Source organism: Sphaerimonospora cavernae (genome assembly GCF_042435035.1).
In the GTDB taxonomy this organism is placed as follows: Bacteria; Actinomycetota; Actinomycetes; order Streptosporangiales; family Streptosporangiaceae; genus Sphaerimonospora; species Sphaerimonospora cavernae.
In genome coordinates, this window is record NZ_JBHMQT010000059.1 from 1 (window position 1) to 57,671 (window position 57,671).

At 68.5% G+C, this 57,671-nt stretch carries 42 protein-coding genes and 3 pseudogenes (1 of these 45 running past the window's edge); 25 read left to right on the forward strand and 20 right to left on the reverse strand.

Features of this window, described 5'->3' with window-relative positions; genetic code table 11:
• Window positions 1–223: pseudogene (locus tag ACFHYQ_RS26240) on the reverse strand (hypothetical protein); the annotation flags it as partial.
• A complete protein-coding gene (locus ACFHYQ_RS26245; RefSeq protein WP_394303812.1) occupies window positions 220–654 on the reverse strand; it encodes a hypothetical protein in 435 nt (144 codons plus the stop codon). The gene ACFHYQ_RS26245 and the pseudogene ACFHYQ_RS26240, both read right to left, overlap by 4 nt.
• 214 nt (window positions 655–868) lie before the next feature.
• Between ACFHYQ_RS26245 and ACFHYQ_RS26250 the strand changes: the two genes are divergently transcribed.
• Complete coding sequence (locus ACFHYQ_RS26250) at window positions 869–1,726, forward strand: helix-turn-helix domain-containing protein (RefSeq protein ID WP_394303813.1); 858 nt, start codon at window positions 869–871, stop codon at window positions 1,724–1,726.
• A 4-nt stretch (window positions 1,727–1,730) separates the two neighbouring features.
• Window positions 1,731–2,048 carry a DUF397 domain-containing protein gene (locus ACFHYQ_RS26255; protein ID WP_394303814.1) on the forward strand — a complete coding sequence of 106 codons (318 nt, stop codon included), beginning with the start codon at window positions 1,731–1,733 and terminating at the stop codon, window positions 2,046–2,048.
• 288 nt (window positions 2,049–2,336) lie between these two features.
• On the opposite strand, the gene ACFHYQ_RS26260 is transcribed toward ACFHYQ_RS26255, so the two are convergent.
• On the reverse strand, window positions 2,337–4,391 hold the full coding sequence (locus tag ACFHYQ_RS26260) for a hypothetical protein (protein ID WP_394303815.1): 2,055 nt from the start codon (window positions 4,389–4,391) through the stop codon (window positions 2,337–2,339).
• A gap of 255 nt (window positions 4,392–4,646) precedes the next feature.
• Between ACFHYQ_RS26260 and drmD the strand changes: the two genes are divergently transcribed.
• From drmD to ACFHYQ_RS26275, 3 genes are all read left to right on the forward strand, one after another.
• The gene (gene drmD, locus ACFHYQ_RS26265; RefSeq protein WP_394303816.1) at window positions 4,647–7,775 is read left to right on the forward strand and encodes a DISARM system SNF2-like helicase DrmD; all 3,129 of its coding nucleotides are present in this window, start codon (window positions 4,647–4,649) and stop codon (window positions 7,773–7,775) included.
• Window positions 7,772–11,881, forward strand: coding sequence for an Eco57I restriction-modification methylase domain-containing protein (locus ACFHYQ_RS26270; protein ID WP_394303817.1), 4,110 nt, complete (start codon window positions 7,772–7,774; stop codon window positions 11,879–11,881). Before drmD ends, ACFHYQ_RS26270 begins: the two co-directional genes overlap by 4 nt.
• 166 nt (window positions 11,882–12,047) lie before the next feature.
• On the forward strand, window positions 12,048–13,259 hold the full coding sequence (locus ACFHYQ_RS26275; RefSeq protein WP_394303818.1) for an AAA family ATPase: 1,212 nt from the start codon (window positions 12,048–12,050) through the stop codon (window positions 13,257–13,259).
• 242 nt (window positions 13,260–13,501) lie between these two features.
• Here ACFHYQ_RS26275 and ACFHYQ_RS26280 read toward each other — a convergent pair whose 3' ends face one another.
• Complete coding sequence (locus tag ACFHYQ_RS26280; RefSeq protein WP_394303819.1) at window positions 13,502–13,786, reverse strand: type II toxin-antitoxin system Phd/YefM family antitoxin; 285 nt, start codon at window positions 13,784–13,786, stop codon at window positions 13,502–13,504.
• A 133-nt stretch (window positions 13,787–13,919) separates the two neighbouring features.
• Between ACFHYQ_RS26280 and drmA the strand changes: the two genes are divergently transcribed.
• The 6 genes from drmA to ACFHYQ_RS26310 all read left to right on the forward strand — a co-directional run bounded on the left by drmA (window position 13,920) and on the right by ACFHYQ_RS26310 (window position 29,063).
• Window positions 13,920–17,735: a DISARM system helicase DrmA gene (drmA, locus tag ACFHYQ_RS26285; RefSeq protein ID WP_394303820.1), complete on the forward strand. Its 3,816-nt coding sequence runs from the start codon at window positions 13,920–13,922 to the stop codon at window positions 17,733–17,735.
• The gene (drmB, locus tag ACFHYQ_RS26290; RefSeq protein WP_394303821.1) at window positions 17,735–19,633 is read left to right on the forward strand and encodes a DrmB family protein; all 1,899 of its coding nucleotides are present in this window, start codon (window positions 17,735–17,737) and stop codon (window positions 19,631–19,633) included. Before drmA ends, drmB begins: the two co-directional genes overlap by 1 nt.
• Window positions 19,630–20,424, forward strand: coding sequence for a DISARM system phospholipase D-like protein DrmC (drmC, locus tag ACFHYQ_RS26295; RefSeq protein WP_394303822.1), 795 nt, complete (start codon window positions 19,630–19,632; stop codon window positions 20,422–20,424). The genes drmB and drmC overlap by 4 nt, the downstream gene beginning before the upstream one ends.
• Window positions 20,425–20,492: 68 nt before the next feature.
• Entirely contained in the window at window positions 20,493–22,340 is a 1,848-nt protein-coding gene (locus tag ACFHYQ_RS26300) for an N-6 DNA methylase (RefSeq protein ID WP_394303823.1), read from the forward strand.
• A 112-nt stretch (window positions 22,341–22,452) separates the two neighbouring features.
• Window positions 22,453–24,084, forward strand: coding sequence for a serine/threonine-protein kinase (locus tag ACFHYQ_RS26305; protein WP_394303824.1), 1,632 nt, complete (start codon window positions 22,453–22,455; stop codon window positions 24,082–24,084).
• 59 nt (window positions 24,085–24,143) lie between these two features.
• Complete coding sequence (locus ACFHYQ_RS26310; protein ID WP_394303825.1) at window positions 24,144–29,063, forward strand: class I SAM-dependent DNA methyltransferase; 4,920 nt, start codon at window positions 24,144–24,146, stop codon at window positions 29,061–29,063.
• 6 nt (window positions 29,064–29,069) lie between these two features.
• On the opposite strand, the gene ACFHYQ_RS26315 is transcribed toward ACFHYQ_RS26310, so the two are convergent.
• From ACFHYQ_RS26315 to ACFHYQ_RS26330, 4 genes are all read right to left on the reverse strand, one after another.
• On the reverse strand, window positions 29,070–29,489 hold the full coding sequence (locus tag ACFHYQ_RS26315; RefSeq protein ID WP_394303826.1) for a hypothetical protein: 420 nt from the start codon (window positions 29,487–29,489) through the stop codon (window positions 29,070–29,072).
• A gap of 339 nt (window positions 29,490–29,828) precedes the next feature.
• Window positions 29,829–30,611, reverse strand: coding sequence for an ABC transporter permease (locus ACFHYQ_RS26320; protein WP_394303827.1), 783 nt, complete (start codon window positions 30,609–30,611; stop codon window positions 29,829–29,831).
• Window positions 30,608–31,390, reverse strand: a complete 783-nt coding sequence (locus ACFHYQ_RS26325) for an ABC transporter permease (protein ID WP_394303828.1) — start codon at window positions 31,388–31,390, stop codon at window positions 30,608–30,610. The genes ACFHYQ_RS26320 and ACFHYQ_RS26325 overlap by 4 nt, the downstream gene beginning before the upstream one ends.
• Window positions 31,387–32,376, reverse strand: coding sequence for an ABC transporter substrate-binding protein (locus ACFHYQ_RS26330; protein ID WP_394303829.1), 990 nt, complete (start codon window positions 32,374–32,376; stop codon window positions 31,387–31,389). The genes ACFHYQ_RS26325 and ACFHYQ_RS26330 overlap by 4 nt, the downstream gene beginning before the upstream one ends.
• A gap of 543 nt (window positions 32,377–32,919) precedes the next feature.
• On the opposite strand from ACFHYQ_RS26330, the gene ACFHYQ_RS26335 reads away from it, so the two are divergent.
• The gene (locus tag ACFHYQ_RS26335) at window positions 32,920–34,554 is read left to right on the forward strand and encodes a carboxylesterase/lipase family protein (RefSeq protein ID WP_394303830.1); all 1,635 of its coding nucleotides are present in this window, start codon (window positions 32,920–32,922) and stop codon (window positions 34,552–34,554) included.
• Between the two features lie 76 nt (window positions 34,555–34,630).
• Complete coding sequence (locus tag ACFHYQ_RS26340; RefSeq protein WP_394303831.1) at window positions 34,631–36,316, forward strand: outer membrane protein assembly factor BamB family protein; 1,686 nt, start codon at window positions 34,631–34,633, stop codon at window positions 36,314–36,316.
• A 167-nt stretch (window positions 36,317–36,483) separates the two neighbouring features.
• Here ACFHYQ_RS26340 and ACFHYQ_RS26345 read toward each other — a convergent pair whose 3' ends face one another.
• Window positions 36,484–37,071, reverse strand: a complete 588-nt coding sequence (locus ACFHYQ_RS26345; RefSeq protein ID WP_394303832.1) for a TetR/AcrR family transcriptional regulator — start codon at window positions 37,069–37,071, stop codon at window positions 36,484–36,486.
• 185 nt (window positions 37,072–37,256) lie between these two features.
• On the opposite strand from ACFHYQ_RS26345, the gene ACFHYQ_RS26350 reads away from it, so the two are divergent.
• From ACFHYQ_RS26350 to ACFHYQ_RS26395, 10 genes and pseudogenes are all read left to right on the forward strand, one after another.
• Window positions 37,257–37,811 (forward strand): FAS1-like dehydratase domain-containing protein, encoded by a 555-nt coding sequence (locus tag ACFHYQ_RS26350; RefSeq protein WP_394303833.1) that lies wholly within the window; start codon window positions 37,257–37,259, stop codon window positions 37,809–37,811.
• A complete protein-coding gene (locus ACFHYQ_RS26355; RefSeq protein WP_394303834.1) occupies window positions 37,808–38,245 on the forward strand; it encodes a Zn-ribbon domain-containing OB-fold protein in 438 nt (145 codons plus the stop codon). The genes ACFHYQ_RS26350 and ACFHYQ_RS26355 overlap by 4 nt, the downstream gene beginning before the upstream one ends.
• On the forward strand, window positions 38,242–38,652 hold the full coding sequence (locus ACFHYQ_RS26360; RefSeq protein WP_394303835.1) for a hotdog family protein: 411 nt from the start codon (window positions 38,242–38,244) through the stop codon (window positions 38,650–38,652). Before ACFHYQ_RS26355 ends, ACFHYQ_RS26360 begins: the two co-directional genes overlap by 4 nt.
• Complete coding sequence (locus ACFHYQ_RS26365) at window positions 38,649–39,845, forward strand: lipid-transfer protein (RefSeq protein ID WP_394303836.1); 1,197 nt, start codon at window positions 38,649–38,651, stop codon at window positions 39,843–39,845. The genes ACFHYQ_RS26360 and ACFHYQ_RS26365 overlap by 4 nt, the downstream gene beginning before the upstream one ends.
• Window positions 39,846–40,006: 161 nt before the next feature.
• A complete protein-coding gene (locus ACFHYQ_RS26370; RefSeq protein WP_394303837.1) occupies window positions 40,007–41,224 on the forward strand; it encodes an acyl-CoA dehydrogenase family protein in 1,218 nt (405 codons plus the stop codon).
• A 1-nt stretch (window position 41,225) separates the two neighbouring features.
• Window positions 41,226–42,353, forward strand: a complete 1,128-nt coding sequence (locus ACFHYQ_RS26375) for an acyl-CoA dehydrogenase family protein (RefSeq protein WP_394303838.1) — start codon at window positions 41,226–41,228, stop codon at window positions 42,351–42,353.
• Between the two features lie 88 nt (window positions 42,354–42,441).
• On the forward strand, window positions 42,442–43,038 hold the full coding sequence (locus ACFHYQ_RS26380) for a PaaI family thioesterase (protein ID WP_394303839.1): 597 nt from the start codon (window positions 42,442–42,444) through the stop codon (window positions 43,036–43,038).
• A 133-nt stretch (window positions 43,039–43,171) separates the two neighbouring features.
• Window positions 43,172–43,609, forward strand: a pseudogene (locus ACFHYQ_RS26385) (AMP-binding protein); the annotation flags it as partial.
• 97 nt (window positions 43,610–43,706) lie between these two features.
• Window positions 43,707–43,925: pseudogene (locus tag ACFHYQ_RS26390) on the forward strand (long-chain fatty acid--CoA ligase); the annotation flags it as partial.
• Between the two features lie 106 nt (window positions 43,926–44,031).
• Window positions 44,032–44,196 carry a hypothetical protein gene (locus ACFHYQ_RS26395; protein ID WP_394303996.1) on the forward strand — a complete coding sequence of 55 codons (165 nt, stop codon included), beginning with the start codon at window positions 44,032–44,034 and terminating at the stop codon, window positions 44,194–44,196.
• On the opposite strand, the gene ACFHYQ_RS26400 is transcribed toward ACFHYQ_RS26395, so the two are convergent.
• The 11 genes from ACFHYQ_RS26400 to ACFHYQ_RS26450 form a co-directional block, all read right to left on the reverse strand.
• Window positions 44,184–45,002: a hypothetical protein gene (locus ACFHYQ_RS26400; protein WP_394303840.1), complete on the reverse strand. Its 819-nt coding sequence runs from the start codon at window positions 45,000–45,002 to the stop codon at window positions 44,184–44,186. The genes ACFHYQ_RS26395 and ACFHYQ_RS26400 overlap by 13 nt on opposite strands.
• On the reverse strand, window positions 44,999–45,862 hold the full coding sequence (locus tag ACFHYQ_RS26405; protein WP_394303841.1) for an ATP-binding cassette domain-containing protein: 864 nt from the start codon (window positions 45,860–45,862) through the stop codon (window positions 44,999–45,001). Before ACFHYQ_RS26405 ends, ACFHYQ_RS26400 begins: the two co-directional genes overlap by 4 nt.
• On the reverse strand, window positions 45,859–46,932 hold the full coding sequence (locus tag ACFHYQ_RS26410; protein ID WP_394303842.1) for an ABC transporter ATP-binding protein: 1,074 nt from the start codon (window positions 46,930–46,932) through the stop codon (window positions 45,859–45,861). Before ACFHYQ_RS26410 ends, ACFHYQ_RS26405 begins: the two co-directional genes overlap by 4 nt.
• 1 nt (window position 46,933) lies before the next feature.
• Window positions 46,934–47,848, reverse strand: a complete 915-nt coding sequence (locus ACFHYQ_RS26415; protein WP_394303843.1) for an ABC transporter permease — start codon at window positions 47,846–47,848, stop codon at window positions 46,934–46,936.
• Window positions 47,845–48,786, reverse strand: a complete 942-nt coding sequence (locus ACFHYQ_RS26420; protein WP_394303844.1) for an ABC transporter permease — start codon at window positions 48,784–48,786, stop codon at window positions 47,845–47,847. Before ACFHYQ_RS26420 ends, ACFHYQ_RS26415 begins: the two co-directional genes overlap by 4 nt.
• A gap of 350 nt (window positions 48,787–49,136) precedes the next feature.
• On the reverse strand, window positions 49,137–50,057 hold the full coding sequence (locus ACFHYQ_RS26425) for an LLM class flavin-dependent oxidoreductase (RefSeq protein WP_394303845.1): 921 nt from the start codon (window positions 50,055–50,057) through the stop codon (window positions 49,137–49,139).
• 70 nt (window positions 50,058–50,127) lie between these two features.
• Entirely contained in the window at window positions 50,128–51,225 is a 1,098-nt protein-coding gene (locus tag ACFHYQ_RS26430; RefSeq protein WP_394303846.1) for a CaiB/BaiF CoA transferase family protein, read from the reverse strand.
• Window positions 51,222–52,868, reverse strand: a complete 1,647-nt coding sequence (locus ACFHYQ_RS26435) for an AMP-binding protein (RefSeq protein WP_394303847.1) — start codon at window positions 52,866–52,868, stop codon at window positions 51,222–51,224. Before ACFHYQ_RS26435 ends, ACFHYQ_RS26430 begins: the two co-directional genes overlap by 4 nt.
• Window positions 52,869–53,041: 173 nt before the next feature.
• Window positions 53,042–54,697, reverse strand: a complete 1,656-nt coding sequence (locus ACFHYQ_RS26440) for an ABC transporter substrate-binding protein (protein ID WP_394303848.1) — start codon at window positions 54,695–54,697, stop codon at window positions 53,042–53,044.
• Window positions 54,698–55,205: 508 nt separating this feature from the next.
• Window positions 55,206–55,835 (reverse strand): GNAT family N-acetyltransferase, encoded by a 630-nt coding sequence (locus tag ACFHYQ_RS26445; RefSeq protein WP_394303849.1) that lies wholly within the window; start codon window positions 55,833–55,835, stop codon window positions 55,206–55,208.
• Between the two features lie 74 nt (window positions 55,836–55,909).
• Window positions 55,910–56,065 carry an XdhC family protein gene (locus ACFHYQ_RS26450; RefSeq protein ID WP_394303850.1) on the reverse strand — a complete coding sequence of 52 codons (156 nt, stop codon included), beginning with the start codon at window positions 56,063–56,065 and terminating at the stop codon, window positions 55,910–55,912.
• A 195-nt stretch (window positions 56,066–56,260) separates the two neighbouring features.
• Between ACFHYQ_RS26450 and ACFHYQ_RS26455 the strand changes: the two genes are divergently transcribed.
• Window positions 56,261–57,031, forward strand: a complete 771-nt coding sequence (locus tag ACFHYQ_RS26455) for a hypothetical protein (RefSeq protein ID WP_394303851.1) — start codon at window positions 56,261–56,263, stop codon at window positions 57,029–57,031.
• Between the two features lie 39 nt (window positions 57,032–57,070).
• Window positions 57,071–57,671, forward strand: partial view of a 4'-phosphopantetheinyl transferase family protein gene (locus ACFHYQ_RS26460; protein WP_394303852.1) — the 5' portion only. The gene runs 77 nt beyond the window's last position; 601 of the gene's 678 nt are visible here — the first part of the coding sequence; its start codon is at window positions 57,071–57,073; its stop codon lies beyond the right edge, outside the window.

Here is a 57,671-nt window from a genome sequence, read left to right on the forward strand (position 1 = left end):
TCATCCTTCCAACCTCCAACCGATGTAGCCACTCAAGGTGTGCGACCTCATGTCGCACATGCCTCACGGCGTTGGCGACCAGTTCGGTGGTGAGCAGCAGGGCGTCGTCACAGTGGGGGTGCCCGGTGCCGGCCAGCAGGACGCGCAGATAGCGCCGCGCCTTGGGCACGGAGGCGGTCTCGCCGGGCAGGTCGATCCGTCCCAGCAGTCCCATGGCCTTCATCGGGCCCTCCAGAAGACCCGGACGCCCGGTACGGCCTGGGCAGCGTAGATCATCTGCGTGTTGCCGACGCCCGAGAGGGTCTTAGCTGCCTTGGTGACCTGTGCGGCCTCGGCGGCGACGGCGCGTTGGGCGGTGTGCGCGGCCCGGACGGCGTGGACGGCGGCGGCGATCCGCCGTGCGGCGTCGGGTGCTGCGGTCGGGACGCGCCTGCGACGGCCGCGGCCCCAGGTGAAGATCCAGGTACGGCGTCGCCGCGTGGCCGTGACCCGCATCCGTGCCATGGCCGGCCCGGATGCCGTGTCGTCGGCGAGGGGGATCTCCATGCTCGGCTCGTGGTGCGGCGGAAGCCGTACGACCGAGTCCAGCCCGAGATCATGCAACTCCCCGGCCAGCCGGATCAGATGGCCGGCCTCCGCTCCAACGTCACGCATGCGCATCTCCCCTCACCACCTCGCTTCGCCGTGGCCCGGTTCCTTGGGCTCACAGGCAAGCGATGTCACTTTGAATAACTGATCGGTTGCTCCTTGTGCTCAGTGTGTGTGATCGATGGGCCTGTTGCAACAAGAATCGAAATGAACATCGTGCATGTTGATGTGTGGAGATCGCTGCGGCAGACTGGCGCCATCGGATACGCAGAGGAGTGACATGAGTGCGCAGCGCAGCCCGTCGGTTCGTCGACGCCGCCTGGCGGCAGAACTGCAACGCCTGCGCAAGAGCGCTGGACTGACCCGGGATCAGGTGGCCGAGCATGCCGGCTGTTCGCCGGTCACCGTCACGCGCATCGAAGCCGCCACGACCGCCCCTGCGGTCGCCCTGGTGGCCATGATGCTCGACCTGTACGGGATCACCCCCGAACGCCGCGAGGCATTACTCCAGCTCGCACGAGATGCGCGTAAGCGGGGGTGGTGGTACAAGCAGTCCGAGGCGATCCCCGAGTGGTTCCAAAGCTACGTCGGGCTGGAAGAAGAGGCGGCGACCTTCCGGGAGTACCAGCCGGAGTTCGTGCCCGGAGTGCTCCAGACCGAAGGCTACGCACGAGCCGTCCTGACCTCCGCACCGGCGCCCCACCCGGAGGAGGAACTGGAGCGGCGGCTTGCGATCCGCATGGAGCGCCAAGAACGGGTGCTGGCACGGCAGGACCCACCCCGGATGCACTTCGTCCTGAACGAAGCGGTCATCCGACGCCCCGCCGGAGGTCCCGCGCCTATGCGTGAGCAACTGCGCAGGTTGGTCGAGCTGTCGGAGACTGAGCACGTCACGTTGCAGGTGCTGCCCTTCGCCGCTGGACTGCATCCGGCGATGGACGGTGGGTTCACCCTCCTGAGGTTCCCGAAACCTTCCGATCCCGAGACCGTTTACGTCGAATATTGGCAGGGAAGCGTGTATCTGGAAGATCAATCCGAAGTCGACGCATACGTCCTGCTGTTCGACAGCCTCCAAGCGCGAGCCCTGGGGGCGGACGAGACCCGGAGCTTGATCGCTCAGGTAGCGCGGGAACTGTGAGCGGATGGAGAGGCTAGCCATGCTGGACCTGTCGCAGATGCGCTGGCGCAAGGCCAGCCGGAGTAACGCGCAAGGCGGCCAATGCGTTGAGGTCGGTGTCTGGAGCAAGAGCACCCGTAGCGGCGGAAACGGCGGCAGCTGCGTGGAGGCCACGACCGTTGATGCCGGTCAGGCGGGGATCGGGTACAAGGCGGACGCTGAGCGGCTCTTCCTGGTGCGCGACTCCAAGGACCCCGACGGCCCGGTGCTCGCCTTCACCCCGAGCGAGTGGGACGCCTTCATCGGCGGAGTCAAAGACGGCGAGTTCGACGACCTCGGCTGAGCGCCATGCCGTACGGCACCGGCAGGCGGAAGTGAGCGAGCAGGCCACGCGTCTATGGCCGCGCCTTGGGGTTCTTCATGAGGCCAATGGCAGCACGGCCAGCGGTCGCTCGCGGTCAGGAGCAGTCGGGTGCTGAGAGGCATGTTCTCTCGTTGGTTGTAATGCCCGAGCCTCCCGACGGCTGGGTGAAGGCGAGGGTCTGCCCGGCCAGACCGGTCACGTGTTCGTCGTCGAAGGCTGCATGCGGCCGCTACCTTCCTTCACGCCGACTACTCGACTGACGGTGTTTCAGTTGGTCCGGGTGTTGGGGAGGTGGTCGCCGAGGTAGCCGATCCAGATCTTGCCCGTGGCGCCGCCCGCGTCGTCGTGGAAGTACATCCGGGGGGCCGGATAACCCACGGGGCGCAACTTCACGTGCGCCTCCATGAGGAGTCTGCCGCTGGGGTCCACCGTCGTCGGCACGTCGAAGGTCCGCGGATCGCTGAACTTGGGCCGGTTGGTCACGGACTGGGACTCACGCATGGAGAGCATTCCGACGGGGATGACGTGCCTCCCGCTGGAGCCGTTCGCGCACCATTCGTAGAAGCCCCCGGCGAAGCGGCCCGCCGATCGGGCCCCGGCGAAGTCGTCGAGAGCGCGAAGCGCGTCCCAGGCCTTGACGGCCCAGGTGCGGGCCAGCGCCGGATGATGCACATCGAGCCGGGTGGCGGCGGCGTCGGTGTCCAGGATGACGAGGTGGGTCAGCCGCTGCCTGGCCTCGATCAGCGTCTCCGCGAGGCTGGCGGGTTCGAAGCGGTCGTCTTCCACCGCCACGCCGTACATCGGCCGCCCGGCCTCGGCGAGCTTGCGCTCCAGGTGGCGGACGCGTTCCGTGAGCCGGTGCACGTCGATGACCGCCTCCGCGTATTCCTCGAGAAGGAGGTGGTGTTCGTCGCGCAGTGTCTCCACGTCGCGGGCCAGGCGATCGGCGTCGTTCTCGGCCTCGTCGAGTAGTTCGTCGTCGCCGTGCCGCTCGACCACCAGGTCGCGCAGCCCGGCGACGTGGGCGGCGAGCGTGCGGATCTCGCGGGACAGGCCGCGCGACTCCTCACCCGAGCTGCCTGAGGTGAGGGCGAGCGACAGCGCCGACTCCAGTTCCGTGCGCAGTTCCTTGACGACCGTGTCCGCCACGCTCTGCGCGAGCCCCGCAGGGTCGAAGATCATGGAGGGCGCCGAACCCGGCGACGGGCTCGGCGGCGGGCTCGGCGGCGGCTGGTCGCTCGGCTTCGAGGTTTCCGTACCTTCGGGCCGTCCGCCGTTCTTGGTCGCCTGTTCCTTCGCCGCGGTCGGAGGCGCGGGCCGCGCCGTCATGGCCATCATCCGGCGGAAAAGCTCGTCCTTGGCCGGATCGCCGGCCGGCCCGCGGGCCGTGACCGCTTCCGCGATCTCGCGCAGCTCCGCCCGGCCGGCCAGCACCCGGTTCACCACGCGTAACGTCTTCTGTACGTCCTCGGGAGGGGTGCGCCGCGCGGTCGCGCCGATGATCCCGTCGATCGCCCGGTCCAGTGCCCGCTCACCCTCGCCGCGGATCAGCGCCCCGCCCATCGGCAGATGGCGGTACGGATACCGCTCCTCGGCTGGATCGAACGGCGCGACATAGGTGCGGATGCCTCCGCCGAACACCCCGAGATCGACGCCCATGGCCTTGTTGAACCGGTCCTGCGCCCGCAGGTCGGCGAGTAGCGCCACGACCGCGGCGCCCGCCGTCGCCGTGGACAGATAACGCGCACGGGAACGGGCGGCGTCGGTGTCTTTGGCATCGACCGACACCACCACGACGGGCACCCGCCGCCGGTGCTCGGTCAGCGTGTGTACGAGGCGTTGAACCTCGTGCTCGTCGACCACGGCGGGGCTGTCCTCCAGGTGCACTCCGCCATCGGTGATCCTCGCGGTCCGCAGGTAGGCGGGGACGAAGCCAGGGGCGAATCCCTGTTCTGATCCCTGGGACGATCCCTGCGCGGCCACGTTCATCGTCTTGTCGCCGCCGTGCTGGTCGACGGTGACCAGGACCCAGCCGGTCATGCCCGGCACCGACTCGGTGTAGGTGACCCTGGTGCGGAGCGTGCCGCCGTCGCACGGCTCGTCCAGCACGTACCGCCCGCAGTCGACGCGCCGCTCCATCCGAAGCCGGGCGCCGTTCGCCTCGTGCTCCACCAGAGCGCTTCCGGGGTTGGCGGGCGGAAACCCTTTGCCGACCGTCCACTCGGAGAACGCGCGGCGCAGCCGGATCGAGATCGGGGCGCGTACGTCGCGCAGGACGGCCTGATAGAGCCTGGTCGCATCGGAGGGCATGGCAGAGGTCACTTTCACCTATCGTCTCTGGGGCGTCGGTTGGTACGTCCGGGCACGGCGGGCGTCTCGTGCTGGGAGTTAACCGGACGGGGAGCCGTCGCGCGACTTGGTGCAGGGACCCCAATTAGATCAAATTGTGAAGCCAGTGCACAAGTTAAGTTGAATCCGTGGACAACGTACGGCAAAGTGCCGTAGATTCCAGCGCACAAACTTTGGGGACCGTTCCCGAGCAGCCTGATCTGGATCGGACCCTCGGCGAGGAGCTGAATGGTGACGAGTGTGACGACGTCGGAGAAGCCGACCATCGGGGCGCTGGTCGCCGTCCGCGGTCAGCGGTGGGTGGTCAGCGAGGTCGAGGCCGGCGAGAGCAGCAGCCTGGTGAGCCTGCAGAGCGTCGAGGACGGACGTTACGGCCACACTCTCGAGGTCATCTGGGAGGCCGAGCCCGGCAGGCGCATCCTGCCGAGCGGTTCGCTCCCGGAAGTGACGGACTTCGACCCGCCTGCGCGTCTCGCGGCCTTTCTTGACGCGATCCGCTGGTCGGCGGTCACCTCGGCGGACGTCAGGACGCTGCAGGCGCCGTTCCGCTCCGGCGTCGCCATCGAGGACTACCAGCTTGAGCCGGTCGCCCGGGCGGTCGACGCGCCTCGGGTGAACCTCCTGCTCGCCGACGACGTCGGTCTGGGAAAGACGATCGAAGCGGGCCTGGTCGCCCAGGAGCTGCTGCTCAGGCACCGGGCCAGGCGCATCATGATCGTGTGTCCGGCGGGGCTCACGCTCAAGTGGAAGGACGAGATGGCCGAGAAGTTCGGCCTCGACTTCACGATCATCGACGCCGAGCGCTGCGCGGTCGTCCGCCGCAGCCACGGAAGCGCGGCCAATCCCTTCGAGGTCTACCCGCTGACCATCGTCAGCCTGCCCTGGTTGCGGGGGCAGAAGGCGCAGCGGCTCCTCGACGAGGTGCTCGACCCGTCCGGAGACCGGCGTGAGTTCGACCTGCTCATCCTCGATGAGGCGCACCATGTCGCCCCGGCCGCGCCCAAGCAGGTCTACGCGGTCGACTCCCAGCAGACCAAGCTCATCCGCCGGCTCGCACCGCACTTCACCCACCGGCTCTTCCTGTCGGCGACGCCGCACAACGGCTACCAGGCGTCGTTCACGGCACTGCTGGAGACGCTCGACGACCAGCGGTTCGCCCGGGGCGTCGACCCCGACGACGCCGCGGTGCAGGACACCGTGGTCCGGCGGCTCAAGCGCGACATCGTCAACGGCGACGGCTCCAAGCGGTTCAAGGAACGCGGCGCACGGGCCATCCCGGTGCTCTATCCCCAGGACGAGCGGGAGATCCACGAACTGCTCAAGCAGTTCGCCGCGGCCCGCAAGAAGCGCCTCACCAGGAACAAGGGACGCAGGGCCGCCGACCTCGTCACCCTGCTGCTGAAGAAGCGGCTCTTCTCCAGCCCGGCGGCGTTCCTCCACACCGTCGGCGTCTACCTCGACACGGTCAGCGCCAAAGCGGCCGCCGTGGCCGCCATGGCCGACGAGTCGGACGAGGTTCCCGAGTGGGTCGAGGAGTTCGCCGACTACACCGCCACCCTCGACGACGAGTCCCTCGCGGAGGCCGAGGACGACGCGGTCAACCGGGCGCATCCCCTCCAGGAGGGCGCCACGGAGCAGGAGATCGAGCTGCTGGAGAAGATGCGGCGCTGGGCGCAGAAGCACGCCGTGCGGCCGGACGCCAAAGCCCAGGAGCTGATCAACTACCTGAAGGCCGTCTGCCGGCCCGACCGGCACTGGACCAACGAGCGCGTCGTGGTCTTCACCGAATATCGCGACACCCAGACCTGGCTGGCCGACCTCCTCCATCAGGAGGGACTCGGCGGCGACCGCCTGGCCCTCCTGCACGGGGGCATGGCCGCCGATGATCGCGAGCACGTACGGCAGGCCTTCCAGAAGGACCCCACCGAATACGAGGTGCGGATCCTGCTCGCCACCGACGCGGCCGGCGAAGGCATCGACCTGCAGAACCACTGCCACCGGCTGATCAACTACGACATCCCGTTCAACCCCAACAAACTCGAGCAGCGCATCGGCCGGGTCGACCGGTACGGCCAGCAGCACACCCCGGACATCCGGCACTTCGTCGGCACCGGCTGGGACACGGCCGTCGACTCCTACGAGGCCGACCTGGAGTTCCTCGCCCGGATCGCCGAGAAGGTCGCCCAGCAGCAGAAGGACCTCGGCCCGGTCAACGTCGTCATCTCCGAGCGCGTCCAGCGCCGGATGCTCGGCGAGGACGTCGGCATCGACGACATCGACCGGGTCGCGCCCAAGGAGGACGTCCCGGTCGAGGCCAACGTCGGTGAACAGGTCAGGAAGCTGCGGGCCAACCTCGACGAGACGATCGGCGAGCTGAGGATCACCCCGCGGAGCGTCAAGCGGGTCGTGGACACCGCGCTGGATCTCGCCCGCCAGCAGCCGCTGAAGCCGCACCTGGATGAGAGGCACCTCACCGAGGGTCTCTTCGAGGTCCCTCCGCTGACCGGCTCGTGGGAACGGGCGGCCGCCGGGCTCCTCGAGAAGATCTCCAAGGTCGGCGAGGCGCCCCGGCAGCGTCCGATCACGTTCGACCCCGCGGTGGTCGGGGAGTTGCGCGACGACGTCGTGCTGGCGCATCTCAACCACCCGCTGGTCGCCATGTCGACCCGGCTGCTGCGTGCCGCCGTGTCGAACCCGGACATCGGCCTGCACCGGGTGACCGCCGTGGTCAGCGACGACCCCGCACTGGAGACGACGCTCATCGGCGCCTACGCGCGGTACGTCCTGGTCGGCGGCGACGGCGTCCGGCTGCACGAGGAGGTGCTCTACGCCGGGGGCTGGGCGCAGCAGAGCGGCCGCTTCCGCAGGTTCGACACCCTGGGCACGCTCCGCGGCATCCTCGACCGGGCCCTCACTCAGGGGCTGCCCGCCTCACCGCACCTCCACGGACACTTGGCCGGCAGCTGGCAGAGGATGCGGCCCGGCCTCATCGACGCCATCGACGCCCGGGTGAAGACCCGCCGCGAATCGCTGGAGAACCTGCTCGCCAAGCGGCAGGAGGCCGAGCAGAGCCGCATCGCCGCCAACCTCGACCGGTTCGCGGCCACCCTGCGCGCCAAGCTCGCCGAGAACGCAGAAGACGACGCGCTGTTCAGCCGCATCGAGGCCACCAAGGACGAGCAGGAGCTCAAGCAGTACCGACGCGACCGTGAATCCTGGCGGGCGCGCCTCGACCGGCTGTCCGAGGAACGCCGGCGGGAGCAGGAGGCCATCGCGGACCGCTACCGCGACCCCCAGGAGCACATCTTCCCCGTAGCCGTGATCTTCGTCGTTCCCAGGCAGGAGGCCTCCCGATGAGCAGCCAGGCGACCGGCCGGCGCAAGCAGCCCGACGCGAACCGCGTGCACCAGGACTGGCTGAGCCTCGTCGAGGTGTCCGGGCCGTTCCTGTCGCTCCCGGTCCTGCGCCGCACCTGGCCGACGCTCGACCCGCTCGACCGGGAGGCCCGCGAGCGGCTGCGCCTCGAACACGGGACGTGGCAGGCCGGGGGCCTCGTCGACGACTGGATCCTGTACGGCCTGCGCGACCTGCTCGGCTGGCAGGACGCGCTGCACATCCGCGGCCTCGACGCGCTGGCCGTCGACGTGCCGCAGCACGACACCCAGCTCGTCCCCGACTTCGCCCTGGTCGACCCCGGCGAGTCGGGTGAAGAGATCAAGCCGGACGGCGTGCGGCTGATCGGCATGATCTGCGAAGGCCGGCCGACGGCCCGGATCAAGGGGGACGCCTGGGCCGCCACCCCGGCCGACCGGCTGGCCCAGCTCTGCCGGCACCACGGCGTCGAGCTCGGCCTGGTCACCGACGGCCGCTGGTGGACCCTCGTCTGGGCGCCCAGGGGCGGGGTCACCACGACCGCCGTCTTCGACGCCATCTCCTGGCCGGAGGCGGCCGAGCGCGACGTGGTCCGGGCGTTCGTCTCGCTGCTCAGGCGCGCCCGCTTCTTCTCCGTTCCCGAAGAGGAGACGCCGCCCGCGCTGCTGCGGGCCAGCCTGGACAGCCAGGAGGACATCACCGAGGCGCTGGGCGTCCAGGTGCGTCAGGCCGTCGAGCTGCTCGTCGCCGCCATCGGCCGCGCCGACGCCCGCGACCGCGCGGCCGGCGGTGCGGGCATCGGCGACGTCGCCGCGCACGAGGTCTACCGCGGCGCGGTCACCGTCATGATGCGGATCGTGTTCCTGCTCTTCGCCGAGGAACGCGGCCTGCTGCCGGCCGACAACGAGCTCTACGCCGCCGCCTACTCCGCCGGGGGCCTGTGCGCCGAGCTGGAGCAGATGGTCATCGAAGGCAGCGAGAACGACCTGGAGCAGACCCAGGCCGCCTGGCACCGGCTGCTCGCGCTCTTCAACGTGGTCTACGCGGGCGTCGATCACCCCCGCCTGAGGATGCACGCCCACGACGGCTCGATGTTCGACCCCGACGTCCACGCCTGGCTGCCGCTGTCCATCGACGACCGGACCGTGCTGCACATGCTCAAGGCCGTGCAGTACGTCCAGATCGGCTCGGGCAGGGCCCGCGAGCGGCGCAGGCTGAGCTTCCGCGCCCTGGACGTCGAGCAGATCGGGTACGTCTACGAGGGCCTGCTCTCCTTCGACGGACACCGGGCGACCGACACCGTGGTCGGCCTCGTCGGCAAGCCCGGCCTGGAGGAGGAGGTCGAGCTCACCCACCTGGAACGGCTCGCCGCCTCGGCCGGGGCCTCTGCTGGGAACGGCCTGGCGGCCAAGCTGGCCGAGCTGTACAAGCCCTCCGGCATCGGTACGGCCGCCGCCATCGCCAAGCGGCTCGCCCCGATGGCTGAGGCGGACAGCGACGCGGCGCTCCGGAAGCTGCTGGCCGTCACCGGCGGCGACCGCGATCTGGCCGAGCGGCTGCTGCCGTTCTACGGGCTCATCCGCTTCGACCTGCGCGAGCTGCCCATGGTCATCCTGCCCGGCGCGCTGTACGTCACGGAGTCGGCGCTGCGCAAGAACACCGGCACCCACTACACCCCGCGATTCCTCGCCGAGCAGGTCGTCGAGGGAGCGCTGGAGCCGCTGGTCTACCGGGTCGGGCCGCTCCAGACGGCGGACCGCTCGCAGTGGCAGCCGAAGTCCAGCGCGGAGATCCTGCGGCTCAAGGTCGCCGACATCGCCATGGGCTCGGCCGCCTTCCTGGTCGCCGCAGCTCGGTATCTCGCCCGCCATCTCGTCGAGGCCTGGTCACGCGAAGGCGACGAGCGGGCGGCGGCCTACCTGGCCGGCGACGCGGCCGCGGCCCATACGGCCGACACCGACCAGGACCCGGTGGTCGTCGAGGCGACCCGGCAGATCATCGAGCGCTGCCTCTACGGCGCGGACATCAACCCGATGGCCGTCGAGATGGCCAAGCTGTCGCTCTGGCTCGTCTCCATGGACAACGAGCGGCCGTTCACCTTCCTCGACGACCGGCTCGTCTGCGGTGACGCGCTGCTCGGCATCACCTCGCTCGACCAGCTCGAAGTGATGCACATGAACCCCAGGCGCGGCCGCGAGATCCACGAGAAGCGTGCCCTGCGGAACTTCGCCGTCGGATCCCGGAGCCTGGTGCGCGAGGTCGCCGCGGAACGCCGCGCGCTCGCCGACATCCAGCTCGGCGACGACCCGATGGCGGCCCTGGCGAAGAAGCGCGGCGTGCTGGCCGACGCCGAGCTGAAGACGTCCCAGGCCCGGCTGTTCGCCGACCTCGCCGTGGGTGCTGCGCTCGCCCACGCGGGCAGGGGAGACACCGGCCTGCGCGACGGCTCGATCGCCGCCTCCGACTACGTCCGCCGTATCACCGAGGGCTCGGCCAACGCCGAGGTCGAGGCCCGCGAACAGCGCAAGGAATGGCTGAACAAGGACCGCGTCCCCGGCTCCTTCCACCGCCAGCCCATCCACTGGCCCCTCGTCTTCCCCGAAGTCTTCGAAGACGACAAGCAAAAACGCCCCCACGGCCCCGGCTTCGACGCGGTTATCGGCAACCCGCCCTTTCTCGGTGGTCAGAAGCTCACCGGCACGATGGGCGTGGCCTACCGGGAGTATCTTGTCGAGGCGGTCGGACGAGGCGCACGCGGTAGCGCCGACCTGGTGGCGTACTTCGTGCTGCGCGCTCACGACCTGCTGAATTCAGCGGGCCAGACTGGCCTGATTGCGACCAATACCCTCGCCCAGGGCGACACCCGGGAGGTGGGTCTCGATCAGTTGGTGGCCAGTGGTGTGACGATTCGCCAGGCGGTGAAGAGCAAGCCCTGGCCCTCAAGGAGTGCCGTGCTGGAGTATTGCGCCGTGTGGACCAGCCGAGCTGCCCTCGACGAAAAAGCCCAACGAATCGTCGACGACGTGCCAGCCGGTGGAATTACACCCTCACTTGGCCCGGAGTCTCGTGTAACGGGTAGCCCGGAGAGGCTGGCCTCCAACATGGACTTGACATTTCAGGGATCAATCATCCTTGGCCTGGGTTTCACAATGGAGCCAGAGACGGCACGGGCGATGATCGAGCAGGACCCGCGTAATGCTGACGTTCTCTCCCCCTACCTTAACGGTAAGGATGTGAACTCTCGGCCTGATTGCACAGCGAGCCGCTGGATCGTCGACTTTCATGATTGGCCAGAGGAGAGAGCCAAGACTTATGTAGAGCCGTACGATCGGGTGGTCCATCTGGTAAAGCCGGAACGGGATACCAACAACCGGAAGATATACCGGGACTACTGGTGGCAGTACGCAGAGAAGCGGCCTGCGATGGTCAGGGCCGTTGCGGGGTTGGAGCGGGTTATCGTGCTCGCACAAACTAGCAAGACCGTGATTCCAGTTCTGATGGCAACTGGACAGGTTTTTGATCAGAAGCTTGTGGTCTTTGTAACAGGTGACCAAGCGATGCTAGCGCTCCTATCAGCTGCCCCACACTATTGGTGGACACGCAGTCGAAGTTCAACAATGAAGACGGATATTAGCTATGCTCCGTCTGATGTATTCCAGACGCTGCCGCTGCCGGAACTGACCCACGAAATGCGGGAGTTGGGGGAGCGGCTGGACACGTTCCGGCGGGAGCTCATGTTGTCGCGGGAGGCCGGGCTTACCGCGACGTACAACATGGTCAACGATCCGGCGAACACCGACGAGGACATCGTCGAGTTGCGGCGCATCCACAGGGCGATCGACGAGGCGGTCTGCCGGGCCTACGGCTGGGACGACCTGATCGATGGGCTCGACCACGGTCATCATCCCGTCGGGCGCGAGATCCGCTACACGGTAGGTCCCGCCGTACAGCGCGAGCTTGTCGACCGGCTTCTTGAGCTCAACCACGAGCGCTACGCCGAAGAGGTCGCGAAGGGCCTCCACGACAAGCCCGGCAAGAAGGGCGGCCGTGGGAAGCCGAAGGCCAGCGACGAGAAAGGCACCCTGTGGTGATGAGGCGCCATCCGACTACTCGCTTCCGGGCTTCAGAACTGGGGTCACAGACGCTGGGCCGACCCGGCAACGCTTCCTCTCGGCACTGGCCGGCCGGGCGTCGGCAGCGGATTGGCGTAGGTGAGCGGTGTGCCGGTGCGAAGATCGGGGGGAGGGAGGTGCGGTCGTGGAGAAGCGGCTGATCAAGCTTGAGGTGGAGAACTTCCGTAGCTTGCGGAAGATCTCCCTGCCGTTGGGTCCGGTGAACGTGCTCGTCGGGCCCAACGGCGCCGGCAAGACCAACGTGCTTGAGGTCTTCCGCTTCCTCGCCGACATGGTCCAGACCGACCTTGTTCCGGCGCTGGAAGAGCGGGGCGGGCTCGACGAGATTCTGTTCAGGGGTGGAGACAGGACCCCTGGCTATTTCCGGATCGGACTGGAGGCGGCCTGGACCGCGGCCAGCTCTCTCGACACACCTGATCAATATTCCCTGAAAGTCGGTTGGGAGAGGGCTAACGGGCAGCCCCCCCTGGTTCGGGCTGAGCGATTCCGATTCCCGAATCCGCCAGGCTGGCAGCAGATCGTCGTCAGCAACAACATGGTGGAGATATTCAAGGCGACCTCGTCCGATCTGATCCCGCTCGACACCGGTGTGCGGGCGACCGGGATCAGCAGTGTCAGCAGCGGGCTGTCCACTCTTCCCCGTCTTTCGGATGAGACCGGCGCGCGGGAGGTGCGTGCGCTGGCCGAACAGCTCAGCGCATTCCGGGTCTTCGATGTGAGCGTCGACGCCGCCCGTCGTCCGTCGAAGGTTCCCCGGAACGGCCGCGAGGTCCTCGACGACAATGCCGCGAACCTGGCGGCGTTCCTGCTGGCCCTCCACCGCAGCGACGAGAAATCGTGGCAGCGGCTGGAAGCAGACGCCAAGGCCGTCCTGCCCCAGCTCGACGCCATCGAATTCGACAATCCCTCCGGGCCGGCCCGTGAGGTGGTCGTTGCGCTGCGCGAGCGCGGGCTGCGCCGGACAACCCAGTTGGCCGACGCCTCCTACGGCACGATCCGGCTCCTCGGCCTGCTCGCGTTGCTCTACGACCCCCACCCGCCAGCGCTCACCTGTGTCGAGGAGATCGATCACGGCCTCCATCCGCAAGCTCTCGAACTGCTCGTAGCGCGGATCCGCGAGGCGAGCGAGCGCACGCAGTTCCTCATCGCCACACATTCCCCGACTCTGGCGGACCGGTTGAGGCCGGAGGAGCTGATCGTCTGCGAACGTCAGGATGATGGCTCATCGAGCATCCCCGCCGTCTCGCGGGAACAGATCGACCACATCGTGGCCGCGAGTGAGGGGCTTCTCCTGGGAGAGCTGTGGTTCTCCGGCGCGCTCGGAGGTGATCTGTGAGCCGAGGCGGCACCCGGATTCGCGCCACCAAGAAGCCTGTCATTGTTCTAGCGGGTGAAGACAGCAACGATCGCCGCGTTCTACGCATCTTGGTAGAGGCTTTCTGCCCGGGAATGCGCGGTCGCCTCGTTGAGATCAACGAGCCCGTACGGCTGCGCCAGGCAACAGGTGGCAAGCTGGTCGAGCGGGTGGAGAAGCTCGTTCGGCTCGCTCGCGCCCGAGCGGCGCGTGAAAGGGCTACCTCACTCGGAGCGCTCTCCGCGGACGGTGTCGATCTCGGCGAACAGATCGTCCATGCTGTCGAAGGCGCGGGTGCGCCCTTCCCGGGCGTCGGCGTCGGCTTCGGCTTCGGCGGACTGCCATCCCGGAGTCCAGTACCACGCCTCCTCAGCGGGCACGATCGCAGCGACGCGGCGGCCCCGGTCGGTGAGATAGGCGATCGTGTGGCGCTGGGCGGCGGCGCTGATGACATCGGGAAGATGTCCGTCAACCTCGCTCAGCGGGACCTCGAAGGCGTTCTCGCTCATGTCCCGAGTGTAAGCGGGTGCGTGTGAAGCAGCCATGTTACGCACTGTAGTGAAAATATCGCGGAACGATGTGTAGTTCTCGCAGTCGAGTCGCACAACGTCGGATCACAGCGCAGGAGGAACGGTCGGCGCCATGATGAGTGATCAGGAGGACCTGTTTCCCGAGTTGGGGGACAGGCAGCAGGCTCTGGACCTGACCGGCTCGGGGTCTGCGAAGCCGGCGGAGGCCGTACCGGCCGTGCTGGAAAAGGTCGTCCCCCCGTTGGATGTGCCGCAGGTGTTCGCCGGGGCGTCGTCGCATGAGGTGCGGGACGAGTTCCAGGAGTTCGTCTGCCGTGACCTGCTCGGGCCGTGGGACGGTGACCTGGAGGAGTTCCCGCCGCGGGCGATGGGACCGCGCGAGCGTTACCTCGTCGGCATGCTGGGCCCGAAGCATTCACCCACGTCCTCCCGGGATCAGGCCGACGAGGTGCCCGACACCGAGACCGGTGTCCACGGCGACGCCGCCGAGGCCGATCCGGCCGACGTGCTCACGTCGCAGAACCTCGGACGGTTATGGGCCTCCTCGATGGGGTTGTCCTTCGCCGTGCCCGCCGACGTCGACATGATCGCCGTCACCGCCGCGTGGGGCCGGTACGGCAAGAGCGAGATCGAGCGTGAGGACGGCAGGAAGGTCCGGACCTGGTCACGGGAGCCGGTGGCGTACGACAGGGAGGTCCGGCTCGACCGGGAGTCGAACTACCGGATCCCGCTCACCGGCACCACAATTGATGCCCCCGGCGTGCTGCTCGCGGTGGCCGTACGGCCCCGGGACGGACACCGGGTGGTGGAGCTGTCGCTGATCAACACCCAGCGGGAGCCGGAGAGCAACAAGGACACGGCGTGGCTCTTCCAGACCGAGCTGCTGGTCAGGGCGCTGGACGGGCACGCGGCGATCTTCCTGCCGATCGACGATCCCCTCGACGGCGACGGGGGAGCGGGATACGACGAGGAGGACGCCCACCTGCGGCTCCTCTACCGGAACGAGCGGCGGTACGCCTCCGGGCGCAACGTCGCGGTGCACGCCGTCATCCGTGACAACGAGCGGCGTGCCCACGAGCTGCTGACGACCTGGCTGCCGGTCTACAACGTGCCCGCGACCATCGCGCCCACTACCGGGCTCGGCGACATGGAGCTGTCGATGGACGCCCTGGCGGAGGCCGCCGAGGCCGACGCCGAGAAGCTGCGCGCCGGGCTGGCGCCGCTGGCCGACGGCTACTCTGCCTGGCTGGACAAGCGCGCCGCCGAGATCCCGACGCTGCCGGCGGCGCTGCGTGCCACGGCCGAGAGCGCGGTGTTCAAGGCACGCCGCGCGGCCGATCGCATCCGTGCCGGGATCGACCTGCTGCTCTCCGACGGGGACGCGCTCAAGGCGTTCCGGTTCGCCAACGAGGCGATGGCGCTGCAGCGGCGGCACACCGCGATCGCCAAACTCCGGCAGGAGCGGGGCCTCACCTTCGAGGCCGCGTCCGAGGTCGTCGCGGAGGAGGGGGCGAAGGCCGCCTCCTGGCGTCCGTTCCAGTTGGCGTTCGTGCTGCTCAACCTGCCGTCGCTGAGCGATCCCGCACACCCCGAACGGGCGGCCGACCACACCGCCACCACCGACCTGCTGTTCTTCCCGACCGGTGGCGGCAAGACCGAGGCATATCTCGGGCTGACCGCGTACACCTTCGCGATCAGGCGGCTGCGGAAGGTGGTGGGCACGGCCGAGCAGGCGCGCAGCGGCCTGGACGGCGTGGCCGTTCTCATGCGCTACACCCTGCGGCTGCTCACCGCCCAGCAGTTCCAGCGGGCCGCGGCCCTGGTGTGCGCCGCCGAAATGCTCCGCCGGCGTGATGACCAGACGTGGGGCGGCACGCCGTTCCGGATCGGGCTCTGGGTCGGCAGCGCCGTCTCCCCGAACTGGTTCGAGGGCGCGGCCAAGGAGGTGAGCGACGCGCGGGCGGCCCCCGAGGGCAAGCGGCCGAACGTCCTGCAGACCCTGTCCTGCCCGTGGTGCGGGCAGACACTGCGCGGGCACGAGGACCTGCAGATCGACGACGACCGCCGCCGCGTCGTGCTCTACTGCGCCAACGGTGAGGGGCTGAACGCCTGCCCGTTCTCCCGCAGGATGTCCCCCGGCGAGGGGCTGCCGATCCTCACCGTGGACGAGGAGATCTACCGCCTTACCCCGAGCCTGGTCATCGCGACCGTCGACAAGCTGGCCCAGCTTCCGTGGCGCGGGTTCGCCGGCCATCTGTTCGGCCGGGTCCGCGAATGGTGCCCGCGGCACGGCTACCGGCACGAGGACCTGAACGCCAAGACCGGATGCACGTCCAGGCACAACGCGAAGGGCGTGCTGCCGGCGGTCCAGAGTCAGCCGGTCACCCGGTTGCGCCCGCCGGACCTGATCATCCAGGACGAGCTGCACCTCATCTCCGGCGCGCTCGGCACCACCGTCGGTCTTTTCGAGGCGGCCGTGGACGAGCTGTGCACCTGGGGAGACGGATTCGGCCCGAAGATCGTCGCCTCGACGGCGACGACGAAGCGGGCCGACGCGCAGGTGCTCGGCGTCTTCGCGCGTGAGCTGGCCATCTTCCCGCCGCAGGTCATCGACGTGGCCGACACCTTCTTCTCACGCCAGGTGCCGATCACGCCGGACAACCCCGGGCGGCGCTATCTGGGCGTCTGCGCGCACGGTGTCCGTCTCAAGTCCGCCGAGATCCGGCTCGCGGAGATCCTGCTCATCGCCGGGCAGACCGTCTTCGACAGGTACGGCAAGGCCGCCGATCCGTACATGACGCTCGTCGGCTACTTCAACGCCACCCGTGAACTGGCGGGCATGCGCCGCTACGTCGACGACGACGTGACGACCCGCATCCGCACCCATGGGAAGCGCAAGGGCCTGTCCAACCGGCTGGCGACCCGGCTGGAGATGCTCACGGTCCAGGAGCTCACCTCGCGGATCTCCTCCACCGACATCAGCGAGGTGCTCAGGAACCTGGAGGTCGGCTTCGATCCCGAGTTCGACACCTCGAAGCGGAAGTACGACCTCAGCGCGGAACGGGCCTTCGCCTACCGGGACAAACGCCCTGAGCATCCACTGGTCGACCAGTGGCTGGCGCGGCAGCGGCTGCCGGTCGACGTCGTGCTGGCGACCTCGATGCTCCAGGTCGGCGTCGACGTGTCCAGGTTCGGCCTCATGGTGGTGACTGGGCAGCCGAAGAACACGGCCGAGTACATCCAGGCCTCCTCCCGCGTCGGCCGTGATGCCGAACGGCCGGGGCTGGTGGTCACGCTGTACAACTGGTCCCGCCCGCGCGACCTCGCGCATTTCGAGGACTTCGAGCACTACCACGCCACCTTCTACCGTCAGGTGGAGGCGCTGTCGGTCACTCCGTACACGCGGCGGGCACTGGACCGGGGCGTCACGGCGGCCTTCGTCGCCGCGTTGCGCAACGCGGAGGAGACCTTCTCCCGCAACGCCGACGCCCACACGGCGAAGCTGGACGGCCCGGTCGCCACGCGGATCCGGGAGCGCTTCCTGGCCAGGGCCGAGGCGGTCGCGGGCGAACGCGGCCGCGACTACCTGCGCGAACGCCTCGACGTGGTGACCGACACGTGGCTCAGGATGCGCACCGGGGAGATCAGGCTGGGCTACCAGGGGAGCTCCTCCACCAAGCAGCCGCTGGCACCGCTGCTGCGGTCGGCGGGGGAGGGCCCCTGGGACACGATGACCGTCGGCCAGTCCATGCGGGAGACCGAGAACGAGATCAACCTCCTGGTTCCCCGCCTGGAGGAGATGTTCGCTCCGGCGTACGGCGCACCGGACTGGGCCTTCACCGCCACCGATGCCGACGACGACGATGCCGACACCCCCGAAGGGGACGAGCTCGGCGAGAGCACGCTGATGACCGGAAAGGGCAAGTGATGGCGACCCGCAAGCCCGAAGGGCACCGTCGCAGGGTCGGCGCGGTCCGCCCCAGCCACCTGATGTTCACCGGCGGCGTCGGTGCGCTGGTGGACCTGCCGAACTTCTCCGTGCTGGTCAGAGGGCTGGACGACTGGGATTACCGGCCGATTCCCGACTGGGAGCCGCTGGTCGAGCCGCGGCTCCTGGCCGCCGTGCAGACCCTGCTCGGCAAGCAGGTCGAGCGGCTGCACCCCGCTCCCTGGATGCCGGACAACGACCAGAGCGGCATGGCCGCGCGCGTGGGCGTGCCCACCATCCCCTTTCCCGCCTGGATGAGATGCACGGCCTGCAACATGCTCGCGCCCATCGAGTCGCAGGTCGTCTTCGGCTTCGAGAACCCGAAGCAGCACGCCCCGCACGAGGCCCGGTTCTTCCACAAGAACTGCCCGCGCAAGAAGTCCGGCCCGCGCCCCCTGGCGGTGGCCGCCCGTTTCGTTCTCGCGTGCACGGCGGGCCACATGGACGACTTTCCGTACGTGCGGTTCGTGCATCGAGGGGGCACCTGCGAGGTGGACTTCCCGCCCCTGAGCATGGACGACCGGGGCGGGAACATGGGCGCCAACGTCGAGATCAGATGTGACCGCTGCGGGATGCGGCGCAACATCACCGAGGCCATGGGCCGGCGTGGCGAACGCAGCCTCCCGGCCTGCCGTGGCCGCCATCCGCACCTGTCCACGTTCGAGTCGTGCCCGCGCCCGGTCCGCGTTCTCGTCGTCGGCGCCTCCAACCAGTGGTTCGCGCAGACGCTGTCCTCGCTGTGGGTGCCGGAGATGGGGGCCGGCGTGCTGGACGCCAAGGTCGCCCAGCACTGGAACTCGCTGTACGGCATTCCCGGCCCGAACATGCTGCCCTACCTGCGCGGAGCCGTACCCGCGCTCAGAGAGTTCGACAAGTGGGACGACCAGGCGGTGTGGGACGCGGTCGAGCGGCACCGCGCCAAGCTCGACGGGGTGGAGGCAGCGGCGGCCGAGGGCTATCCCGACCTGCGGACCGCCGAGTGGGAGGTGCTGTCCGCGCCCGAGTTGCCCGAGCCCGACGAGGACTTCGCGCTGCGCCGCGACCCCGAGGGAGTCCCCGAGCCGCTGCGCGGGGTCTTCGCCGACGTGGTCCAGGCCGAACGCCTCCGGGAGGTCCGCGCGCTGATCGGCTTCACCCGTTTGGACGCGCCGGACCCCGAGGACCCGGAGCTGGTGACCCGAGCCCCGCTGGCCAGAGACCGGGCGGCATGGGTGCCGGCCAGCGAGGTGCGGGGAGAGGGCATCTTCCTCAGGCTGCCCGAAGATCTGCTCGCCACCTGGGAGAAGCGGGTCGAGAACACGCTCGCGTTGCGTGAACACAAGGAGGCGTACGGACGTTTCCGGACGCACCGCTACAGCGACCGCGTCCGCGGCCAGTTCGACAAGATGCAGCACTGGCCGGGAGCTCGCTTCTACGCCCTGCACACCCTGTCTCACCTGCTCATCCGCACCATCTCGCTGGAATGCGGATACAGCTCCGCCAGCCTCTCCGAACGCGTCTACGCCGGCGGCGACGACGATCCGCGCAGCGGCATCCTCATCTACACGGCGGTGCCCGACGCCGAAGGAACCCTCGGCGGCCTGGTCTCGCTGGCCGAGCCCGCGAACCTGGTACGGCTGACACGCCGGGCACTGCGTGACGCGATGCACTGCTCGTCCGATCCGTTGTGCTCGGAACGCCTCCCGCAGGCGCCCGCCGACTTCCTGCACGGCGCCGCCTGCCACGTCTGCCTCTTCGTCTCGGAGACGACCTGCGAGCGGGGCAACCGGTTCCTCGACCGCCGGTTCGTGGTGCCCATCGACGACCCCGACCTCGCGCTCTATCCCGAGCTGCCATGATGTCGCGGCGGCGCTTCGAACGGACGGCGCTCGAACGGGAGGCGTTCGAACGGGCGGTGGCGCAGGCCGCCGCCCAGCTCGGGCCTTCCCGGGTCCGCACCCTCGCCGAACGGATCGGCGACGGGTGGCCGCGGAGCGCGATCCCGGGGGCGGTGCCGGTACCGGGTTTCGCCGAGGCGGCACACGCGGTGCTGGAGGCGCAGGACGCGGAGAGGGTGCCCGACGCCGAGGCGGTCGCATACCTTCGCGGCGTGGCCGACGGGCACGCCCAGCACGCGCGTGAGGTCCGGGTCGAATCCGTGTGGAGCGGGCCGAGCACCCATGCCGTGCCCGTACGAACGACCGGCCAGGTGCTGGTGGATCTCGTGTCGGAGGCGGCCCATGAGCTCGTGCTGATGACCTATTCGGCCAGGCCGTACGGCCCGCTGCTGGAGGCGCTCGGCGCGGCCGTCGAGCGCGGCGTCGCGGCGATGGCGGTCGTCGAGACCCTCCAGGGCGCGGGTTCCGCCCTGGCCGGCGCCGAGCCCGCGGCGGCGTTCACGTCGGTCTCCGGTCTCGAGTTGTGGCACTGGCCGATCGGCAGGCGGACGGAACAGCGCGCGAAGATGCACGCGAAGCTCGCCGTGGCGGACCGGCGGGTGCTCCTGGTGTCCAGCGCCAACCTGACCCAGTCGGGCGTGGCCGGCAACATCGAGGCCGGGTTGCTCATCCACGGCGGAACGGCTCCGAAACGGGCAGCGGAGCACATCGCCGAGCTGCGCGCGAAGGGCCTGCTCGAACGCCTGCGCTAGATCTTGAAACTGTGCTGGATTCTGGAACTGGGCTGAATTTTGGAACACGGGGGAATGGGAGAGGACAGTTGACGCACGACGACGCCAGGGTGGCGGCGGGCGACATCGCACGCCTGGCCGGAGTGGGCCGGGCGGCCGTCAGCAACTGGCGCCGAAGGTTTCAGGACTTCCCGGAACCGGTCGCGGGCACCTCGTCGAACCCGCTGTTCTCTCTGGCCGAGGTCGAAACGTGGCTGCGCGACCAGGGGAAGCTGGAGGAGTTGCCGGAAGACGAGCGGGTGTGGCAGCAGCTCCGCAACGCCGCGGATGATCTGCAGCTCGCTTCGCTGGTGAGCGCCATGGCGGCGTTCCTCGTCCGACCCGACCGGGACCGCGCGCTGAAGCGACCGGACGGCGCAGGGGTGGCCGTGCCCGCGGCCCTGCGGGAAGCCCTGACGGGACTGGCCGCCGCACGCGGCACCGGTGACACGGTGGAGTTCCTGTTCCGCCGCTACATCGAGACCCATTCACGCCGGGTCCAACTCGTTTCCGACGACGTCGCCGCCCTGATGGCCAGGCTGCTTGGGCCGTGTGACGCGGTGCTCGATCCCCTCTGCGGTTTCGGGACCCTGCTGCTGGCCGCCCAGCCGTACGCGAAGCGTCTCCTCGGCCAGGAACGGGACGCCGCGACGGCTCGGCTCGCCGCGGCACGCCTGGCGGTACGGGAAACCGACGCCGAAATTCGCTGCGGTGACGCGCTGCTCGCCGACGCCTTTCCCGACTGCGAGCCGGACGGCGCGTTGTGCGTTCCGCCGTTCAACGAACGGGGCTGGGGGTACGAGGAGCTGACCACCGACCCGCGCTGGCAGTACGGACTGCCGCCACGGGGCGAATCGGAGCTGGCCTGGGTGCAGCACTGCCTCGCCCGGGTGCGGCCGGGCGGCCGGGTGGTGGTGCTGATGCCTCCGGCCGCGGCCAACCGCCGTTCGGGACGTCGGATCCGGTCGCAGCTCCTGCGGACGGGGACGCTGCAGGCGGTGATCGGGCTGCCCGCCGGCTCAGCCCCGCAGTCGTCGTTGCCGCCTCACCTGTGGCTGCTGCGGCGGCCGGGGTTGCCGCGGCGCCCTGAAGACAGGGACGTCGTGCTCACGCATGTGCTGATGGCCGACGGCCCGGTCGAGGCGTTCCGCGAGGGCGTGGAGGCGGTCGGCCGCGCCGTACCGATCATGGAGCTGCTGGACGACGAGGTGGACCTCACGCCGTCGCGCCACCTGCCGAAGGCGGCGGCCGTACGGGTGGAAGACCTGGACAAGGCCCGCGACGACCTCCATGAGGTGGCTTCGGCGCTGACCGGGCTGCTGCCCGCCGTCAGCCGGCAGACCCGGGACCTCACGATGACGACGCTCGGTGAGCTGGCCCGGGCGGGCGCCGTCCAGTTGGAGCAGACCCCGATGCGGATGGCGACGGAGTCGGGGGACGTGCCGCTGCTCACGGCGAAGGACGTCGTGCTGGGCCGCGGACCGACAGGTCGCGGACGGGTAGGGCAGGACACCGTGACCGCCGGGCCCGGCGACATCGTGATCCCGGCGGTCACCCACGACGTGATGGCCCGAGTCATGACAGAAGAGGTGGTGCTCGGCCCGCACCTTTTCGTCATCCGGGTGGACCGGGAGGTGCTCGACCCGCTCTTCGTGGCCGGCTTCCTGCGTCTGTCCGCCGAGCGGGCCGCGGTCACGTCGTCGGGCACCTATCGGGTCGACGTGCGGCGCGCGAAACTGCCCCGCCTGCCGATCGCGGAACAGCGACGGTACGGCGAGGCGTTTCGCCGGTTGGACGCTTTCGAAAGCGCTGTGCGCCAGACCGCCCAGATGGGTGGCCTGCTCGCGAGACAGGTCCTGCAAGGGCTCACCGACGGCGAGCTCGAACCCGCCGGTTAGCGGGCGATGACCGTGTGATGACCGTGCGATGGCCTGGCGACGGCCCGGCGACGGCTGCCATGAGCCGCGCCAGTCACCTGCGCACTCATCGCCGATCGGGTAATTTCTCCTGATGAACAGGGTGGCTTCGCGGAAGGCAGCCGGGTTGAGCAGGCGGATTATCGACGATCGTTACGAGCTGGATCCCCTGTCGCGACGCGGCGGTGGCATGGGCGAGGTCTGGTTCGGCTACGACAAGCGCCTGGACCGGCGGATAGCGATCAAGTTCATCCGTGTCGATCGGCTGCCGGACGGCAAACCGGACAGGGAGCTCACGCAGCGCTTCGTCCGCGAGTCACGGATCACGGCACGTCTGGAACACCCGGGCGTCCCCGCCGTCTACGACTGCGGCACCCACGGGGAAGAGCTCTACCTGGTCATGCAGCTGATCAACGGCTGCTCCATCGCCACACTGCTCGACGAGACCGAGATCCCGGTCGCCTGGGCCGCGGCGATCGCCGCGCAGATGTGCTCGGTGCTCACGGTGGCCCATGACAACTCCCTGGTCCACCGGGACCTGAAGCCGAGCAACCTCATGCTGAGTCCCGATGGCACGGTCAAGGTGCTGGACTTCGGAATCGCCGCCGCGCTCTCGCCCACCGCGACCAGGCTCACCCAGACCGGTGTCATGGTCGGCACCCCCGAATACGTGGCACCTGAGCAGGCGATGGCCGGTTCGACGACTCCACAGAGCGATCTGTACGCCCTCGGCGTGGTGCTGGACGAAATGCTGTCGGGGGAGAACCAGTTCAGCGGCGCGACGCCCCTGGCGTCCGTGCAGAACCATGTGGCCCGAGCGCCGCGGCCGTTGCGCCGACGGCGGCGCGACGTGCCCGAAGGCCTGGAACGGCTGGTCCTGTGGCTGCTGGAGAAGTCGCCGGACAACAGGCCCGCGTCGGCCACCGTGGTCTACGAGCGCCTCCTGGATTTCTGCCGCGACCTGCCCTCGTTCCCCGGCTACGTGGACGCCGTCGCACGTCATCCGGTCCGGATGTACGCAGGCGTCGTGGGCCGGATCGGCGCCTCGCCGAAGGCGGAAACGGGCAGGACCGAACCCGTGCGCGCCACGTCCGATCTGCCTGCCGCCGCCCCCGATGTGCCTGCCGCCGCGACCGAACCCGTCAGGCCGAGCGGCCCCGAGCGCTTCAGACCGAGCGATATCGAGATGGCGCGAATGGACGCGCGCGAGCTCAAGGCCGAGACGCGTTTCACGCAGGCCGCGGAGCTGCTCGCCAGGGTCGTGGAGCCCGCGGCACATGAGCTCGGCGCGGACAACCCCGATGTGATCTCGTTGCGCCTCGAGTTGGCGGACATGCTGTTCCTGGCCGGCGACTATCGCCGGGCGGTTCCCGAGTTCGCCGGACTCGTCGCCCAGCTGACGCGGCGGGACGGGCCTGACGACGATCTCGTTCTGCGCCTGCGCTTGATGGAGGCGAACTGTCATGCCGCCGTGGGCGAGGTCACCATCGCACTCGCGCAGCTCAATCGTTTGCTGGAGGACGAGAAGCGGTTCGGGGTCGACGAGGACCGGGTGCTGGAGTTGCGACGCCAAATCGGGCTGCTCGAACTCGGCGCGGGTGATCAGACCCGGGCGAGGAGGACTCTGACGGATCTGCTGCCTGATCTCAAGCGTGAATACGGCGGCGGCCACCCCAACGTGATGAAAATCGTCGAGGTCCTGGGCAGCTTGAATGGTGAACGCTGAGACGTCGAAGCTCGGAATCGGCAAGAGGTTCCTATGCGGCTTCGGGAACTGGAACACCGATGGGCTTCGACTCGCTGGTCAACCGCGGCGACTACTTCTCGGCCCACTACCTGGCCGAGGTGCTGCCCAAGGACCTGAAGAAGCCCGGCGGCCTGTTCGCCCGCTGGAACGAGCAGGAGAAGGCCGGTCGCCTCACCCCGCGTAAGGGGCTGCGCGCTCTCGCCAAGCAGTACTTCGCCGAGCGGCCCTACTTCGCGGAGCTCGACGCGCGGCTGAGCGACGGCGTGGAGCTGACCACCCCCACCGAGCGCGCCGAGTGGCGCAAGGAGTTGGGCGAGCTCCACGGCGCGGTGCTGCGCGCCCTCGGCTATGACGCGGGCCCGCGCGAGCTGATTGTGGAACGGGCGGGCAAGGAGTACGCCGTCGAGGTCGCCTACGCCGACCGGCAGCTGGTCGCGATCGAGTGCGGCTGGGCCGCCGACGTGGACGCCGCCCTCGACGACGACCGGGCCGGGCGGCTGCTCGCACCCCTCCATCTGGCCAAACACGGTCGGCTCGGCAACACCGAGGAGATCACCTCCGGCACCAGGCTCGCCTCCTGGCTGCTGACCGCCGAGGAGCCGCCGCGCTACGTGCTCATCCTCGCCGGTGGCGTGGTCGTGCTCGCCGACCGCGCGGTCTGGGGCGAGGGCCGCTACCTCGCGGTCAGCCTCGACGTCGCGCTCGGCCGGGGCAACGAGGCCGAGCTGGGCACGATCGCCGCGCTGTTCGGCGCCGACTCGCTGCTGCCGCCGGAGGAGGGCGGCGCCGAGCCGCTCGCCGAGCTGCTCGACCGGTCCCGCGGTCACGCGGTCGGGGTGTCCAAGGAGCTGCGCGACGGCCTGAAGGACTCGGTCGAGCTGATCGCCAACGAGGTGCTGGCGCGTATTCGCGCCCAGGGCGTACGGCCCGAGCAGATCGTGGAGCCGGCCGCCCTGGCGAAGGAGCTGGGCCGCGAGGCGCTGCGCTACCTCTACCGGATCCTGTTCCTGCTCTACGCCGAGGCCCGCCCCGAGCTGGGCATCCTCCCGACGGACGACGATGACTACGTCAGGGGCTACAGCCTGGCCCGCCTGGGCGACCTGGTGGTACGCGACCTGACGGGGGAGGAGGCGCGGGGCTCCTTCCATCTTTATGAGTCGCTCAACCTGCTGTTCCGCATGGTCAACAACGGCTCTGAGGGCTCAGGGGGGGAGGGCCTGCGGTTCGAGCCGCTCCGCTCCGACCTGTTCGAGCCGGAGGCGATCAAGCTCATCGGCCGGAACGCGATCTCCCTGGACGATGATGACCCGGACGCGCCGCGCGTCGACACCCGGCTGCGCAACGAGGCGCTCTACAAGGTGCTGCGCAGGCTCATGCTCACCAGCGGGCGGAAGAAGGAGCGCGGCGGGTTCATCTCGTACGCCCAGCTCGGCATCAACCAGCTCGGCGCGGTGTATGAGGGCCTGATGTCGTACACCGGGTTCATCGCCACCGAGGAGCTGTACGAGGTCGCCAAGGGCGGCGACCCGAAGGACGGCTCGTGGCTGATCCCGGCCTCCAGGGTCGGCGACTACCCGTCGGAGGTATTCGTCCACGCCGTCGACGAGGACGGCGACAAGCTCGACGAGTACGTCCGCTATCCGAAGGGGTCGTTCGTCTACCGCCTGGCCGGCCGCGACCGGGAGACCAGCGCCTCCTACTACACCCCGGAGTCGCTGACCCGGGTCACCGTTCAGCTCGCCCTCAAGCATCGCCTCGACCAGGACGACACGGTCACCCCGGCTCGGGAGATCCTGGAGTGGACGATCTGCGAGCCCGCCCTGGGCTCCGGCGCGTTCCTCAACGAGGCCATCAACCAGGTCGCCGCCGAGTACCTCAGGCGCCGCCAGCAGGAGCTGGGCGTCTCGATCGACCCCGAGGCGTACGAGGAGGAGCTGCGGAAGGTCAAGGCGTACATCGCGCTGCACAACTCCTACGGCGTCGACCTCAACGAGACCGCGATCGAGCTGGCCGAGGTCTCGCTCTGGCTCAACGTCATGCACCCCGGCCTGCGGGCTCCCTGGTTCGGCCTCCACCTGCGCCGCGGCAACTCGCTCATCGGCGCGGGCCGTCGCGTGTACGGCCCGGATTCGTTGACCAAGGGGACGTGGCTGAAGGAGGCCCCAGAGGACCTGCCGTTCTCGGCAGGGGAGCTGCCGGCGGGCAGGGTCCACCACTTCCTGCTCCCCGCCGAGGGCTGGGGCGCGGTCGCCGGAGCCAAGGAGGCCAAGGAGCTGGCTCCCGAGCAGGCCAAGAAGCTCGCCGCCTGGCGCAGGCAGCTGCACAAGAGCGTCTCCGACAAGAAGGAGCAGGGCCAGAAGCACACCCAGCTCGAGCGCCTCCAATCGCTGTCGAAACGGGCCGAGCACCTGTGGGACCTGGCCCGGCAGCGGCTGGCCATCTCCGAGCGGGAGATCAGCCGCAGGATCGACGTCTGGGGCGCCGACTGGATCGAGCAGCCGGTCGACGCCGTGCCCAAGGAGCCCAAGGAGCCCAAGGAGCCCAAGGAGCCCAAGGAGCCCAAGGAGCCCAAGGAGCCCAAGGAGAAGGTCTACGGCGACCTCACCGCGCCCGGCACGCCGTACTGGCGTTTGAAGAAGGTCATGGACGCCTGGTGTGCCCTCTGGTTCTGGCCCCTCGACCGCGTCGGTCTGCTCGACGGCTCCGACGAGATCTACGCGGCCGGGTCCGCTGCCCGCGGGCCCCGGCCCGACGACGGTCTTGCTGCCACCTTGAAGCCGCCGCGCCCGGTGATCCCGCTGGCGACCCTGGACGACTGGCTCGACTTCGCCGAGGCCGTTCTCGGCCGCGCCGACATTCCCGAGGACTCGCTCGGCGCGGTTTTCGCATCACTCGACGACGACCTGGAGGTGCTCGAGAACGAGCTCCGCACCCGGACGGGCATGGACTCCGAGCTCAAGCTGGCGGAGCGTTTTCCCTGGGTGAACGTGGTCGACGATGTCGCCGATCGGCACGGCTTCTTCCACTGGGAGCTCCAGTTCGCCCAGGTCTTCGCCGAGGGCGGCTTCGACCTCCAGGTCGGCAACCCGCCGTGGGTGCGGCCGACCTGGACGGAGGATGCCGTTCTCGCCCAGTTGGAGCCATGGTTCAAGCTCGCGGCGAAGCCGGGCATCGCCGAGTGGCGCGACCGTAGGGCCGCCGTGCTGGCCGAGGAGACCGCGCGGGCCTACTACCTGAACGAGCTGTCGGACAACGCGGGCACGGCCGAGTTCCTCGGTTCCGGCATCCTCTACCCGCTGCTGGCCGGCACGCAGCCTGACCTTTACCGCGCGTTCATGTGCCGGGTCTGGGCCAACCTCGGCCATCGCGGAACCGCGGGTCTCATCCACCCCGATACGCACTTCGGAGGGGTGAAGGAAGGCGGCCTTCGCGCGGCCGCCTACCGCCACCTGCGGTTCCGCGCTCATTTCTCCAACCGCTACGAGTTGTTCGAAATCGAGGGAACGCGTCAGTTCGGAGTGAACGTCTACGGCTCATCGAGGGTTGTCGGGTTCACCAACGCGAGTTGGCTCTTCTACCCGGAAACACTCATGACATCGCTGGACCATGACGGCATCGGCGAACTACCGGGGATCAAACATGACGGCAAGTGGGAGTTGCGTCCGCACAGAGAACGCCTCATCCGGGTGGACGAATCATTGCTCGCCCGGTGGCGGAGACTCACGGACTCCGCCGACGCCCCCGTCGACCAGACCCCGCTGCTCTATCCGGTGACCACCGCCGAGGCAGGGGCGATCGAGGCTCTGGCGGCCTACGAGCGGCGACTGGGTGCGGACAGCCCACGGATCAGCCGAGGGTACGACGAGGCGAACGCCAAGAAGGACGGCCTGATCCGGTGGGGGACCGGTCACCCCGGATCTCTGGACGCCGTCATCCTTCAGGGGCCGCACTTCGTGCAGGCGACGCCGTACAACAAGCAGCCGAACATTCCGTGCCGGACCAACCGCGACTGGTCTGCCTGGGACCTGACAGCCCTCCGCGAAGACGCCGTTCCCGTGACGAACTACGGGCGGGCCTGCGACGAGGAGGCCTACCTCGCCGCCCAGGACCGGTGGGTGGGCGGAGACGGCGTGGTCCGCCGGCACACCGAGTCCTATCGGCTGGCCTGGCGGAAAATGATCCCCTTCGATACCGAGAGATCGCTGTTCGCCGCGCTTGTCCCGCCCGGTCCCGCGCATATCCATTCCGTATACAGTTTGGCGCTCGGCGATGACCGCGGCACTGTTCTGGCGGCGGGATTCTGGGCTTCATTGCCGCTGGACTATTTGCTGAGGCTGACGGGCAAGGCCAACCTGCAGGACGTCGAGGCGAGGGCCATGCCCGCCGCCGATCCGGACCACCCGCTGGCCTCGGCGCTGCTGCTCCGCACACTCCGCCTCAACTGCCTGACCGGCGCCTACGCCCCGCTGTGGGCCGAGCTGTACGACCCGGCCTGGAACGACGAGCGGTGGGCCGCCGAATGGCCGGGGCTCAGGCCGCTCGGGGACCCGGCCGCAGTCACCCCGGAGTGGGCCTACGCCACCCCGCTTCGCACTGAACGGGAGCGCAGGGCCGCTCTGGTCGAGCTGGATGCGCTGGTCGCGCTCTGGCTGGGTATGAGCGCCGAGCAGCTCGTCGCCGTCTACCGGTCTCGCTATCCGGTCCTACGCGACTACGAGGCGCGGATCTGGTTCGACGCCGACGGCCGGAAGATCGCGGGCAACCACAACACCTATGGGCACGGCCAGACCAGGCAGCACTTCGAGCAGCTCACGGCCCACCTCGACCCCGAGATCAACGGCCCCGTCCCCGAGGGGTACGCCGCGCCGTTCCACAAGGCCGACCGCCAGGCCGAGTACCACCAGGCCCACACCGCCTTCTCCGACCGCCAGCGGCAAGCGGTAAGCCGCACTATGTGAACGCGGCTACGTGTGCCGGGCGGTGCAGGGTGATGGGCCGCCTGTGGCGATGTGGAAGCGCAGGGTGCCGATTTCCAGCAGCCGCAGGGAGTCGTGCCAGCGAAGTTTGGCGCTGCCGCGGCAGTGCTCCCGCAGACGCTGCGGGGTGTGGTTCCAGCCGGTGACGGTCCGCGCGTTCTCACCGGACACGGCGAAGGAGACGGTCCCCTCGTCGGTCACCACCAGGTCGGTGACCTTCTCGCTCTCCCGACCCGGCAGTCCGCGGCGGACGTGGTTCCAGCGATCCCATCCCAGACCGAACAGTGGGCCTTTCGGCACATGGCCCGGGTGGTCGCGATCGCAGTGCAGCACGCTCTCCGCACACGTCGGGAAGTCGACGGCGATGCTCGGCGAGTCGGCCGGCTCGGCGACGCTCTCGTCCAGCATTTCCGAGGAGGACCTCCTGCCGCTGCCGCTCCCGGACGAAGTCCCACAGCGGGGCGGCGTCCGCGACGCCTCGCGCGAGCCGTACCTCGACCCGGAGCACCGGACCGACGGCCGTCTCACGGACGCCCAGCCACGTGCCGAGCCGACCGGCGGCGAATCCCAACCCGTCGTGGAGCTCGACGGTCCAGGCCCGGCCGACACGCAGCCGGGCGACGATCTTCTGAGGGATCACATCCGACGTGTGTGGTCCGCTCCTGCTGTCATCTTGCACAACCGACAAACTAGGACAATCAGGTGCCGCCAGTCAAGCGTGTATTAAGTTCACAGAGAGTGTCTTCGTCATGTCGATTTCCTGGCACTGTAGTGCCAGGCGAGGATCCACCGTTCGGCTCTCACGAACGCGGCGTTCAGCACGAAACCAAGGACCCCGATCAGCACGATGGCCGTCCACATCGCGGGAATGTCGAGCGCGTCCTGCAGCATCCGGTATCCGATCCCCTCGGTGCTGCCGACCAGCTCGGAGATGATCATCATGACCAGTGCCAGGGACACGCTCAGCCGTAACCCGGCGAACACCTTCGGCGCCGCGGCCGGCAAAATGATCCGCCACAGCCGCTGACCGCGGGACAGGTGGAACACCTCAGCGGTCTCCAGGTACTGCCGGTCCACGTCCCGCGCCCCGTCCACGCTGTTCAGCAGCACCGGCCACAACACTCCGAACACGATCGCGGCCAGCTGGGTCGGGGTGCCCACCCCGAACAACACCAAAAAGATCGGCAGCAGGGTCGGCGGCGGGATCGACCGGCCGAAATGAATCAGCGGGTTGACGTACTCGGCCAGCCGCCGCGACCTGCCCACCGCGATGCCCACCAGCACACCGGCCAGGCAGGCGCCGGCCCAGCCGACCGCCAGCCGCCACAGGCTCGGCAGCAGATGCCGCACCGCCTCATCGCTGAGGAACAATCGCGTGGCCGGCCCGCTGAACCACAGCTCATGTGACCGGGCCGCGATCGTCGACGGCGGAGGAAAATAGGGAGCCTGCGCCAGGCGGGTGAGCACCTCCCACGCCGCCAACGCCACCGGCACGACCCACAGCCGGGCCAGACCTCTCAGGAGCCTCACGCCGCCTCCTGCCCGGCACGGGCGTGATGCCGGCGAAACAGCCGGCGCTCGGCGGCCACCAGCGCGATGTTGACCAGCAACCCGATCATCCCGGTCCATGTCACCGCCGCCAGCATCACATCACGCCGGTTCACTCCGGCGGTGCCCTGGTCGGTCAGGAACGTGCCGATCCCGCTGTCGCCGCCCGCGACCAGCTCCACGCTCACCGCCACGATCAACGTGACCGAGGCGGCGATCCGCACCCCGGTGAGGATGAACGGCGCGGCGCTGGGCAGCAGCACTCGCGCCACGATCGCCGCCGGGCCGAAACCGAAGCTGCGCATGGTCTCCTTGGCCAGCGGGTCCACATCCCGCACGCCGTACCAGGTGTTGATCAGCAGGGGCCAGGACGAGGTGAACACGATCAGCGCGATCTCCGCCTGGGCGCCGCCGGTGAACACGAACAACGCCAGCGGGATCAGGGCCACCGAGGGGATGGGCCGCAGAAACTCCACCAGCGGCCGCACCGCCGTCTCCACCCTCGGCAGCGTGCCCAGGACCACTCCGGCGGGTACGGCGATCACGATGGCCAGCAGCAGCCCGATGACCGCCGCCGACAGTGTGTCGCCGACCTTGGCGAGGAACGCGGCGTCCCCCGCCAGGACGACCGTCTTGGCCAGCACGTCCGACGCCAGCGGCACCGTGTAGGGATCGATCACCCCGGTCCTGCCGAGGACTTCCATGACGAGAACAAACCCCGCGACGCCGATGGCGCCGCGGAGGATCGTCCGTACCCTCATTGCGGCGGGGCCGCCACGAGCTGGTTGGCGTCGATCTTGGTCTTCGTGATGCCGAACTCCGCCATCAGGTCGGCCACACGCTGGGTCCGGGTGGCGTCGAGCGAGGTGGAGAAGGTGCCCATCGACATGGTGGAGGCCACCTCGGCCGGGATCTGAGTGAAGGTCGGGATCACCTGGTTGAGCGCCTCGCGGTCGGACGCGGCGATCTGCTGGGCCTTGCCGATCGCCCGCTGGAACGCGGCGGCGGTCTTCGGGTACTTCTCGATCCAGTCGGCGGTGGCGCCCCAGCCGTCCAGCGGCAGGTCGGCCGTCGGGCCGCTCAGGGTGTCGACCAGTTGGACCGCACCGAGGTCCTTCCGCGCCGCCGAGATGTAGGGCTCGCTGAGCCAGGCGGCGTCGACCTGTCCCGACTTCAGCGCGGCGAGCTGCTGGTCGAAGGGGATGGGCACGAACTTCACATCGGTCGGAGCCAGCCCGGCGACCTTCAGGTGAGCGCTGACGGTGACCTCGCCCAGGGCCTTGAGCACGTTCACCGCGACCGTCTTGCCCTTGAGGTCCTGAAGCGACTTCACCGGGGAGCCTTCGGTGACGTAGAGGCCGTTTATGCCAGGAGCTCCCTGCTGGGACTCGACGAGCATCTTCAACTTGGCGGCGCCGGAGTCCTGGATGGAGATCAGCGAGACATAGGTGGTGAGGAAGACATCCATGCTGCCATTCAGAATCTTGGGCATGACCGCCTGCGGAGCCTGGATGGTCTCCGTCTTGATGGTCAGGCCCTCTTCCTCGAAGAATCCTCTCTCCAACGCCAGGAACAGCGGCGCCGCCGAGGGGACGGGCACGACACCGAGGTTGAGCGTGGTTTTCTCGAGACCACCGGCACTGCTGGCGGCGCTCACTTCCTCTGTTCCAGAACCGCCGCACGCGGCAAGCGCGATGACCGCGGCGAGCCCGGCGAGGGACGTACGGATGACGGTCCCGATTCTCATAATGTCTCCTTATCCTGGGAAAACCGCATCTCAATGAGGGAAGAAATAGCGGTAACCCGCCCCGATCGGAGGCTGCGGCACAACATGAGCGGCAGTTTACCGGAGGAAGATCGAGGCCCATCGGCAAGATGGGTGCTTTGTCGGATAAAAGACCTATTTCAGCGTGTAATTCTGATTATTACTGATGGTTATGCGCCCTTTGACCCGTCACGGAATGTAATTGATGTTTCCGGTGGCTTCCGGATGGTGTATTCGAATCAGACTCGCCACTCGATGCCGGCATGTCACAGGCTCCGATATCACTAAGTCTGTGTATTCGATTCACGACCAAATCGGCGCCGATATTATTTCGGGGGTTGTGTCCGGCTTCGCGATGACCCTTCGACTGTGCCGGTAACTTGACAAATTCTCCTAACTGATTTCTTATACGATCAGTCATCGGGGCGTTCATTCGTGCGCAATCGCCCAACAGGTCCAAAACGGTCACTGGTGGGTGCCCCGGCGGCTCACCCCGTTCTGTTGTCGGTCCACCAAGGAAACCATATGAAGACGGAGAAACGGCACCGCGCCATCGCCGTGCTCGTGTCACTCCTCATGGCCGTGACCACGGTCGCCGCGGCGGCGCCGACGGCCGTGGCATCCCCTTCCACCGCCGCGCGTACGGCCGTCGTGTGCGCGCCCGGCACGACGATCCAGACCGACAGGGGCTCGGTCTGCGGCCTGTCGGCCGACGGCGTCAAGACATGGCTCGCGGTCCCCTACGCCGAGCCCCCCACGGGTGAGCTGCGCTGGGCGCCGCCCAAGCCGCACGCCCCGTGGACGACGGTCCTCCAAGCGACGGCCACGGGCACCCCCTGCCCGCAGCCGGAGTTCCTCACCCCCGAGTCGACCGACGAGGACTGCCTGAAGCTGAACGTCGCCGCCCCGGCGGACACCGGCCGCAAGGCGCTGCCGGTCATGGTGGAGTTCCACGGCGGCGGCTTCCGGCTCGGCGCGTCCTCCGACGGCGCGCACCTCGCCCGTACGGGGAACGTCGTGCATGTCAGCGTCGACTACCGGCTCGGCATCCTCGGGTTCCTCGCGCACCGGTCGTTGGGCGCGCGCTCGGGGAACTACGCCCTGCGCGACCAGCAGGAGGCGCTGCGCTGGGTGCGCCGCAACATCTCCCGGTTCGGCGGAGACCCCGGGAACGTGACCATCTACGGCGCGTCCGCCGGCGGGTCCAGCGTGTGCGCCCAGACCACCTCACCGGCCGCCAAGGGACTGTTCCAGAAGGGGATCGCCCAGAGCGGCGAGTACAACTCGCTGCTGGGCAAGGACAGCATGTGGCAGCCGCAGGACTGCAAGTCCGACCTGCCGACCCTGAAGGAGGCGGAGCGCACCGGCGACCGCTTCGCCGCGGCCGTCGGCTGCGGTGGCGCCGCCGACGTGGCCGCCTGCCTGCGCGCGGTGCCCGTCAAGACGCTGCTGGAGAAGGCCGGCGACGGCATCGGCCCCGACAAGGGCACGCTGGCCCCGATCGTCGACGGTGAGATCCTGCCGATGTCGCCCGCCGAGGCGTTCACCAGAGGACGCGTCAACAACGTCGCCCTCATGCACGGCGTCGACCGCGACGAGGTGCAACTCCAGGTCGCGAACACTCCGGAGGAGTACGAAGCCCTGGTCAGGGAGCAGTACGGCCGCCTCGCCCCCGAGGTGTTCAAGCGCTACCCCCTGAACCGGTTCCCCGAGCCGGCGGCGTTCATCGCCTCCCGCACCATCGTGGCCGACTCCAACTCGGTCTGTCCCGCCCTGCTCAACCACGAACGGCTGGCCCGCCGCATCCCCGTCTACGCCTTCCAGGTCGACAACGCCGACGCGCCGCCGATGTTCTTCCTGGACGCGACCAAGCCGAACGGCTCCTACCACGTCAACGAGGTGCCGTTCCTGCTCGCGCCGCCCGGCGCCGACGTGAGCGCCAACCAGCGGGTCTTCGCCACGCAACTGGTCACCCAGTGGACCGGGTTCGCCCGCACCGGCGACCCGACGGTCGACGGCGCGCCGTACTGGCCCAGGTTCACCCGCTCCCACCCCGGCGTCATGTCGCTGGCGCCCGCGGGTGACAGCCAGCTGACGGAGGAGATCGCCAAGCAGCACAACTGCGTTTTCTGGAACAAACACGCCCCGTTCACCCGCTGAACGGCCGTCCCTCACAGGCCCGGCCTCCCGTACGCGGGGGTCCGGGCCTCCCCCCTGATGATGAGAAGAGACGGAAATGCATCGGAAACAGCGAACGACGTTGTCGAAGATCGCCGCGGTGGTGGCCGCCTCATGCCTGGCCCTGCTGCCGGGCACGGCGGGCGCGTCGGCGGACCCTTCCGCGGATCCATCCGCGGCCGCCCCCGCGACGACCGTCCCAGAGACGACCGACCCCGACGGGAGCGGGCTCTTCCCGATCGAGTTGCCGGGGGAGGACTGGCCGAGCTGGCAGAAGGACCCGGTGGGCTCACGGTTCAACGCCTTCGAACATCGGATCACACCGGGCAACGTGGGCCGCCTGAAGCTGAAGTGGGCATTCGCCTACCCCGAGAACGCGGGCACGCCGCACAGCCAGCCCGCCGTCGTCGGTGACACCGTCTACTTCGGCGCCCCCGACGGACACTTCTACGCCCGTAACGCGCGAACCGGCGCCGCGAAATGGGACTTCGACCTGGGCACGGTCGGCCCGCCCGGCCAGGGCGCCGTGGTGCAGGACGGGCCTGCCGTCGCGCGGGGCAAGGTGTACTTCGGCGACGGCCGGGGCTCCTTCTACGCGCTGAACCAGCGCACCGGCAAGCTGGTCTGGTGGAAGCAACTGGACGACCAGGTGGCCGTCGGCCTGACCAGCTCGCCGATCGTCTACGGGAACCGCGTCTACGTCGGCGTCTCCAGCGGCCAGAACATCATCGGCAAGGACTTCCCCTGTTGCACCTTCCGCGGCCATGTCGACGCCCTGGACGCCGAGACCGGCAGGTTGGTCTGGCGCTACTACACGGTGCCCGAGCCCAGGCAGAACGGCACCTGGCCGAACGGTCAGCCCAGGTACGAACCGTCCGGTGCGGGCGTGTGGAGCACCCCCGCCATCGATCCGTTCACCCGGACCCTGTACGTCGGGACCGGGCAGAACTACACCGGAAGCGGGGGCGACTACGACTCGGTGCTGGCGCTGGACATCACCACCGGCAAAGCCCGCTGGACCCGCAAGATGACCGACGTCGACACCTGGCGGCTGGAATGCTCGATCCCCACCCCTGAGGACCGGCAATATTGCCCGAACCTGCCGGACGGCACCGCGCTCGACTTCGATCTGGGCGCCGCCCCCAACATCTTCAGCGCGGGTGGCAGACGCCTGATCGGCATCGGCCAGAAGTCCGGCGTCTTCCACGTGCTCGACGCCAGGACCGGGAAGATCGTCTGGCAGCGCCAGCTGTCCGAGCCGATGCCCGGCGGTGGCCTGTCCGGCATTCAGTGGGGCACCAGCTTCGACGGCGGACGACTGTACGTCTCGACGTACATGGGCAGGCCGGGCACGCTGTTCGCCCTCGACCCGGCCAACGGCCACATCATCTGGAAGACCCCCAATCCGGAGGACGGCTGCACCACCGGCGGCGCGACGCAGTACCCCGCTATCTGCCAGCTCGGCCACGGCCCCGCGGTGACCACGACGCCCGGCCTGGTCTGGCTGGGCAGCATGGACGGCAAGATGCGGGCCTACTCCGCGCGCACTGGCAAGGTGCTGTGGACCTACGACACGATGACACCGGTCGACGGCGTCAACGGCCTGCCGGGACGCGGCGGTGCGGTGTCCGGCGCGGGCGGCGCGGTCGTCTCACACGGCATGCTCTTCGTGCAGTCGGGCTACATGTTCACCCCGTACCCCAACCCCGGCCGCGGTTCGGTCCTCCTGGCCTTCGGCCTCTGACGCGATCCCTCCTCCGATGCCCGGTGCCGCTCTCCCCGCGGGAGGCGGCACCGGGCGACCGTACCGGCGAGAGCCGGATGTAACGCACGTGGACTACCTCCGATCGGCGCACCCATCCGAGCACACTCCGTTCTCTCCGGTGGTGGTCGCGCCCTCGCCTGCCCCGGTCAGTCGCGATGTGCGGCGAATCCCTCGAAGAACAGCTTGGCGAGCAGGTCCGCGAACTCGGGCGTGGAGTAGCCACGGCGAATGGGCCAGTGCATCGTCGCCCAGAGCGAGTCGCGGACGGATCGGTAGAAGATCTCCGCGGGGATGTCATCGCGGAGGCTTCCGTCCGCGATGCCGGCCCTGATCGCCGTCATCCAGTAGTCCCGGACCCCGCGGGAAGCGCTGTCGACCGGCTCGAGCAGGCCGTTGTCGCGCAGGTACTGCCGATCGTTCCGGTAGATCGCCGTCGCGTGGGGATGCTGGTCGATGGTCACCAGTGTTTCCCGGATCAGGCCCCGCAGGGTCTCCCGCGGTGTCCGGGTGTGCTCGGCCACCCGGGCGAACCGACGGTGAACATCGTTCATGAAGTCGCCCAGGATTTCGGTGACGATGGCGTTCTTCGATTTGAAGTGGTGGTAGAGGCTGCCGGAGAACACTCCGGCGCCTTCGCCGATGTCGCGCACCGTGGTCGCCGCGATCCCCTTGGCGGCGAACAGTTCCGCCGAGATGGCGAGGATCTGCTCGCGCCGGTCTGGCGTCGGGCCCAAGGCGTCCTCCGTGGCTGCTGCCGCTTCACGCGGTTCATCGACGATTGCGGGCCGAGCCCATGTCCCTCGGACCAGACCGTCACCTCGGTCTTTCGGTATCAGCGGGGCCACTTGTCGGGGTTCTGTTCGCGATGTTAGCGTACCGCACCAAGCGCTTGCTCAACTAGTGATTGGGGGAAGTGAGCGTGCAGAGTCTCGAAGCGGAGCTCGGCCGGTTCGTCGGCTGTGAGGCCGAGCCGCCGCGGGTCGCGAGGTATGCGGTGAACGAGGCGATGATCCGCAACTGGGTGGAGGCGCATGACGACGCCAACCCGGTGTACGTCGACCGGGAGGCGGCCCGGTCCACAGGCCGACCGGATGTCGTGTGCCCCCCGGCGATGATCTCGGCGTGGGTGATGGCAGGATATCGCAGGTATCGCGAGGTCCAGCGGCTGCGTGCTGAGGGAGACGTCGAGGATTTCGCCTACTCGCGGCTGATGCGGATGCTGGATGAGGCCGGTTACACATCCGTGGTCGCGACCAACGTGGAGCAGGAGTACGTCCGTGAGCTGCATCCGGGCGACCACGTCACGACACATTTCACGATCGAGGCGATCTCGCCGTTCAAGCGGACCGTGCTGGGCGAGGGCTGCTTCATCACCCTGCTGAAGAAGTATGTGAACTCCGACGGCGATCCGCTGGCGGAGGAGCGGTTCCGGCTGCTGCGGTTCAAGCCGGGACCGCGAGAGGAGACGGAATGAGTGAGGCACCGGAGAAGGCCGTGCGTACGGTGGTGCCGCGGCCCGTGGTGACCCAGGACAACGAGTTCTGGTTCCGGGCCGCCGCCGAGGGCCGGCTGGAGATCCAGCGCTGCGCGGACTGTCAGACGTTGCGGCATCCGCCTGCGCCGGCCTGTCCGCAGTGCCGTTCGCTGGAATGGGACACGGTCGAGTCCAGCCGGCGCTGCACCCTGCACAGCTACACGGTCATTCACCACCCCAAGGACGACGCGTTCGACTACCCGCTGATCGTCGGCCTGGTCGACCTGGAGGAGGGGATCCGGCTGGTCGCCGACATCGCAGGCGTCGACCGGGAGGAGATCGAGTTCGGCATGGAACTGGAGGTGGGTTTCGCCGAGCACGCACACGGCGCGGTCCTGCCCCAACTCCACGGCCCGGGAGGGGGAGCGGAATGATCCCGCAGGACCGCACGGTCGGTACGGCGCTGCCGACGCTCGATGTCCCGTTGGACCGTACGACGATCGTCGCCGCGGCCATCGCCTCCCAGGACTTCGAGGACGTGCACCACGATCCCGGTAAGGCGCAGCAGCGTGGCACACCGGACATTTTCATGAGCATCAACTCGACCAACGGTTTCGTCGACCGCTACGTGACCGACTGGGCCGGCCCGTACTCCCGGATCAAGAGGGTCGCACTCCGGCTCGGGGTGCCCGCGTTCCCGGGTGACGTCATGCGTTTCTCCGGCGAGATCACCGCAGCGGGCGCGGATTCGGCGACGTTACGGGTGATCGGCGGTAATGAGCGCGGTGTCCACGTGACCGCCGACGTGACGGTGGCGTGGCCGGAAGAAGGAAGGGCATGACCGCGGGAGGACTTCCGGGCGGATTCTCGGACGCCGCGGCGATCGCGGGCATCGGGGCGACCGAGTTCTCCAAGAACTCCGGCCGCAGTGAATGGCGACTGGCCGTCGAGTGCGTGCTGGCGGCTCTGGACGACGCCCAGATCGACGTGTCGGAGGTGGACGGGTTCTCCCTGTTCACGATGGAGAACAACCCGGAGATCGCGGTCGCCCGCGCGCTGGGCATCCCCCAGTTGTCGTTCTTCAGCCGCATCCCGCACGGCGGGGGCGGCGCGTGCGCCCCGGTGCAGCAGGCCGCGCTCGCGGTGGCGTCGGGGGTCGCGGACGTGGTCGTGGTGTACCGGGCCTTCAACGAGCGGTCCGGTCACCGGTTTGGCGCGGGGCCGCCGCCGTTCGCCTACACCCCCTCCACTGACCAGGAGTATCGGAACTGGATCAATCCGTACGGCCTGCTGACTCCGGCGCAGCAGGAGGCGTTCCTGGCGATGCTGTACATGCACAAGTACGGCGCCACCAGCGAGGACTTCGGCCGGGTCTCGGTGCTGTCGCGCAAGCACGCGGCCAACAATCCCAAGGCGTGGTTCTACAGGCGGCCGATCACGCTGGAGGACCACCAGAACTCCCGCTGGATCGCCGAGCCGCTGCGGCTACTGGACTGCTGCCAGGAGAGTGACGGCGGACAGGCGCTGGTCATCGTGAGCACCGAGCGGGCCCGGGATCTGCCGCATCCGCCCGCGGTGATCAGGGCGGCCGCCCAGGGGGTGGGCCCGCAGCAGATCTCGATGAGCAGTTACTACCGCGAGGACATCGACCGGCTGCCCGAGGTGAGGCTGGTCGCCGAACAGCTGTGGCGCCAGGCCGGCCTGGGCCCGGACCAGATCGACGCCGCCGTGCTGTACGACGCCTTCACCCCGATGGTGCTGCTGCAACTGGAGGAGTACGGCTTCTGCAGCCTCGGCGAGGCGAAGGACTTCATCGCGGCCGGCGACCTCGAGGTCGACGGCCGGCTTCCCGTCAACACCCATGGCGGGCAACTCGGCGAGGGCTACATCCACGGAGTCAACGGGATTGCCGAAGGCGTACGGCTGATCCGCGGCACCTCCGTCAACCAGCCCGCCAAGCGGATCGAGAACGTGCTGGTCACCGGCGGGTCACCCGTACCGCACAGCGCGATCGTGCTCGGCACCGACAACTGAGCGTCGACAACCTGCGCAGAGCGTGCCGGGCGCGCCCGCGCCACCGAAGACCTCATCGGGGGCGGCACGATCGAGATCCAGCTCAACGTGATCGCCCAGCGTCCCCTGATAAGGCTGGCGATCAGACCTGATTCGTTCCTGAAAAGGAGTTTCGCATCCCCATGTATCCGGCTCTGTCCCTGAAGTCCACGGCGTTGCGCAAAGAGTTGCGCGCGTACTTCGCCGACATCATCAACGAGGAGGACCGCCGTGACCTGATGGACCAGACCGAGGGTGGTCCGACGTTCAGCCGGATCCTGCGCCAGATGGGCAGGGACGGTTGGCTCGGCCTCGGCTGGCCCACCGAGTACGGCGGACGCGGAGAGGATCCCGAGGCGCTCTACGTCTTCTACGACGAGGTGATCCGGGCCGGCGCGCCGCTGTCGCTGGTCACGCTGAACACGGTCGCTCCGGCCCTTATGAAGCACGGGACGCGGGAGCAGAAGGACTTCTTCCTGCCGAAGATCCTGGCCGGCGACCTCATTTTCGCGATCGGCTACACCGAGCCGGGCGCGGGGACCGACCTCGCGTCGCTGCAGACCAGGGCGGAGCTCGACGGCGACGAACTGGTGATCAACGGCAACAAGATCTTCACGAGTGCCGCCGTCTACGCCGACTGGATCTGGCTGGCCGTCCGAACGGACCCCGAAGCGCCGCGCCACCAGGGGATCTCCGTCGTCCTGGTGCCGACCTCGGCCCCCGGCTTCTCGGTCACCGAGATCCACACTGTCGGCGGGATCAGCACCGCGGCGACCTACTACGAGAACGTCCGGGTGCCCGTCACCAACCTTGTCGGCGAGCTCAACGCCGGCTGGACGCTGATCACCAACCAGCTCAACCACGAGCGGGTGGCGCTCGCCGCCCGCGGCGGCATCGCGCTGGAGCTGTTCGCGCAGGTCCTGGAGTGGACCAAGCGGGAGCGTGTCGGAGACGGCAGGCTCTTCGACGTGCCCTGGGTGCGTGCCAAGCTCGCCGAGGTCTACGCGCTGCTCGGCGCCGCCGACCTAATCAACCTGAGGCTGGTCGCCGACGTCGCCGCCAACACCCTCGGGGGCGGTGACTCCGCCGCCGCCAAGATCTTCGGTACCGAGGCCGTGGTCAGCGCGTACGGCATGCTGCAGGAGATCCTGGGCGCCCGGGGACTGATCCGGCCGGGCAGCGAAGGGGCGGTGCTGGCGGGCCGGGTGGAGGCCCTCGGCCGCAGGGCGCAGAACAACACCTTCGGCGGCGGAACCAACGAGGTGATGCGCGAGATCGTGGCGGCCAAGTGCCTGGGCATGACGCTGGCCGCCCGGCGCCGCGGCGACGCCGCCCAGCCGGCCAGGAGTGGGAGGAACTGAGATGGACTTCGAACTCGACGACGACCTGCGGGCGATGCGGGACCTGGCAGCGGAGATCATCACCGATCACGCCTCGGTGGAGCGGGTCCGCGAGGTCGAGATCTCCGAAGGCGGGTTCGACCGGCGGTTGTGGTCGCTCCTGGCCGAGGCCGGGCTCCTCGGGGTCGCGCTGCCGGAGCAGGCGGGCGGCGCTGGACTGGGCATGCTCGGGCTGGTCACCCTGCTGGAGCAGCAGGGCCGACGGGTCGCCCCGGTGCCACTGTGGGCCATGCTGAGCATGGCCGCCCTGCCGATCGCCCACTTCGGGACCCCCGAGCAGGCCGAGTGGTGGCTGCCCGGCATGCTGGACGGATCGTCGATCGTCACCGGAGCGTTCGACGGCGCGCCGGGCGCGCCCGAGGTCCGCGCCGAGCGGGACGGCGAGAGTTGGACGCTGCACGGAGAGCCGGTCTCCGTCCCCGGCGCCGAGGCCGCCGCCGCGATCGTCGTGCCGGTCGCCCTGTCGTCGGGGGAGACCGCAGTCATGATCGTCTCGACTGGTCAGGCCGGTGTCGGCATCACGCCGCTGAGCGTCACCAGCCGCGAAAGCCACGCGGCCGTCAGGTTCGACGGCGCCACGGTCGCCGCGGCCGACGTGCTGCCCGGCGACGGCGGTGAGATCGCGCGATGGACCCGGCGGCGCGCCCGGTTGGCGCTGTCGGCGCTCCAACTCGGCGTGTGCGAGGAGGCGCTGCGGATGACCGCGGCCTACAGCTCCGAGCGGGTCCAGTTCGGCCGGCCGCTGTCCACCAACCAGGCCGTCGCCGTACGGGCCGCTGACGCCTACCTCGACACCGAGAGCATCCGGCTCACCACCCAGCAGGCCGCGTGGCTGATGGACATCGGCCAGGAGGAGGCGGCCGAGGCCGCGACGCTCGTGGCCAAGTGGTGGGCATCACGCGGCGGGCTGCGGGTTGTGCACGCCACCCAGCACCTGCATGGCGGCATCGGCGCCGATGTCGACTACCCGATCCACCGCTACTTCCTGTGGGGCCGGCAGATCGCGTTCTCGCTGGGCAGCGCGGACGCCGTGGCCGCCGAACTCGGTGACGCCCTCGACGACGGCAACCCCCTCGGGATGCTCGGATGACCCGGCCGTCGGCTCCGCCCCTTCCCGCGGAGCTGCTCGCCGGGAGAGACGCGGACCGGGGGAGCGGCGGCGACGGAGGGTGACGGCCATGGACATCACCCCCGAGCGGCAGCAGGCCGCGAACGACCTGGTCGCCGCCACCAGAGAGGTCATGCTCGCGGCCTCCGTGACCGACATGGACCTCGACGAGATGCGCGCGGCCGAGCGTGTGCTGACCGAGGTCGCCCGGATGCTCGGCAAACGCGCTCGCCCGAGGGTGGTCCGCGCGCCGTTCGACGGGCCGGCGACGGCCCGATCGGCGGGCCCGGATCACCCGTGGCCGCTGTTCGCGTACAACCCGCTCGGCATTCCGCTGCAGATCCACTTCGACGGCGACGGTGCCACGGCGCGGTTGACCCCGGACGCACTGTATGAGGGACCGCCGGACCTGCTCCACGGCGGTTTCAGCGCCGGCCTGATGGACTGCATGCTCGGGGTCCTGATCCAGGCACAGGGCAGGCGGGCGGTCACCGCGAGTCTCGACCTGAGTTACCTGCGTCCTACGCCGCTCGACCAGCCACTGGACCTGCGTTCCCGGATCGCGGAGATCTCCGGACGAAAGATCACCGCGGAGGGTTGGATCGAGCACGAGGGGCGTCGGACGGTCGAGGCCCGCGGGCTGTTCATCGAGATCGACGGCACGTGACGTCCGACCGAGGGCACCGGTCCGACTGACAGGAGGGAGGTCACGTATGACCACCAGGGATGAGGTGGTGACACGTCTCACCGCACCTGGCGAGGCGTTCGAGATCCGCGTCGAAGACGTGCTCGGCGAGCCGATGGAGGCTTTCGCCAACCGGCAGCGCTCACTCGGCGAGTTGCTGCGCGCCTCGGTCGCGTTCGGCGACCGCGAATACCTCGTCACGGAGAGCGGCACGCTCACCTACGCCGACCACCACGCCGCGGTGGCCGCCCTCGCGGTGGCACTGCGCGACGAGTACGGCGTGGGCAAGGGCGATCGCGTCGCCATCTGCTCGGCCAACAACCCAGAATGGATCACCACGTTCTGGGCCGCCGTGTCGCTCGGCGCCATCGCGGTCGGAATGAACTCGATGTGGGCGAGTCCGGAGATCGACTACGGCATCGAGTTGACCGAGCCCAAGGTCCTGGTCGCCGACGCTCCCCGCCGGAAACTCGCCGGCGATCCCGGCATCCCCGTGCTGTCGGTGGAGGAGGACGTGCCGGCCCTCATCGCCCGGCACAGCGGTGCCGTACTGCCCGACGACGTGGCCGAAGAGGACGACCCCGCGGTGATCCTCTTCACCAGCGGCACGACCGGGGCGGCCCAAAGGGCCGGCCCGCTCGCACCGGAACATGATCGCCGCCTGCTGGTTCCACCTGCTCAACGACGCGGTCGCGACCGAACTGGGCAGCCCGCAGACGGACCGCCGGTTCCTGCTCGCCACGACGCTGTTCCACATCGCTGCGCTGCACAACCTCGCCGTCATCCACCTCGGCCGGTTCGACATCGACCGGGTGCTCCGGCTCATCGAGCGGGAGCGGATCACCAACTGGGACACCGTACCCACGATGATCTCACGGCTGGTCGAGCACGGAGACCTCGCGAAGTACGACCTCGGCTCGCTGCAGCTTCGTCCTCGGCGCTCGGCATGCCGATCTCGGCGAGGAGGTGGCCGCGGTGGTGGTCGTGGCACCCGGTGCGATGGTCACCGAGGACGAACTGCGGGAGCACATGCTCGCCGGGATCGCCCGCTACAAGGTCCCCACCCTGCCGCGCAACGCCACCGGCAAGATCAACCGCGCGCAGGTCGAGCTGGCGACGGCGCCCACTCATCGCGGCTGACCATCGCCGTCCCGCCGGTCGAACCAATCCCACTGCCAGGGCTGGATGGTGCGCAGCGGGCTGGCCAGCAGCACCCGTTCCCGGGCGGCGCCGGCTGGCGGCGGTTCAGCGGCCGTCCATCCGGGTTCGCGTGCGGCCATCTCGCGCGCGACCTCGACGGGCTCGGCGTCCAGATAACACAGAATGATGCGGATCGTGGAGTCGGTCAGCGGCTGCGGCGAGCCGTCGGCGCCGGCCACGCTCACCGTCTCGCTGCGGAATGACCAGGCCCCGGCCACGCCGGATGTGCCGAGCAGTTGTGGGATCCGTACCCGGTCGTACCAGTCGAACAGCGTCTCGGCCTGCGGTCCATTCGCGTCGTCGACAGCGGTGACGAACACCTGGATCCCGGTGTGCGGCCGGAAGGGCAGCGCTGCTGCCGAGATGCGTACCCGCGGATGCACATATCCCCTGACCGGACGGAAGGTGCCCATCAGCGGGCGGCTGGTCCACTCCAGGTCGGGCCGCCGGCCCTGCTGGAGCGTCGTGTCGCCCAGTTCCCGCCACTGCTTGATGCTCTGCTTGGCTGGCTCGGCGAACCAGTACATCGCCATATAGTCGGCCTCGCGCAACCACTCGTCGGCCGTTCCGGCCGCCCGGCAGTCCGGGGAGCGCACCCAGCGGTCACCGTGGATGACCCCGGGCAGGGCCAGGTTCTCCGGGCGGTGGTCGAGTTGATGCCACGCGTTGTAGTCGCCGTGCCGGCGGGGATCGGTCAGGTGCGGGAACGCGAAGAAGACCCGTGTGGCCGTCTGCGGCGTGGTCATGGGGTTGCCTCCTCTTTCGGATGTGCCGAGGGACCGGAGCCGCCCAGAATCATGCGCCGCCCGGTGGCGTCGCGCGGCATCGGTACCGGGATGGCGGACAGCAGTCGCGTGGTGTATTCGTGGGTGGGTGAATGGAAGATCTGCTGGACGCCGCCCTGTTCGACGACGCGGCCCCCGGCCATCACCATCACGCGGTCGGCGATGACCTCCACGAGCGCCAGGTCGTGACTGACGAACAGATAGGACAGTCCCAGCTCCTCCTGCAGGTCGCGCAGCAGGTTGAGCACCTGCGCCCGGACCGACACGTCGAGCGCGGCGACGGGTTCGTCGCACACGATGAGGCTGGGATTGAGCGTCAGCGCCCGGGCGATGGCCACCCGTTGCAACTGCCCGCCGGACAGCTCGGCGGGATATCTGCCGAGATATCTGCGGCCGATGCCCACGCGGTCCAGCAGTTCGGCGGCACGCCGCGACCGTGTGGCCCGGTCGAGATCGGTGTGCACGAGCAACGGCTCGGCGACGGCCTCGGCCACGCTCATCCGGGGATCCAGTGAGCTGTAGGGATCCTGGAAGATCATCTGCATGCGCTGCCGCAGCCGGCGCATCTCCCGAGAGCCGATCGCGAGCACGTCGACTCCGTCGAAGGTGATCCGCCCGGTGTCCGGCCTGATCAGGCGCAGCACGATCCGGCCGAGGGTCGACTTGCCGGCGCCGGACTCGCCCACCACGGCGAGGCACTCGCCCTTCTCCATGCTGAAGCCGACGTCCTGTACGGCGTGATGCCTGCGGGCCGGTCGGCCGAGAAGGTCGCGGCCGGTCACGAAGGACTTGGACACTCCTGAGACTTCGAGCAGGCTCACGCGACCGTCACTCCCCGCAGTTCGATCTCCTCCGTACGGACACAACGGGCCCGGCCCGCGGGGCCGTTCGGGTCACTCAGGCCTCTCGGGTCGTGCGGGGCGGCCGGGGTCAGGTCTGGGTGCCGGGAGTCGCATCTGCCGGGCACGCCGTACGGACACCGGCCGTGGAACCGGCATCCCTCGGGCCAGGCGCCGGGCGCGGGGATGCTGCCGGGGATGGTCTCCAGGCGGCGGTCGGCGCGCAGGCCGGGCTTCGGGATGGCGGCCAGCAGGCCTGCGGTGTACGGATGTCGGGGCCGCAGGAACACGTCCGCCGCCGTGCCCTGCTCCACCACCTCGCCGGCGTACATGACGATGACCTTCTGGCACAGCTCGGCCACTACGGCGAGGTCGTGGCTGACGAACAGCAGCGATACCCCCGTCTGCTCCTGCAGGTCCCGTAGCAGCTGCAGGATCCGCTCCTGCACCGTCACGTCGAGCGCGGTGGTGGGTTCATCGGCGATCAGCAGACGAGGGTTGCACGCCATGACCATGGCGATCATCACCCGCTGGCACATCCCCCCGCTGAAGGCATGAGGATAGTCGTCGACGCGTTCGGCTGCCCGTGGGATCTGCACCAGGTCGAGCATCTCGACCGCACGCGCCCTGGCGGCCCTGCGGCTCAACCCCAGGTGTCGTCGGGCCGACTCCGCGATCTGGTCTCCGACCGTGAAGGCGGGGTTCAGGCTGCGGATCGGCTGCTGGAAGATCATGCCCATGCCGGGGCCGCGCAGAGCGCGCCACTCGCGTTCGGGCAGCGCGGTCAACTCCCGGCCGTCGAATCTCACCGAGCCGCCCGCGATGCGCCCGCCGGTGACGCCGGTCAGCCCCATCACCGCCAGCGACGTGACCGTCTTGCCCGATCCCGACTCACCGACCAGCGCGACGGATTCGCCCTGGCCCACGGTGAACGACACCCCCTGCACGACCGGCATCCATCCGCCCGTCGGGGTCGGGAACTCCACCGTCAGGTCCTGCGTCTCAAGCAGCGGCAGACCGTCCGCCTCCCGCTGTCGCGCTCGCGCCGTCACGTCAGTCTCCCTTGCTGCTCGCCGACCGGCTGCGCAGCAGGCCCTTGCGCACGCCGTCGCCCAGATAGGTGAAGGCCAGAACGGTCAGGAAGATCATCACTCCGGGCGGCCACACCAGGTACGGCGCCAGGCCCATGTTCGACGACGCCGTGGACAGCATCGACCCCCAGCTGGCCGTCGGCGGGCGGACGCCGAGGCCGAGGAAGCTCAGGCTCGCCTCCGCCGCCACCGCGGTGCCCAGCGACACGGAGATCACCAGCACGATAGGCGGCATCACGTTGGGCAGGATGTGCCGCACCGCGGTCCGCGCGTTGGTACAGCCCAACGCGATGGACGCCTCGATGTACGTCTCGTGCCGCACGTCCATCGTGGCGGCGCGGGCCACCCGGAAGAACCGGGGCGCCATGATCACTCCGATGGCCAGCATGGCGTTGGTGATCCCGGGGCCGAGCACCGCCACGATCGTAATCGCCAGCACGAGCGACGGCGCGCTCATCAGGGCGTCCATGATCCGGGTCAGCGCCGTGTCCAGCCATCCCCCCCGATATCCGGCGGCCACGCCCGGCGGCAGGCCGATCACCAGGGCGACGGCCGCCGCCTGCGCGGCCGCCTGCAGCGATACCCGGGCGCTGTAGATCAGGCGGCTCAGCACGTCCCGGCCGTAGTCGTCGGTGCCCAGCAGATGCTCGGCGCTGGGCGGTCGCAGCCGCTGGAGCACGTCCTGGACGTCCGGGTCGTACGGCGCGATCGCCGGGGCCAGCACGGCGGCCAGGACGAGTAGGAGCAGGAACCCACCCGCCAAGATGGTCGACCTGCGACGCAGGATGCCGCGTAGGATCCCGGGCTGGACGGGCTCCGGGTGTCGGTCGTCGGGTGCGTCGACGGGGTCTTCGGGCGGGGCGGTGACGTTCTTCATGCGCGCACCTTCGGATTGAAGTAGCCGTAGGAGATGTCGACCAGCAGGTTCACCACGACGACGACGCTCGTGGAGAAGAGGACGAAGCCGAGCAGCACCGGGATGTCGCGGCTGAGCACGCTGTCGACCGCGAGGCTGCCGAGCCCGGGCATGTTGTAGATCATCTCGATGGTGACCGAGCCGGCGAGCACTTCGGCGACCCGGAAGCCGAGCACGGTCACCACCGGGATGCAGGCGTTCTTCAACGCGTGCTTGAACAGGACCGCGCCCGGACTCATCCCCTTCGCCTGGGCGTTGAGGACGTAGTCGGACTTGAGTACCTGTCCCAGCGCCGACCGCAGCTGCAACGTCACCTCGGCGGCGGGCAGCAGGCCGAGCGCGATGCCGGGCAGGACGAGATGGGACAGCCAGGGCCAGAACCCCTCCGACAGCGGCTCGAACCCGAACGCGGGGAACAGCTGGTAGGTCACCGCGAACAGCGACGCGAGCACCATTCCGAACCAGAACGCCGGAATCGCGATCGCGATCGAAGCCAGCCAGTTCACCAGGCGGTCGACGACGCCGCCGGGCCGCAGCGACGCCAGGATCGCCATGAGGACGCCCACGGCCACCGCCATCACCATCGCGAACAGCACCAGCGACATCGTGGTGCCCATCCGCCGCAGGATCATGTCCGTCACCGACTGCTCCGACATCAGCGACTGCCCCAGGTCTCCCTGAAGCACGCCGCCCATCCACCGCAGATAGCGTTCCCAGACCGGATCCGCCAGTCCCAGTCGTTCTTGGATCGCCGCGATACGCTCCGGAGTCGGATCATCACCGGCCAAGATCACTGCCGGATCGCCCGGAGCGAAGTCGATCAGGAGAAAGACCAGGAGCGGCGCCACGAACAACAGTGGGATCGCTGCGAGCAGTCGCTTACCTGCGTGACGCAGCATGCCGTGCCCCTTCGATGAATAGATGAGCGATGGAGTGGTTTTTCGAATAGGGTTCCGAGCCGACGATTCAAGGGTCGACGGGCGCTTCGCCCACGTTGTGGATCTGGCCCGGGCCTGAGGTCTCGCTTCTCGACTGAAAGAGATGTCGCGATCGAAATCCACCAAGCAATCATTTGGTTGGATTTGAAAAGACTCTATAGGTGAGGCCGGAACATGGTCAAGACATCCGGGTGGCTCGAGACGTCCCGGCTTGGCCTCGACCTATGCGACTGCCCAGTTCGCGAGCCACCGTCGGGCTGTCCACCGGATCCGGACAACACACGCCAATTCCCGCACCATCGACCTGCTCATCAGTCCAAGGGACTCTCGCGCAGCCTCGGCAGGACGTCACGGGCGAGCGTGGCGATGACACGCTCGCGCCCGGCATCCGAGGCCGCGACCTGGATGAGGACACGATCAGCGCCGGCATCGGCGTACTCCTGAAGCCGGCTAACCACCTCCTCAGGCGTGCCGAGCACGAGATAGCGGTCGGCGAGATCCGAGAAGTCCTGCGCGTAGGTGGCACTGACCGCGGCAATCCCGGTCTCGCGAGCCCAGTCCCGATCCGGATCGACGCACGTCCATGCGAAGACGGCGCCGGAGACCGCGTCATGGGGCCGTCCCGCCTCGTCGGCGACGGCCCGCGCCCGCGCCAGGCCGTCGTGTAGCATCCGCGGGTCGACCATGTAGGGCATCCACACGTCGGCGTACCGCCCGGCCCTGCGGATCGCACCGGCCCTGCGTCCGCCCAGCCAAATCGGCGGTCCTCCCGCCTGAACCGGCGCGGGCCGCAACGCCACATCGCTCAGCACGACGGACTCGCCCTCGAGACTGATCCGTTCACCGGTGAACAGGGCCCGGAGCACTCGGAGTCCCTCGTCCAGACGACGGAACCGGGTGGTCGGATCCACCCCGACAGCAGCGAATTCCGCAGGGTACTCCCCTCCTGCCCCGACACCGAGTTCGAACCGCCCAGCCGATACCCGGTCCAGAGTCACGGCTAGCTTCGCCGCGAGCGCGGCGGGGTAGAGCGGGAGCAGCGTGACCGCGCTGACCAGGCGGATGCGACTGGTGGCCCCGGCGGCCGCTGCCAACTGTACGAAGGCGTTCGGTGTCGGTCCGTGGAAGAAGAGGTGCTCGCCGCAGCCGAGGTAGTCGAAACCGTGCCGCTCCGCCAACCGGGCGTCGCGAACGACGTGGTCCGCGTCACCCGCGATCAGGCCCACAAGCATGTCATCGCAGTCCCTTCAAGCGTTCCTCTACTTACGGCAGACCGCCGAGACGGTAGCCGTACGAGGATCGTCAGCGCCCTTCAGCCAGGATCTCGTCTGTGTGTTCACCTGGATACGGGGGCGGCAGGGCAACTCGCGCGACGCTGCGGGAGAACCTCGGCACGGGCGCGGGTTGGACCACGCCGGCCATTTCAATGAATGCCCCTCTGGCCGCCATCTGCGGATCGGTCGTGGCCTCGTCGAGGTCGCGGACCGGTGTCACGCAGGCATCGAGACCGCCGAACACGCCCTCCCAGTGGCTGCGCGGCTGGGATTTGAAGATCTCCGCCACAACTCGCTTGAGCTTGGGCCACGCCGTCCGGTCGTACTGTTGGGGCAGGTCACCCGGGACCAGTCCCAACGCCGTGACGAACCGTTCGTAGAACTGTGGTTCGATCGCCCCGACCGCCATGTACCTGCCGTCAGAGGTCTCATAGACGCCATAGAAGTGAGAGCCGGAGTCGAAGGCGTTCGTACCGCGGGCGAGGTTCCAATCACCCCTGGCCTTCATGCCTCGGATCGCTATGGTAAGCAGGCTTGCGCCTTCGAGCATCGAGCAGTCGATGATCTGGCCCCGTCCCGACTGGGCCCGTTCCAGCAGGGCAGAGAGCACGCCGAACCCCAGAACCATACCGCCGCCGGCGAAATCGGCGAGGTACATCAGGGGCGGGATCGGGCCGGTCTCATTCGTGCCGATCGAATCCAGCACACCGGACAGGCTGATGAAGTTGATGTCGTGACCGGCGGCCCGGCTCATCGGTCCGTCCTGGCCCCAGCCTGACATTCGGGCCAGCACCAGTCGGGAATACCGCGCGGTCAGCTCCGCCGGGTCGATTCCCAACCGTTCCAGCACGCCGGGGCGATACGGATCCATGAGCACATCTGCCTGCTCCAGCAGCCGGAACAGCTCGGATTTTCCCTGTGCGGATTTCAGGTCCAGCCGGACGGACCGACGACCCCGGTTGATCGGATTCAGGTGGTGCCGCGGCACTTTTTTCGCGTCAGCGGACGGTGGATCGACACGAACCACCTCGGCTCCGAGGTCCGCCATCATCATCGCGGCGAACGGCACCGGCCCCAGCCCGGCCAACTCGATGACCCTGATCCCCTGCAGAGGCCCGCCGGTCATTTCGCCACAGCCCTCTCCGAACCGGTCCGCGGCTTCTCGTCGTAGGAACGGGGATCGGTGCTCCATGTCGCCTCCGTGACACCCTGGGCCCGTAGCTCGCGCTTAAGGACCCGCCCCACCGCATTCTTCGGCAGTTCCGCCCGAAACTCGATATGGGAAGGGCGGGCGTACCTCGGCACACGCGGCGCTATCCAGAGGAACATCTCCTCGGGGTCCGGGGACGCGTCGGCGACAGGCACGATCGTCACCTTCACCTCGTCCTCGTTCAGCGGCGACGGCACGGCGTGGACCGCCACTTCGCGGACCAGCGGATGCTCGGCGATGATCCCTTCGATTTCGTAGCTCGAGATGTTCTCTCCGCCTTTTCGGATGTAGTCCTTGCCGCGGTCGACGAAGAAGAGATAGCCGTCCTCATCGAACCTGCCGAAGTCTCCGGTGTGGAACCAAAGGCCGCGGAATGTCTCGAGTGTCTTCTCTGGCTGTCTCCAGTAGCCGTTGAACATGATGCCGGGCCGAGTAGGCCGGCAGACGATCTCACCGGCCTCGCCAGTCGGCAGTGGATTGTCCCGCTCGTCGACGATGCGGACCTCGAAGGAGTCGGTGACGATTCCAGCCGAACCCGCACGGTATCCATCCGGCGGAGTCGCCGTGATCAGGCAAGCCTCCGTCATCCCGTAGGCGCCCGACCCGACCCGCTCGACGCCGAAGCGTTCCAGCCACGTCTGCGCGAGCTGAGCGGTGACCGGGGAGCCGGAGACGGCCCGCAGTTGGCTGGAGGCTTCCCGGCTGGCCGGGCTCTCCTCAGCACGCGCGATCATCGGCAGCATCGATCCCATGAGAGCGGCCATCGTCGCCTTGGATTCTCGGATGTCCTCCCAGAAGCAGGACACCGAGAACCGCCTCGCGACGCTGATCTCGGACCCGAGCTGCAGCGATCCCGTGACATGTCCGATGGCCGCAAGGTGGAACAGCGGCATCGGCGTCCAGAGACAGTCGTCGGGTCGCCGCTCGAGGTTCTCCCTCATCTGCCGCGCCATGTTGGCGATGTATCCGTGGCTGACCATGCAGGCCTTGGACGGCCCGGTTGTGCCGGAGGTGTAGACCAGATGGCTGGTGCCGTAGGGATCGAGGTCCGAGTGCGGCGCCACCGGTGTGCCGAGCGTGACCAGGTTGTCGAAGTGGAAGCACGGTCCTGTGGCCGCCTGACTGCCAGGTGCGTCGATGCCATCGGGGTCATGCACGATGAAGGGAATGTCGAGACCTGCCAGTCTCAGGGACTCGGAGAGCAGTCCAGCGAACTCCTGTTCGACCACTGCGATGATCGGCTCACTGTCCGCCACCTGGTGGGTGAGGATCGCACCCCGGTTGCTGGTGTTCAGCGGGACCAGGTAGGCGCCACAGAATGTGGCAGCCCACCACGTGAGCAGGGCGACCCGGCCGTTCCGTGCCATCACGGCGATACGGTCACCGGGCTGGACGAACTCCCTGAGGGAGCCAGCGAGAGCGCGTGCCTGTCGATCGAGCTCTTCAATTGTGAAGGGCTGTCGATCGAGGGAGATACGCATCTCAGGCTGGGTCTGAAGACGCTTTTCCAGTGCGATGGTGACCGGATCCGCGTTAACGTGCTCATACTTCGGGCTCAACTAGCCGCCCCTCCCCGGGCCGCGCTTTTCGGGTCACGGACCGGTACATTCTGATTGGTCGTCCGTTTTCAGCTGTCCTCTGCCGGACCATGACTCGGGATCACGGCGAGGGGCGCCGACGCGGCTCGGACCCCTGAAACACGGGGTCGGGCGGCCACGCCGGCGACATCTCGCTACTTGGTCTTCGCCACGCCGCGGAGGTCCCACAGACCGAGATTCGCCCACGGCACGCGCTCGGCTCCCACTACCTTGTCGTTGTAGATGGCTGCGTTGGTCATGTTGCACAGCGGAATGAACCAGACCTGCTCGAGCGCGGTCTTCCACAGGTCGTGGTACATCGGCACCCGGGTCTTCTCGTCCAGCCTCGGGTCCGCAGCCTTCGCGGCGGTTTTCTCGATCAGCTTGGCATCGGTCGCCAGCCGGTATCCATTCAGGAAGTACTGGTCGACCGTGCTCGCGGGGTCGATTCTCGGGTTGAAGGTGTTGGTCACCTCCAGCTGAAAATCGCCAGCGATGAAACGAGGTTCGAGCTCCGAGTTCGGCACGGGGTTGAGTTCCGCGTTGATACCTGCGTCTTTCATCGCGGCCAGAATGACATTGGCTGGCTGCTCGGTATTGGTCGCCGATGCGAAGGAGATGGAGACCTTGGCCCCGCCGACACTCTTGACCAGTTCCTTGGCCTTGGCAGGGTCGTACTCATAGGGATATGCGTAGCTCGGGTCGGCCCAGACGCTCTTCGCGGGGTACAGAGACCTGGTTGGGGCGCATTTGCCGGAGAACAGTGCGACGATCTGCTTCGGATCGATGGCGTGGGCGATCGCCTGGCGCACCTCCGGCTTTGCCAGATCGCCCTGGTCGGCGCGCAGTAGCACGCCCAATACGTTACGGAACGTCGTCGTACTCTGGCGGAGCGCCCCGGTCTTCGCGAGCTGTTCGGCCTGGACCACGTCGTTCGCCGAACTCACGAAGGACAGATCGGTCTGGCCGGTCTGGACGCCCTTCAATCGCGTCGTCGCATCGGGAACCCGTTCTAGCTCGATCCCGGCCAGCTTACCGGCGTTCGGGTCCCAGTAACTGTCGGCCTTCTTCACCACCACTTTCTCATTTGGGACGAATTCGGTGATGATATAAGGCCCGGAGCCAGCCTTACCGGGATTCTTCTTCAGGTCCACACCGTCCGCGATCGCCTTGGGCGACACCATCATGCCACTCTGGGTTGTTAAAACGGACGGCAATGCCACGCCCGTTCCCTTCTCCAACTTCAGGTTCACGGTGTGGTCGTCGACGATCTCGACATCCGTGATGTCCTTCAGATCGGCTTTGATGGTGCTATCCGTCTGTGTCTGCCCCCGCTCGATGTTAATCTTGACCGCTTCGGCGTTGAATGGCGTGCCGTCGTGGAAGGTTACGTCCTGCCTCAGCTTGAGTTGGAGGTGGGAGCCATCCTCGGCGAACGACCAGTCGGTGGCCAGGCCGGGGATGATGTTGTCGTCGGCGTCCAGCATCAGCAGCCGATCGTAGGTCAGCGCCAGATAGGGATAGTTGCCGGGAACGTGCGTCACAGGGTCCAGGTTCTGGATCGGTGCGGAGGAGGTGAACTTCAGCACGCTGTTGACGGCAGCACCAGCGTTGGCATCCGCGCCCTGCGTGGCCGATTCATCGGTGCCGGAAGCACCACAACCCGCGACAACAACCGCTGCCGCTGCGGCCATGGCCAGACAACGTAGCCGGGTTCTGCCGATGACGCTCATACTCGTCCTTCCAAGGTTAATCAGGTCGACTGGCCCGTGCGAAAACGGCTTCAGCCGGATGAACGTGTTCTCGCTCATGGGGAACCGACATTTATTAGCCCCGATTTCGCGATACGCAACCGGTATGGCCCTCGCGATTGATGCGACTGGGCGCTCCATGGGGTTCGACACGACGCCGGTAGCCCGCGTTCTGATCACGTTGACGCCGTTTGTATCACCGCTACACGAGGTTCTCGGTTTCACTCATCAGAGCCGCGCTGGTGGGAACGGCCCAGGGTCTCCGTACCGGATTCACCAACCGAGCAAGCGCTCGGTAACCAAGCTAACACCAAGCCGACGAACAATTCAATAGAGCGCATGAGTATTACCTCGCCGGCGGGCACATCCTGCGGGGCGCCGGGGAGGGTGGCTCGCCGTGAATTATGTTGATCATGGTGGACGGGCCGGGTCTCATCGCGAGGCGTTCGCCGTCTTCGCTGGGGTGGTCGCTACGCCGACCCGCGTGTGATCTTCCCGGGAGGCCGGGATCACGCTGCTGCGCTACCGGCCGCTTTCCGTGCCCATGTAGTCCTCACTTATGTAGAGCTCAGCGGAGGGGCAGGGTGGGATGGGGAGGCCACGGACCGTCGCCGACCATGCTCGTGGTGATGGCCCATCGCTCGTGGTCGCGCCAGGCGCCGTTGATGAACAGCAACTCCGGCGAGCAGCCCTCGTAGCGGAAGCCGAGGCGCCGGACCAGCGTGATGGAGGCGTGGTTGCCCGGCTGGATCTGCGCTTCCAGCCGATGCAGCCGCAACCGCTGGAACGCGTACCGCAGCACCAGGGAGAGGCCTTCGGACATGTAACCCCGGCCTGCGAAAGGGGCGAAGGCGGCATAGCCGACAGAAGCGGACTGCAACCGCCCGCGGATGATGGAATTGATGTTGACGACGCCCGCCATCGCCCCGGTCTCGCGGACACAGATCAACAGGCCCTGGCCGGTCACGTGATCGAACCGGTCCACGTAGGCCCGGAACTCCTCCGAGGTGGCGGGCAGCGTCATCCACGGATGGTGCAGGTCCACGCTGGCCCGGACCAGGCCGAGGAACTCGTCCCGGTCCCGGTACGCGATCGGACGCAGGACCACCCGGGATCGCTCCGTCCGCTCATCGGCGAAGAACGCCTCGAGTTCCGCCGCGGTTTCGGGGCTCCCCCCGGACCTGTCGCCCTGGATCACGACAGAACATTAGCGTCGCTCGGTACGCCCGCCGGGAACTGTTCCGGTCTCCGTGACGAGCCCCGGCACGTGACTCAGAACATGAAGCCGCCGGGCCGTCCGGTCCGGTCCGCGATCAGGCCGGCGAGCGTGGCCACCGCGATCTCCGGAGGCGTACGGGAGCCGATGTTGAGCCCGATCGGACGGTGGACGCGGGCGATGGCGGGGTCCTCATCATGGTTGTGGGTCATGACGGCAGTGTCTCAGCTGACGTCACCCGCACCGCGGCCCCCACGCCGGGAAACGCCCCCACGCCGGGAACGCCGCCGCGGCGGGTCGTGCGGGCAATATCGACAAGGCCGCACTTGGGGGCTACTTTACTTTACGCTTTCCTTATTCAGGGGGCGGCGTTCGAGCTTCCCCGGGAGCAGCGGGCGGAGCGCAATATGAACGAGCAACCGATGGGTCCCGCGGACGGCCCCAACAGCGGCCAGCCGCCCACCTGGGGTCCGCAGTCTGGTCAGCCCGCCGCGAATCCGCAGCCCGGCTGGGGCCCGCAGCCCGGTTATCCCCCTCCGCCCCAGCCCGGCTGGGGTCCGCAGCCCGGCCAGCCCAACTGGGGAGCACAGGCGGGCCAGCCCGGTCAGCCCGGCTGGGGACCACCCCCGGCACCTCCGAAGAGCGGCATACCGAAGGGCTGCCTGATCGCGCTGGTGGTGGTCGGGATCATCGCGGTCCTGGGCATCGGTGCGGTCGTCGTGGGAGGCCTGTTCGTGGTCAACAAGGTCAACGAGGCCGCGGAGCAGAGCGCACCCGGAGCGGACAAGCTGCCGCGGCAGATCGACGGGCTCGAGCTCATGAGCGGAGGTGTGACCGGGTTCGCGTGCAGCCTCGGAGGAAGCGCGTTCGACGGCATCACGGAATCCGGAAAGATCGGCTCGTACTGCTACACGACGGACGACAGCGGTGCGTTCGCCATGGCCATCGCGGGCAGGGGAGAGGTCTTCGAGATGACCGGCTCGGCCATGCTGAGCGGCACCGGTGGTGGAGCGGAGCCGAAGAACGTCGGCGGTGCCGAGTGCGTCAGAGACACCAACGCGTCGGCGGTCTGTGTCGTGACCAAGGACGGTGTCACGGCGCTCGTGATCACCTCGGGTGGCGTCACCGAGGACACCGCGGCCAAGATCGCGGTAACCGTGGCCGAGAACGTCGGCTGAGCGACCCAGGAGGCGAGGGTCGGACGCGGGGACTCACCCATGATGGAGAAGATCGTCGGACCGGACGTGGTCGCGGTCGACACTCGCTCTGAGCTGACCGGCGTGGTGCTTTTCCCCCAGGAGCGGGCCGAGGTCGCCGACGCCGTCGCCAAACGCCGAGAGGAGTACACCACGGCCCGGGCGTGTGCGCGCCAGGCCATGGAGAAGCTCGGGCTGCCCCCCTCGCCGATCACGCGCGGCCCGCGTGGCGAGCCGATCTGGCCGGAGGGCGTGATCGGCAGCATCACCCACTGCTCGGGCTACCGGGCCGCCGTGCTGGGGTGGGCGGGCGAGGTCACGACCCTCGGAATCGACGCCGAGCCGAACGATCCGCTGCCGGAGGGGGTGCTGGAGACCATCTCGCTCCCCGCCGAGCGGGCATGGATCCGGCGGCTCTCCGCGACCCGCCCCGGCGTCGCCTGGGACCGGCTGCTGTTCAGCGCCAAGGAGTCGGTCTACAAGGCGTGGTATCCCCTGGCCAGGCGCTGGCTCGACTTCAGCGAGGCGATGATCAGCCTGGACCCGAGTGATGGGCGTTTCCTGGCCCGGCTGCTCGTGCCGGGGCCGGAGGTGGAAGGCGAACGTCTTACCGAGTTCTCCG

Coding starts and splice junctions, on each gene's coding strand:
- ACFHYQ_RS26245 (WP_394303812.1), bottom strand. CDS start 654: ATGCGTGACGTTGGAGCGGAGGCCGGCCATCTGATCCGGCTGGCCGGG.
- ACFHYQ_RS26250 (WP_394303813.1), top strand. CDS start 869: ATGAGTGCGCAGCGCAGCCCGTCGGTTCGTCGACGCCGCCTGGCGGCA.
- ACFHYQ_RS26255 (WP_394303814.1), top strand. CDS start 1,731: ATGGAGAGGCTAGCCATGCTGGACCTGTCGCAGATGCGCTGGCGCAAG.
- drmD (WP_394303816.1), top strand. CDS start 4,647: ATGGTGACGAGTGTGACGACGTCGGAGAAGCCGACCATCGGGGCGCTG.
- ACFHYQ_RS26270 (WP_394303817.1), top strand. CDS start 7,772: ATGAGCAGCCAGGCGACCGGCCGGCGCAAGCAGCCCGACGCGAACCGC.
- ACFHYQ_RS26280 (WP_394303819.1), bottom strand. CDS start 13,786: ATGAGCGAGAACGCCTTCGAGGTCCCGCTGAGCGAGGTTGACGGACAT.
- drmA (WP_394303820.1), top strand. CDS start 13,920: ATGATGAGTGATCAGGAGGACCTGTTTCCCGAGTTGGGGGACAGGCAG.
- drmB (WP_394303821.1), top strand. CDS start 17,735: ATGGCGACCCGCAAGCCCGAAGGGCACCGTCGCAGGGTCGGCGCGGTC.
- drmC (WP_394303822.1), top strand. CDS start 19,630: ATGATGTCGCGGCGGCGCTTCGAACGGACGGCGCTCGAACGGGAGGCG.
- ACFHYQ_RS26305 (WP_394303824.1), top strand. CDS start 22,453: ATGAACAGGGTGGCTTCGCGGAAGGCAGCCGGGTTGAGCAGGCGGATT.
- ACFHYQ_RS26310 (WP_394303825.1), top strand. CDS start 24,144: ATGGGCTTCGACTCGCTGGTCAACCGCGGCGACTACTTCTCGGCCCAC.
- ACFHYQ_RS26315 (WP_394303826.1), bottom strand. CDS start 29,489: ATGCTGGACGAGAGCGTCGCCGAGCCGGCCGACTCGCCGAGCATCGCC.
- ACFHYQ_RS26325 (WP_394303828.1), bottom strand. CDS start 31,390: ATGAGGGTACGGACGATCCTCCGCGGCGCCATCGGCGTCGCGGGGTTT.
- ACFHYQ_RS26330 (WP_394303829.1), bottom strand. CDS start 32,376: ATGAGAATCGGGACCGTCATCCGTACGTCCCTCGCCGGGCTCGCCGCG.
- ACFHYQ_RS26335 (WP_394303830.1), top strand. CDS start 32,920: ATGAAGACGGAGAAACGGCACCGCGCCATCGCCGTGCTCGTGTCACTC.
- ACFHYQ_RS26340 (WP_394303831.1), top strand. CDS start 34,631: ATGCATCGGAAACAGCGAACGACGTTGTCGAAGATCGCCGCGGTGGTG.
- ACFHYQ_RS26355 (WP_394303834.1), top strand. CDS start 37,808: ATGAGTGAGGCACCGGAGAAGGCCGTGCGTACGGTGGTGCCGCGGCCC.
- ACFHYQ_RS26360 (WP_394303835.1), top strand. CDS start 38,242: ATGATCCCGCAGGACCGCACGGTCGGTACGGCGCTGCCGACGCTCGAT.
- ACFHYQ_RS26365 (WP_394303836.1), top strand. CDS start 38,649: ATGACCGCGGGAGGACTTCCGGGCGGATTCTCGGACGCCGCGGCGATC.
- ACFHYQ_RS26370 (WP_394303837.1), top strand. CDS start 40,007: ATGTATCCGGCTCTGTCCCTGAAGTCCACGGCGTTGCGCAAAGAGTTG.
- ACFHYQ_RS26375 (WP_394303838.1), top strand. CDS start 41,226: ATGGACTTCGAACTCGACGACGACCTGCGGGCGATGCGGGACCTGGCA.
- ACFHYQ_RS26380 (WP_394303839.1), top strand. CDS start 42,442: ATGGACATCACCCCCGAGCGGCAGCAGGCCGCGAACGACCTGGTCGCC.
- ACFHYQ_RS26400 (WP_394303840.1), bottom strand. CDS start 45,002: ATGACCACGCCGCAGACGGCCACACGGGTCTTCTTCGCGTTCCCGCAC.
- ACFHYQ_RS26415 (WP_394303843.1), bottom strand. CDS start 47,848: ATGAAGAACGTCACCGCCCCGCCCGAAGACCCCGTCGACGCACCCGAC.
- ACFHYQ_RS26420 (WP_394303844.1), bottom strand. CDS start 48,786: ATGCTGCGTCACGCAGGTAAGCGACTGCTCGCAGCGATCCCACTGTTG.
- ACFHYQ_RS26425 (WP_394303845.1), bottom strand. CDS start 50,057: ATGCTTGTGGGCCTGATCGCGGGTGACGCGGACCACGTCGTTCGCGAC.
- ACFHYQ_RS26430 (WP_394303846.1), bottom strand. CDS start 51,225: ATGACCGGCGGGCCTCTGCAGGGGATCAGGGTCATCGAGTTGGCCGGG.
- ACFHYQ_RS26440 (WP_394303848.1), bottom strand. CDS start 54,697: ATGAGCGAGAACACGTTCATCCGGCTGAAGCCGTTTTCGCACGGGCCA.
- ACFHYQ_RS26450 (WP_394303850.1), bottom strand. CDS start 56,065: ATGACCCACAACCATGATGAGGACCCCGCCATCGCCCGCGTCCACCGT.
- ACFHYQ_RS26455 (WP_394303851.1), top strand. CDS start 56,261: ATGAACGAGCAACCGATGGGTCCCGCGGACGGCCCCAACAGCGGCCAG.